Source organism: Fluviicola taffensis DSM 16823, assembly GCF_943372375.1.
Lineage (GTDB): Bacteria > Bacteroidota > Bacteroidia > Flavobacteriales_D > Crocinitomicaceae > Fluviicola > Fluviicola taffensis_A.
In genome coordinates, this window is the sequence record NZ_CALRYJ010000002.1 from 1 (window position 1) to 57,671 (window position 57,671).

Annotated in this window: 55 protein-coding genes (1 of these 55 running past the window's edge); 40 read left to right on the forward strand and 15 right to left on the reverse strand. The window is 40.0% G+C overall.

The features are described 5' to 3' along the window. From AAG807_RS03310 to AAG807_RS03330, 5 genes are all read right to left on the reverse strand, one after another. On the reverse strand, positions 1–4,721 hold a 4,721-nt coding region (locus tag AAG807_RS03310; RefSeq protein WP_341900773.1), incomplete at its 3' end, for a choice-of-anchor Q domain-containing protein. Positions 4,722–5,085: 364 nt separating this feature from the next. Further along, positions 5,086–5,481 (reverse strand): endonuclease domain-containing protein, encoded by a 396-nt coding sequence (locus tag AAG807_RS03315; protein ID WP_341900774.1) that lies wholly within the window; start codon positions 5,479–5,481, stop codon positions 5,086–5,088. Positions 5,482–5,847: 366 nt separating this feature from the next. Beyond that, a complete protein-coding gene (locus AAG807_RS03320; protein ID WP_341900776.1) occupies positions 5,848–6,075 on the reverse strand; it encodes a ferredoxin in 228 nt (75 codons plus the stop codon). Further along, positions 6,072–7,307: a peptidase U32 family protein gene (locus AAG807_RS03325; protein WP_341900778.1), complete on the reverse strand. Its 1,236-nt coding sequence runs from the start codon at positions 7,305–7,307 to the stop codon at positions 6,072–6,074. The genes AAG807_RS03320 and AAG807_RS03325 overlap by 4 nt, the downstream gene beginning before the upstream one ends. Continuing rightward, entirely contained in the window at positions 7,300–7,596 is a 297-nt protein-coding gene (locus AAG807_RS03330) for a chorismate mutase (RefSeq protein WP_341900779.1), read from the reverse strand. The genes AAG807_RS03325 and AAG807_RS03330 overlap by 8 nt, the downstream gene beginning before the upstream one ends. A gap of 732 nt (positions 7,597–8,328) precedes the next feature. On the opposite strand from AAG807_RS03330, the gene AAG807_RS03335 reads away from it, so the two are divergent. Next, positions 8,329–8,886: a hypothetical protein gene (locus tag AAG807_RS03335; protein WP_341900781.1), complete on the forward strand. Its 558-nt coding sequence runs from the start codon at positions 8,329–8,331 to the stop codon at positions 8,884–8,886. A 7-nt stretch (positions 8,887–8,893) separates the two neighbouring features. On the opposite strand, the gene AAG807_RS03340 is transcribed toward AAG807_RS03335, so the two are convergent. Together AAG807_RS03340 and AAG807_RS03345 are read right to left on the reverse strand one after the other, a co-directional pair. Next, on the reverse strand, positions 8,894–9,472 hold the full coding sequence (locus tag AAG807_RS03340) for a hypothetical protein (protein ID WP_341900783.1): 579 nt from the start codon (positions 9,470–9,472) through the stop codon (positions 8,894–8,896). Between the two features lie 180 nt (positions 9,473–9,652). Further along, entirely contained in the window at positions 9,653–10,291 is a 639-nt protein-coding gene (locus AAG807_RS03345; RefSeq protein WP_341900785.1) for a JAB domain-containing protein, read from the reverse strand. 165 nt (positions 10,292–10,456) lie between these two features. On the opposite strand from AAG807_RS03345, the gene AAG807_RS03350 reads away from it, so the two are divergent. The 23 genes from AAG807_RS03350 (at position 10,457) to AAG807_RS03460 (ending at position 36,688) form a co-directional block, all read left to right on the forward strand. Beyond that, positions 10,457–11,482 carry a hypothetical protein gene (locus tag AAG807_RS03350; protein ID WP_341900787.1) on the forward strand — a complete coding sequence of 342 codons (1,026 nt, stop codon included), beginning with the start codon at positions 10,457–10,459 and terminating at the stop codon, positions 11,480–11,482. 50 nt (positions 11,483–11,532) lie between these two features. Then, positions 11,533–12,063 carry a hypothetical protein gene (locus AAG807_RS03355; RefSeq protein ID WP_341900789.1) on the forward strand — a complete coding sequence of 177 codons (531 nt, stop codon included), beginning with the start codon at positions 11,533–11,535 and terminating at the stop codon, positions 12,061–12,063. A gap of 73 nt (positions 12,064–12,136) precedes the next feature. Next, positions 12,137–13,855: a hypothetical protein gene (locus AAG807_RS03360; RefSeq protein WP_341900791.1), complete on the forward strand. Its 1,719-nt coding sequence runs from the start codon at positions 12,137–12,139 to the stop codon at positions 13,853–13,855. Continuing rightward, positions 13,845–15,332: a hypothetical protein gene (locus tag AAG807_RS03365; RefSeq protein ID WP_341900793.1), complete on the forward strand. Its 1,488-nt coding sequence runs from the start codon at positions 13,845–13,847 to the stop codon at positions 15,330–15,332. The genes AAG807_RS03360 and AAG807_RS03365 overlap by 11 nt, the downstream gene beginning before the upstream one ends. Positions 15,333–15,484: 152 nt before the next feature. Beyond that, on the forward strand, positions 15,485–15,745 hold the full coding sequence (locus tag AAG807_RS03370) for a hypothetical protein (RefSeq protein WP_341900795.1): 261 nt from the start codon (positions 15,485–15,487) through the stop codon (positions 15,743–15,745). 125 nt (positions 15,746–15,870) lie between these two features. Then, the gene (locus AAG807_RS03375) at positions 15,871–16,560 is read left to right on the forward strand and encodes a hypothetical protein (RefSeq protein WP_341900797.1); all 690 of its coding nucleotides are present in this window, start codon (positions 15,871–15,873) and stop codon (positions 16,558–16,560) included. A gap of 314 nt (positions 16,561–16,874) precedes the next feature. Continuing rightward, positions 16,875–18,131 carry a hypothetical protein gene (locus AAG807_RS03380; RefSeq protein ID WP_341900798.1) on the forward strand — a complete coding sequence of 419 codons (1,257 nt, stop codon included), beginning with the start codon at positions 16,875–16,877 and terminating at the stop codon, positions 18,129–18,131. Between the two features lie 94 nt (positions 18,132–18,225). Continuing rightward, the gene (locus AAG807_RS03385; protein WP_341900800.1) at positions 18,226–19,101 is read left to right on the forward strand and encodes a trypsin-like peptidase domain-containing protein; all 876 of its coding nucleotides are present in this window, start codon (positions 18,226–18,228) and stop codon (positions 19,099–19,101) included. A gap of 25 nt (positions 19,102–19,126) precedes the next feature. After that, positions 19,127–19,981: a hypothetical protein gene (locus AAG807_RS03390; RefSeq protein ID WP_341900802.1), complete on the forward strand. Its 855-nt coding sequence runs from the start codon at positions 19,127–19,129 to the stop codon at positions 19,979–19,981. Between the two features lie 162 nt (positions 19,982–20,143). Next, positions 20,144–20,710, forward strand: a complete 567-nt coding sequence (locus tag AAG807_RS03395; protein ID WP_341900803.1) for a hypothetical protein — start codon at positions 20,144–20,146, stop codon at positions 20,708–20,710. 73 nt (positions 20,711–20,783) lie between these two features. Then, on the forward strand, positions 20,784–21,347 hold the full coding sequence (locus AAG807_RS03400) for a hypothetical protein (RefSeq protein WP_341900805.1): 564 nt from the start codon (positions 20,784–20,786) through the stop codon (positions 21,345–21,347). Between the two features lie 57 nt (positions 21,348–21,404). Continuing rightward, positions 21,405–22,058, forward strand: coding sequence for a hypothetical protein (locus AAG807_RS03405; RefSeq protein ID WP_341900807.1), 654 nt, complete (start codon positions 21,405–21,407; stop codon positions 22,056–22,058). Next, positions 22,048–22,830, forward strand: a complete 783-nt coding sequence (locus AAG807_RS03410; protein ID WP_341900810.1) for an ATP-binding protein — start codon at positions 22,048–22,050, stop codon at positions 22,828–22,830. Before AAG807_RS03405 ends, AAG807_RS03410 begins: the two co-directional genes overlap by 11 nt. Next, a complete protein-coding gene (locus AAG807_RS03415; RefSeq protein ID WP_341900812.1) occupies positions 22,817–23,443 on the forward strand; it encodes a response regulator transcription factor in 627 nt (208 codons plus the stop codon). The genes AAG807_RS03410 and AAG807_RS03415 overlap by 14 nt, the downstream gene beginning before the upstream one ends. Before the next feature lie 124 nt (positions 23,444–23,567). Further along, a complete protein-coding gene (locus AAG807_RS03420; RefSeq protein WP_341900813.1) occupies positions 23,568–23,969 on the forward strand; it encodes a DUF202 domain-containing protein in 402 nt (133 codons plus the stop codon). Between the two features lie 569 nt (positions 23,970–24,538). Continuing rightward, positions 24,539–25,207 carry a response regulator transcription factor gene (locus AAG807_RS03425; protein WP_341900815.1) on the forward strand — a complete coding sequence of 223 codons (669 nt, stop codon included), beginning with the start codon at positions 24,539–24,541 and terminating at the stop codon, positions 25,205–25,207. A 35-nt stretch (positions 25,208–25,242) separates the two neighbouring features. Beyond that, positions 25,243–26,598, forward strand: coding sequence for an ATP-binding protein (locus tag AAG807_RS03430; protein ID WP_341900817.1), 1,356 nt, complete (start codon positions 25,243–25,245; stop codon positions 26,596–26,598). 53 nt (positions 26,599–26,651) lie between these two features. After that, on the forward strand, positions 26,652–30,989 hold the full coding sequence (locus AAG807_RS03435; protein ID WP_341900818.1) for a CusA/CzcA family heavy metal efflux RND transporter: 4,338 nt from the start codon (positions 26,652–26,654) through the stop codon (positions 30,987–30,989). A gap of 29 nt (positions 30,990–31,018) precedes the next feature. Beyond that, the gene (locus tag AAG807_RS03440) at positions 31,019–32,152 is read left to right on the forward strand and encodes an efflux RND transporter periplasmic adaptor subunit (protein ID WP_341900820.1); all 1,134 of its coding nucleotides are present in this window, start codon (positions 31,019–31,021) and stop codon (positions 32,150–32,152) included. Between the two features lie 58 nt (positions 32,153–32,210). Beyond that, on the forward strand, positions 32,211–32,558 hold the full coding sequence (locus AAG807_RS03445; protein WP_341900821.1) for a hypothetical protein: 348 nt from the start codon (positions 32,211–32,213) through the stop codon (positions 32,556–32,558). Positions 32,559–32,653: 95 nt separating this feature from the next. Continuing rightward, positions 32,654–33,133, forward strand: a complete 480-nt coding sequence (locus AAG807_RS03450; protein ID WP_341900823.1) for a hypothetical protein — start codon at positions 32,654–32,656, stop codon at positions 33,131–33,133. 3 nt (positions 33,134–33,136) lie between these two features. Beyond that, a complete protein-coding gene (locus tag AAG807_RS03455) occupies positions 33,137–34,051 on the forward strand; it encodes a bestrophin family ion channel (RefSeq protein ID WP_341900825.1) in 915 nt (304 codons plus the stop codon). Positions 34,052–34,171: 120 nt separating this feature from the next. Next, complete coding sequence (locus AAG807_RS03460; protein WP_341900827.1) at positions 34,172–36,688, forward strand: cation-translocating P-type ATPase; 2,517 nt, start codon at positions 34,172–34,174, stop codon at positions 36,686–36,688. A gap of 100 nt (positions 36,689–36,788) precedes the next feature. Here AAG807_RS03460 and AAG807_RS03465 read toward each other — a convergent pair whose 3' ends face one another. Together AAG807_RS03465 and AAG807_RS03470 are read right to left on the reverse strand one after the other, a co-directional pair. Beyond that, positions 36,789–38,165 carry an MBL fold metallo-hydrolase gene (locus AAG807_RS03465; RefSeq protein WP_341900829.1) on the reverse strand — a complete coding sequence of 459 codons (1,377 nt, stop codon included), beginning with the start codon at positions 38,163–38,165 and terminating at the stop codon, positions 36,789–36,791. Between the two features lie 36 nt (positions 38,166–38,201). Then, positions 38,202–39,047: a restriction endonuclease gene (locus tag AAG807_RS03470; RefSeq protein WP_341900831.1), complete on the reverse strand. Its 846-nt coding sequence runs from the start codon at positions 39,045–39,047 to the stop codon at positions 38,202–38,204. Between the two features lie 164 nt (positions 39,048–39,211). On the opposite strand from AAG807_RS03470, the gene AAG807_RS03475 reads away from it, so the two are divergent. After that, a complete protein-coding gene (locus tag AAG807_RS03475) occupies positions 39,212–39,397 on the forward strand; it encodes a hypothetical protein (protein WP_341900833.1) in 186 nt (61 codons plus the stop codon). Here AAG807_RS03475 and AAG807_RS03480 read toward each other — a convergent pair. From AAG807_RS03480 to AAG807_RS03490, 3 genes are read right to left on the reverse strand one after another with little or no spacing between them, the layout of a single operon-like run. After that, the gene (locus AAG807_RS03480) at positions 39,394–39,798 is read right to left on the reverse strand and encodes a hypothetical protein (RefSeq protein WP_341900835.1); all 405 of its coding nucleotides are present in this window, start codon (positions 39,796–39,798) and stop codon (positions 39,394–39,396) included. The genes AAG807_RS03475 and AAG807_RS03480 overlap by 4 nt on opposite strands. A gap of 18 nt (positions 39,799–39,816) precedes the next feature. After that, a complete protein-coding gene (locus tag AAG807_RS03485; RefSeq protein ID WP_341900837.1) occupies positions 39,817–40,680 on the reverse strand; it encodes a universal stress protein in 864 nt (287 codons plus the stop codon). 5 nt (positions 40,681–40,685) lie between these two features. Then, a complete protein-coding gene (locus tag AAG807_RS03490; protein ID WP_341900839.1) occupies positions 40,686–41,111 on the reverse strand; it encodes a DoxX family protein in 426 nt (141 codons plus the stop codon). A 200-nt stretch (positions 41,112–41,311) separates the two neighbouring features. Here AAG807_RS03490 and AAG807_RS03495 point away from each other — a divergent pair, with 200 nt between their 5' ends. The 6 genes from AAG807_RS03495 to AAG807_RS03520 all read left to right on the forward strand — a co-directional run bounded on the left by AAG807_RS03495 (position 41,312) and on the right by AAG807_RS03520 (position 46,124). Beyond that, on the forward strand, positions 41,312–41,980 hold the full coding sequence (locus tag AAG807_RS03495; protein WP_341900842.1) for a BON domain-containing protein: 669 nt from the start codon (positions 41,312–41,314) through the stop codon (positions 41,978–41,980). Between the two features lie 196 nt (positions 41,981–42,176). After that, positions 42,177–43,361 carry a PAS domain-containing sensor histidine kinase gene (locus tag AAG807_RS03500; RefSeq protein WP_341900844.1) on the forward strand — a complete coding sequence of 395 codons (1,185 nt, stop codon included), beginning with the start codon at positions 42,177–42,179 and terminating at the stop codon, positions 43,359–43,361. A gap of 11 nt (positions 43,362–43,372) precedes the next feature. Further along, positions 43,373–44,431: a response regulator gene (locus tag AAG807_RS03505; protein ID WP_341900846.1), complete on the forward strand. Its 1,059-nt coding sequence runs from the start codon at positions 43,373–43,375 to the stop codon at positions 44,429–44,431. Between the two features lie 212 nt (positions 44,432–44,643). Then, the gene (locus AAG807_RS03510; RefSeq protein ID WP_341900848.1) at positions 44,644–45,021 is read left to right on the forward strand and encodes a hypothetical protein; all 378 of its coding nucleotides are present in this window, start codon (positions 44,644–44,646) and stop codon (positions 45,019–45,021) included. Between the two features lie 46 nt (positions 45,022–45,067). Next, positions 45,068–45,892: an NAD(P)H-hydrate dehydratase gene (locus AAG807_RS03515; RefSeq protein WP_341900850.1), complete on the forward strand. Its 825-nt coding sequence runs from the start codon at positions 45,068–45,070 to the stop codon at positions 45,890–45,892. Positions 45,893–45,947: 55 nt separating this feature from the next. Further along, a complete protein-coding gene (locus AAG807_RS03520; protein ID WP_341900852.1) occupies positions 45,948–46,124 on the forward strand; it encodes a hypothetical protein in 177 nt (58 codons plus the stop codon). A gap of 17 nt (positions 46,125–46,141) precedes the next feature. On the opposite strand, the gene AAG807_RS03525 is transcribed toward AAG807_RS03520, so the two are convergent. Both AAG807_RS03525 and AAG807_RS03530 read right to left on the reverse strand, forming a co-directional pair. Next, a complete protein-coding gene (locus tag AAG807_RS03525) occupies positions 46,142–46,861 on the reverse strand; it encodes a hypothetical protein (protein WP_341900854.1) in 720 nt (239 codons plus the stop codon). A 71-nt stretch (positions 46,862–46,932) separates the two neighbouring features. Then, positions 46,933–47,211 carry a hypothetical protein gene (locus AAG807_RS03530; protein WP_341900856.1) on the reverse strand — a complete coding sequence of 93 codons (279 nt, stop codon included), beginning with the start codon at positions 47,209–47,211 and terminating at the stop codon, positions 46,933–46,935. Between the two features lie 43 nt (positions 47,212–47,254). Here AAG807_RS03530 and AAG807_RS03535 point away from each other — a divergent pair, with 43 nt between their 5' ends. The 3 genes from AAG807_RS03535 to AAG807_RS03545 all read left to right on the forward strand — a co-directional run bounded on the left by AAG807_RS03535 (position 47,255) and on the right by AAG807_RS03545 (position 49,606). Continuing rightward, on the forward strand, positions 47,255–47,410 hold the full coding sequence (locus AAG807_RS03535; RefSeq protein WP_341900858.1) for a hypothetical protein: 156 nt from the start codon (positions 47,255–47,257) through the stop codon (positions 47,408–47,410). A gap of 139 nt (positions 47,411–47,549) precedes the next feature. Next, complete coding sequence (locus tag AAG807_RS03540; protein WP_341900860.1) at positions 47,550–48,575, forward strand: histidine kinase dimerization/phosphoacceptor domain -containing protein; 1,026 nt, start codon at positions 47,550–47,552, stop codon at positions 48,573–48,575. A 296-nt stretch (positions 48,576–48,871) separates the two neighbouring features. After that, a complete protein-coding gene (locus tag AAG807_RS03545) occupies positions 48,872–49,606 on the forward strand; it encodes a hypothetical protein (RefSeq protein WP_341900861.1) in 735 nt (244 codons plus the stop codon). Between the two features lie 7 nt (positions 49,607–49,613). On the opposite strand, the gene AAG807_RS03550 is transcribed toward AAG807_RS03545, so the two are convergent. Beyond that, positions 49,614–51,812, reverse strand: coding sequence for a radical SAM protein (locus AAG807_RS03550; RefSeq protein ID WP_341900862.1), 2,199 nt, complete (start codon positions 51,810–51,812; stop codon positions 49,614–49,616). Positions 51,813–52,256: 444 nt separating this feature from the next. On the opposite strand from AAG807_RS03550, the gene AAG807_RS03555 reads away from it, so the two are divergent. The 6 genes from AAG807_RS03555 to AAG807_RS03580 all read left to right on the forward strand — a co-directional run. Then, positions 52,257–53,699, forward strand: a complete 1,443-nt coding sequence (locus AAG807_RS03555) for a hypothetical protein (protein WP_341900864.1) — start codon at positions 52,257–52,259, stop codon at positions 53,697–53,699. A gap of 75 nt (positions 53,700–53,774) precedes the next feature. Then, positions 53,775–56,057 carry a beta-1,3-glucanase family protein gene (locus AAG807_RS03560; protein ID WP_341900866.1) on the forward strand — a complete coding sequence of 761 codons (2,283 nt, stop codon included), beginning with the start codon at positions 53,775–53,777 and terminating at the stop codon, positions 56,055–56,057. Between the two features lie 191 nt (positions 56,058–56,248). After that, positions 56,249–56,569, forward strand: coding sequence for a metalloregulator ArsR/SmtB family transcription factor (locus tag AAG807_RS03565; RefSeq protein WP_341900867.1), 321 nt, complete (start codon positions 56,249–56,251; stop codon positions 56,567–56,569). A 109-nt stretch (positions 56,570–56,678) separates the two neighbouring features. Then, on the forward strand, positions 56,679–57,140 hold the full coding sequence (locus AAG807_RS03570; RefSeq protein WP_341900869.1) for an SRPBCC domain-containing protein: 462 nt from the start codon (positions 56,679–56,681) through the stop codon (positions 57,138–57,140). Between the two features lie 59 nt (positions 57,141–57,199). Continuing rightward, positions 57,200–57,580 (forward strand): DoxX family protein, encoded by a 381-nt coding sequence (locus tag AAG807_RS03575; RefSeq protein ID WP_341900871.1) that lies wholly within the window; start codon positions 57,200–57,202, stop codon positions 57,578–57,580. Positions 57,581–57,584: 4 nt separating this feature from the next. Continuing rightward, on the forward strand, positions 57,585–57,671 hold the 5' portion of the coding sequence (locus AAG807_RS03580; protein WP_341900873.1) for a DUF1801 domain-containing protein. Its footprint extends 534 nt past the window's final position; 87 of the gene's 621 nt are visible here — the first part of the coding sequence; its start codon is at positions 57,585–57,587; its stop codon lies beyond the right edge, outside the window.

Below are 57,671 nucleotides of genomic sequence, written 5' to 3' on the forward strand. Positions count from 1 at the left end.
CATCCGGCAGCGTTTGTTCCTGTCCAAGTATATGCACCGGAAGTAGAATAAGTTGTTCCATGCCATGTGTAAGATCCACATTCCGTTTCAGAAAGGGTAGAAGTCGACGGTTGAGTGATTGTCAGGTTCAAAGTAACGATTGAATCACATCCGGCAGCGTTTGTTCCTGTCCAGTTATAAGCACCGGAAGTAGTATAAGTTGTTCCGTGCCAGTTATAAGAACTACATGCTGATGATGAAACAGTAGACGTTGTCGGTTGTTTGATAGTCAAATTCAAAGTAACAATTGAATCACATCCAACAGCGTTTGTTCCTGTCCAGTTATAAGCACCTGAAGTGGTGTACGTTGTTCCATGCCAATTGTAAGTACTACATGCTGATGCTGAAACAGTAGACGTTGTCGGTTGTTTGATAATCAAATTCAAAGTAACGATTGAATCACATCCGGCAGCATTTGTTCCTGTCCAGTTATAAGCACCTGAAGTAGTATAAGTTGTTCCGTGCCAGTTGTAAGAACTACATGCTGAAGCTGAAACGGTAGACGTTGTTGGTTGTTTGATAATCAAATTCAAAGTAACGATTGAATCGCATCCGGCAGCGTTCGTTCCTGTCCAGTTATAAGCACCGGAAGTAGTATAAGTTGTTCCATGCCAGTTGTACGAATTACAAGCTGAAGCAGAAACGGTTGATGTTGTCGGTTGTTTGATAATCAAATTCAAAGTAACAATTGAATCACAACCCGCAGCATTCGTTCCTGTCCAGTTATAAGCACCGGAAGTGGTGTACGTTGTTCCATGCCAGTTGTAAGAACTACATGCTGATGCTGAAACAGTAGACGTTGTCGGTTGTTTGATAATCAAATTCAAAGTAACAATTGAATCGCATCCGGCAGCGTTCGTTCCTGTCCAAGTATAAGCACCGGAAGCAGTATAAGTTGTTCCGTGCCAGTTGTAAGAACTACAAGCCGAAGCTGAAATAGTTGATGTTGTCGGTTGTTTGATAATCAAATTCAATGTAACGATTGAATCACATCCAAGAGCGTTCGTTCCTGTCCAAGTATAAGCACCGGAAGTAGTATAAGTTGTTCCGTGCCAGTTATAAGAACTACATGCTGAAGCTGAAACGGTAGACGTTGTCGGTTGTTTGATAATCAAATTCAAAGTAACAATTGAATCGCAACCAACGGCGTTCGTTCCTGTCCAAGTGTATGCACCGGAAGTAGTATAAGTTGTTCCATGCCAGTTGTAAGAACTACATGCTGAAGCTGAAACGGTAGACGTTGTCGGTTGTTTGATAATCAGGTTCAGTGTTTCTGTTAAAACACAGCCCGATGCATTTGTTCCTGTCCAGATGTATGTTCCGCTTGCTGAATAAACAGTTCCGTGCCAGTTGTAAGTACCACATGCTGCAATGGAAGTACTTGAGCTTGTTGCGTAATTGATCGTTAAGTTCAAAGTTACTGCCGAATCACATCCCGCGGCGTTCGTTCCGTGCCAAACATAAGCCCCTGAAGTAGTATAAGTTGTTCCGTGCCAGGTATAACTGTCGCAAGCTGTTGCAGAAAGGGTTGACGTTGTCGGTTGGTTGATTGTTAAGTTCAAAGTTACCGCCGAATCACATCCCGCAGCATTTGTTCCGTGCCAAATATAAGCTCCGCTGGTAGTATAAGTCGTTCCATGCCAGTTGTAAGAACTGCATGCTGATGCTGAAACCGTAGATGTTGTCGGTTGTTTGATGGTTAAGTTCAGAGTTACCACTGAATCGCAACCAGCCGCATTCGTTCCCGTCCAGATGTATGTTCCGCTGGAAGTATATGTTGTTCCATGCCAGTTATAGCTGGTACAGGCACTTGTTGTAACAGTAGAAGTTGTTGGCTGTTTAATTGTCAAATTCAATGTTGCTGTAGAGTCACATCCTGCTGTATTCGTCCCGTTCCAGGTATACGTTCCGGAAGTGGTATACGCAGTTCCGTTCCAGGTGTAACTGTTACAAACGGCAATCGTCGTATTGGAATTGCTTGGGGAGCTTAATGTCAGGCTCAGGGTAATGATACTGTCACAACCCGAAACATTCAATAAAGTGTCTTTGTAAACACCCGCAGTGGTCAAAGTCATTCCGTTGAAGGAGTATGAACCACCCGGACAAATTAAAGCTGTAATAGAAGTTTGGTTGATGCACGGATCTAGCTCGTAAGCGCCGATATCAATAGTCGTATTCAAAATTCGTGGATTTCCGTCCAAATCAAGTGTTACTCCGGCAGGAATGTACGTGTTGTTTCCGTGGTTGATAGCAATGGAGTTTGCTGCTACGTGGAAATCATTTGCTGCTGTATCCGCAAAGAAAGGAGGGAGGTTGTAGTTCGTTGCTCCGTTCGGGAAGTACTGGATAATACAATTGAAAGGCAGATAGGAAGCCTGTCCGAAGTAATTATCCGTTGACTCGTTGTAGTAAACAATCGAATTGTAAAGGCTTTTGTTGGAATTGTTGTAAACTCCCGCACCTTTATCGTCTGCACTGCTGGTACTGGTAGATGTATTCTCGGCAACAGTAAGGCTAGACATGGTTGATGTTCCGGTATTGTAGATCCCACCCCCGTATGCTTTGCCAGGACTTTTTACACCGTTTCCTGTAATCAGGCAGTTGGAAATAAATCCACTGGCAGCCGTGTAAGCTCCACCTCCGTAAACGTCTCCTTTAAGTGATCGTGCCTGATTATTCTGGATCTTTGTCTGAAAAATATGACCGGCGCTCGAAAAATAGATTCCTCCTCCTGAATTGGCAGGAGCATTCGGGTTAGCAATGTATGACAGGTTATTGGAAATGGTACATCCGTCTACATGAACCTGATAAGCAGTGTACGTATTTTCAATCGAAACACCACCTCCTTTGGTAGCACTGTTGTTGATATTCGAATAAGCCGCTGAGTAGGTAGTGTTCCCGGTAAATTCACAGTTCAGTAATTTTGAAGGTCCGGTTGAAGGTGCGGATGAGAATTCGGAACAGAAACCGCCTCCTTTAGTTAATCCCTGAACGGAATAGCCGGTATACAGTGCATTCGCATTTGCCTGGTTGTTGTTATTGTAAAAGGAAGAGTTTCGTACATTAAAATAAGTAGTTGTATAGATTCCGCCTCCATAAGCAATGGCATGCTGTGCATTGTAGGTATAATAATTCTCCACGTCGTAATTCATCGTGCAATTCAGTACGTTATTATTAAACGTACAATTGTCCACATCGAGTACGCTTCCTGCGGAAATTCCTCCTCCGTATCCTGCGGCCTGTGCAGCTGAGGTAGTGGTGTTATTGTTAGCGGTAACTGTGATGTGGTTGTTGCTGAAGTCAGAACCGGTAATTGTTAAGGGGACGTTTCCGTGTAATCCCGCTCCTCTTCCGGTGACAGTGTATTTAGCGGAAAGAATGGAGTTGTTTGAAAATTCGCAGTTGTTGATTTCAAAGGGCAGCGAACCGGAAGCACCTCCGAGATAGGCTCCTGCACCTGTATTCGTTTGTCCGTTATTCAGTGCATTGTAGTTGAATTGGGAATTGGAAATGATTGCTTTTTTGGTTTGGGAGGTGTAAATTCCTCCACCGTAGGTATTCATCCCTCCGGTAACCGTGTTTGTAAGGAACTCGCAGTTTGCAATGCGCAGCGTATCTCCGAAGAAATAAGCCCCACCTGCGTAAGCTTCACCATAGGTAGAGTTGGCTGCAGCTGCCAGGCAGGAGTTGTTATTGAATTTGGATCCGCTTACTGAAAGTGTATTCGCAGTAGTACCGTAGCAGTAGAATCCGCCACCTTGGGCATAAGTACTCAAAGATCCGTTCTTAGTAATCGTATTGTTGGTGATCTCTGTGTTGGTTAACGTTACGTTGGAAACACCGGTGCGCTTCAAACAAACACCACCCCCGTAAACATCCCCGTATCCGCCAGATGCAACGGTATTATTGGTAATAAAGCTGTTCGAAATCTGAACAGAAACCGAATTGCAATAAACCCCACCACCTCCGAGGAAAGCGGAGGAATTGTAGTAGACAGTTGCTTCCACCAGGTTATTGTTGCGAATAACGGAATTCGTTAAAGTCAATGCGCCGCTGTTATCAATATACAGTCCTGCACCGGAACCACCTGTAGCTCCTTCGGAAAGGCATTTGTTGTCGGAAATGATCAGATTGCTCAACTGGACGGTTCCACTGTTCTGGATAAAGATCCCTGCACCTTTCGCACGCACTACACCGGCACGTGAATTACCGCCAACGATCTTGATCCCGTCGATGAAAACGGAAGTTGAGTTCCCAACAAGATACATGACCCGGTAAGCATTGTCTGAATTATTTCCAAGTACACCGATATCTCCGGAAAGAATGGTTTCATTGGTTCGGTTTGCCCCCGAAGCGTTGGGAGTAAGACCCACACGCTGGCTGAGGTTTGTTTCCGTACCGGCAAAATTCCCGTAAAGCTTCACATTGTCGCCCAACACAAAGCTGTTGTTCGGGTCATTCGCATCGGAAGTATAATAGGTTCCGGCAGCCACCCAGATCTCGTCGCCACTCGCCGCAAAAGCAAGCGCCCATTCCAGACTGGTGTATGCATTGGTCCACGAAGTACCATTATTGGCACCTGTGGCATTTTGTTTTACGTAGATCCGTGCCGCAAATGCATTGGTGCAACTAACAGCGAGGCATAAAACCAAAAAAAAATTGATAAAGGATGAATGTTTCATCAGGCAGAAAGGATTTTAATTTAAAAAAAGTGCAAAAGTACAATTCTCACGGGGAAAAGAGCGCCAATCAGCTCCGAAATAATCCCATGGATGAGTTGTTTTAGTCAGTAAGATGTTTTGTTTCATCGCGCTTTTAATCGAACTTCTGTTGTTTATAATACTGCAAAAGTACACCATCCAAAGCACCTGAAACCTAAGAAAACGGGTTGGATTGGTATTAGAGGGGATTCAATTGAAATTCGCCAGGAGATAACAAGTATTCGTTTTTTAGGATCTGCAATAAAGAGGATCTTAGGTCCTCTCCCCTTGAGGGGAGATCAAGAGGGGTGGCATTGAGAATTGATAGGAGGGTGGCGGTGGCGGTTTATGAATCATAACCAGAATCCTTATTTCTCAAAGCATAAATCACATGCCTTACCCGTTCTGAGACTACGTCCAAATTTTGGATCACATCTCCTTCTGTAAATCGAATCAAGGTATATCCAAGAGAAACGAGTTTATCTTCCCGGTAACGGTCGTAATCTCCTTTATTCCAGTGCGAGTTACCATCGATTTCAATAATTAACCCGATTTCAGGAGCAAAGAAATCAACGATGAAATTGGTTATGGGTCTTTGGCGCAAAAATCGTTCTCCGGTTTGTTTTCTGGAAAGCAATCCTTTCCACATGTATTTTTCCGCTTTCGAAACCGTTTCCGTTCTTAACTCACGGGCATACTCTTTCAGTTTGGGGTTGTAGTGATTGTGGCTAAATTTTTTCATGATTTAATTTAACCAAAAAAAGAAAGACCTGCAATAGCTTTCGATCATTTTGCCACCTCCCTTAGTCCCTCCTCAAGGAGGGAGACGAGAATCCACTTCTCCACTCAAGAATAGAAGTACTTTTTGATAGCAAAAAAGAGGATCTTAAGTCCTCTCTCCGCCGCGGCGGAAGATCGAGAGGGGTGGCATTGAGGATCGATAGGAGGTGGAAGGTCGCATAGAGGCGTCTACACAGGCCACCTCCCTTAGTCCCTCCTCAAGGAGGGAGACGAGAATCCACTTCTACACTCAAGAATAGAAGTACTAGTTGATAGCAAGAAAGAGGATAGAGGAAGAGCGATTCACAATTCATTCAACTGGAAACACTCACAACGAATGATACCGGATGATGTTGACAGGACAGTTCCTTACAGCTTTTTCGATGGCCGGCTCTTCATCGTCTTCCACTGCCACAGAAAACCATCCTTTTTTCTCCGTACCGCCAACCAATGTGCATTTCCCGTCCTTTTTGGAAATCCTCCACCGGTATTTATCGGCTTCCACGCAGGCATTACAACCAATGCATTTGTGTCTGTGCTGCAGAATACGAATCATACAACCGGTACCAGTTTGTATAATTTATCCGATGGACGGATTTTTTCAGCGATGGGGAACGTGATAGTTGTTCCGCGCTTCACAAATTCCACAGGCTGGTCGTCTGCACGCATTTCAGTCATCACAGTTTCGATCACGCCAGTAGTTGGGCCGGTGATAATCAGCTCATCTCCCAATTCCACTCCCTGTGCTTCAATCAGAAACTCACAGATTCCGGCAGTCTCGTAATACTTCATGCCTTTCCCGATGTATACTTTGCGTTTGGTAGCTTTCGATCCGGCTTCGTCACTCCATTCTCCCATGGTGCGCCCCAGGTAGTAACCGTCCCAGAAACCGCGATTAAAGACGGTACTCAAACGTTCTTTCCAGTCCTGCACCTTTTCAGCAGAGAAACTCCCATCTTCATACGCATCAATGGCTTCGCGATAGCATCTGGTTGTCGTGTATACATAGTCGGCACTTCTGCCTCTTCCTTCGATTTTCAGTACGGAAACACCGGCGGCAATAACTTTGTCCAGGAAATCAATGGTGCACAAATCTTTGGCCGACATGATATATTCGTTGTCGATCTCCAGTTCAATTCCATCTTCCTTCGTGGTGACAATGTAGCTGTGGCGACAATTCTGAACACATGCCCCCCGATTTGCAGAAGAGAAATGCGTGTGCAGGCTCAGGTAACATTTTCCCGAAACTGCCATGCACAAAGCTCCGTGACCGAATACTTCCGTGCGGATCAGGTTTCCGGAAGGTCCGGTGATATTGCGGCGTTTGATTTCTTTGTTGATACTTTCCACTTGCAGCAAGCTCAATTCGCGAGACATCACTATCACATCGGCATAGTCCGCAAAGAACTCCACGGTATCGATGTTTGTAATATTGGTCTGTGTGGAAATATGAATCGTCACACCCGTTTTGCGCGCGTAATTCATCACAGCCAGGTCCGAAGCAATAATCGCTGTGATTCCGGCTTCGGCAGATGCATCCACGATCCGTTTCATTAATGACACGTCATGATCGTACACAATGGTATTGAGCGTCAGATAACTCTTTAATCCGTTTTCCTTACAGATGCGGGCAATTTCAGGTAAATCTTCCAGCGTGAAATTATGTGTGGATTTGGTGCGCATGTTTAATTGCTCCACTCCGAAATAAACCGAATCGGCACCTGCTTTTACGGCCGCCATCAACGATTCGTATGACCCTGCCGGGGCCATCAATTCCATTTTACTCATCAGTTGTTGTATGTTGTTGTATGTCTATTGAAAATCGATGAATGCATTCAAAAACCTGTGACACCAAATCGGGATGCACGCAGCTGGCAACCGCCAATTTCCGGCGCTCCAAACAATGCTTGTTCCAAATTTCCGGCTGTTCGAAAGAAATGCCAGAGCGCTGTTTGATAGCTCCTATTTCACAGGCAATGCGCTGACGTTCCGAAAGCAATCGAATAAACTCCGCATCCAGTTTTTGCAGTTCTGTTCTGAGATTTTCAAGTTCCAAGAGACAAATATTCTCATTCAAGGTGCAAATTTTGCAAAAAGAAATTCTGAAAAAGTATGATTTTGGTCATGAATGCGGTCCGTTTTAAGGGAAATACATAACAAGAAAGAGAATCTTAGGTTCTCTCTCCGCCGCGGCGGAAGATCGAGAGGGGTGGCATTGAGGATCGATAGGAGGTGGTAGCTATATCAATCAAAGAACTTCTATCTCTGCTTCCAATCCTTCACCACCTGATTCATCTCCTGCATGATCTTCCTACTTTTTGTCGAGGCCCAAAAAGTAGGCAAAAATGCCTTTGCCCGCTCACCCTTCAAGCAGCTTTCCCGTTCGGGCCGATTAACGGAAAGGAGGGATCAGGATCCGAAATACTATTCCAAAGTGTTTACAACGACTTTGGAATAGTACTTTCCTGAATCGGCAGCCGAACCGGAAAGCCTTATGCTTCGATCGAACATTAACTGGTTAAATGGCAAATTGTGCATCTAACTGAGAACTGAGAATCCGTGATCGGGCGGATGGTTTTCCGCTGTGTCGATCCGCTAAGCCAAGGATCGATTTTCTTTCCGAAATTGATTTGGTAAAGAGAGAGATTAAAATTCCCCCTTTGGAGGGGGATGCAAGGGGGAGGATGGCCTTCAGATTTTATTTCGAAGATCTTACTCCCCAACCTCCTTCACCACCTGATTCATCTCCCGAATGAAAAATTCAATTTTCGTTGAAAAGTGCTTATTTTCGTTCAAGAATTGGCTACTAATGGGATTGTTAGAAAATATGGAGTTCAAAGTGAGAGATACGAAGGTGCTTTTTAGTGCATTGACATCTCTTTTCAATTTGTGCAAGGAAGAACTTCCTGATTCATTGGAGAATTGGTTGATTGAGGATTTCGGTGGTTTCCTATCAAAGGGAAAATGGAGAATTCACAACACTTACAATGGAGGTATTCTATTTCTGCGAGAACCCGAAACAATTGTGGAAATAAGATTGGAATTTTCATCTGAATTAAAAACTGCCCTGGCAATAGTGGAATTTGACACTGAAATCAGAAACAAACGAAATACGAAGTACAAACCTAATGCCGGAAAAACAGAACAGGCAGAGTGGAATTTAGAAGATGTTTTTACCCACTTCACATACTATCCACAAAAAGTACAGATTTATTTGATTTCTGCGCTAGCGAAAATCGGAAAGGAAATTTGTGAAAAACAGAATAAGGAATCGTGGTATATGAAATATACGAGTGATTTTCAGATAAAGGCAATACTCAATGGTGAAGTTGTCGACTGTTACGATGTTTTAAACTTTGCGGATTAGTTTATACTCACGGATACTCATACCCAAAAGCCATGGCTTCCAGTTGATCGTTCCGGAATTGATACGTGGCAAAATACACCAGATCTTGCACGATCAGGTACTTCAACGTAACGGTGTTGGCAGTACTGTCCTTTACGATGTAACACGATCCCAGCTTTCCGGTAAGTTCTTTCCTGCTGATTCCCAAACGGATCCCTTTTTCAGTGACAAAGTCCGAAGTCTTCATTTTCGGGTAGGGTTGGTTGCCATTGGGAGCATAATAAACCCGGAACACACTTACCTGGTTTAGGTAGTCACCGGCAAAGACCGTTAAGGCTAACATTTGTTTCCGGTTTCCGGAGTAGAACAGGTGCGTGGAATCGCCCGTTAGTTTGGTGTCTTTCCCTAATACCTGCTCTGTGCTTGCAGCATTTCGCAGTTCGATTCCCGAAAGCGTATGGTCCGGGGAAGAAAACACACATCCGGTCTTTTGGAGTGCCTGCATTTTTTCAGCTTCCTCCCGCAGCTCCTTATCGGGTTCAGGAACCCAATCCGAGCAGCTTGCAACGAAAGAGGCGGTGAGTAAGAGAAAGAAAAGGTGTTTCATGTTGGCGGGGTTTTATGTCAATTAAAGCGGATATCAAGCCACCCTCCTCGGTCTTTCCCTTCGGTCTTCGAAAGCAGTGCTTTCTCTTCTCAAGGGAGGAGGATTAGATCTCCCTCCTTGAGGAGGGATTAAGGGAGGTGGCCTATCGCCCGGAGGCGCAGAGGATCTCAGCTATCTACTTTAGATCAAATCCTTCACCACCTTATTCATCTCCCGAACTGTCAATCCTGTTGCTTTTCGGATTTCTTCCGTTGATAAGGTATTCAGAGCAAGTAATCTCTTAGCTGTTTCTTTATTAGCTTCTTTGGACGCTTTCTCTCGTTCATTCTCCAAACGCCATTTCTCCAAATCAGCTCGTTCGCGTTCTACAATCCGGTAAACGCCATTGTTTTTCAATTCTTCGATCATCCCTGCTTCGTTGAAACCGAAATATTCCTTCTCAGAAATAATCAAATGATCAATCACATCGATTTCAATGATTTCACCAGCCTTCAACAAGCGGTCGGTTGTTTTCAAATCTTCTTCGCTGGGCTTAATAGCGCCGGAAGGGTGATTGTGAATGAAAATAACTTTCGGCGCATTTTTATAGATAGCCATTCGGAACACCTGCGGAGCTTTGATATGCACCCGATTGTCATTGCCCAATGCCAACAATTCAATGAACAAAATCTTGTTTGCTTTGTCTAAACCTACTATCCAAAAGTGTTCCTGATCTCTACCAATCCTGTTTTCACGCAATAGAATCTGCTGCATGATGCTGTACACATCATCCGAATTGGCAATTTTTATCTTCTGATCTTTGGTTAACCGAACGTTCATGGAATAAATTTAAGCAAATAGTTTTGTTTGGATAAAGGTAGGAGAAATTTGGATTTGAAAATAGGTGGAAAATTGTGGTTTACCACATAGAGATATGTGGTAAATACGGTTGGTAAAGTGCTTGACAAATAAGTATGTTTGCCTTCTACTTATAAATTAACCTTAATGTCAAGACAACTTTTCCTAGAAATAAAAACGTTTTCAATTAGATATAGGGGTAAACGTGATCTACTGCTGTTAAATGAAGTAGGAAGGCGTTTATTTGGATTGACTGAAAAAAAGATTACCAATAAATTACTTTTAAACGGTTTTAAGACTTTTGTTGAAAATTCATTTAATACAGCCAAATCATCACCAGAAGAAGATTTTGTTTCAAATTTGTACAAAACAAAAAAATATAGATTTGATCTATTAGAAGTCGACGTGAAAAATTCATGTGTATATGGAATTTTTGTTGGGGGTAATACAGGTGAAGAGGGAAACTTTAATAAACGAGCTGGTAAAAAATATGTCAAAACACCTTTGGGCCCAGAAGATTTTACAGATAGCCCATTTTTCTTTATGATACATTTCCCAGTTAACTCAGATACAGGAGTAGTAATGATACAAAAGTATAACGATAAATCACTAAACTCTGAATTTCAAGCACTGATTAGACAATTTTTTCATTTGGAAGGATTTAATTTGACTTATAAAATTTTCATGTCAGATAAACAAAAAGCAATTCTTAAGAAAGGATCCTTTGTTGATAAAATTACAATTGTTCAAAATAAAGCGAATAAAAAGTTAAATGAAAAACTATTATTCTTAGCAGATGATAAGCAATACAAAATTAAAATTGAAATTTCAGAGATTGATGTTCCAATTGTTGATTTTGCGAAAAGTATCGTGCGGAAGAAAGAACATGACATAGAAGAATACCTGAGTGAATTTCCTGATTTGGTTGAGTTTGGTATTGATGCAGATAAATCAACAATTAAGGCTCACGTAACAGGAGAAAACGCTCAAGGAAACCCAAGGTTTAAAGATATGGGAAGTTATTTGGAAAAAATGATTCCAAAAATTGAATTAAATGCTGTGAATAAAATAAAAATTGAAAATGGTAAATACAATTACCAGGCACTCTATGAAGACTTTATTCAGGTTTTAGATAATGATATTATTAAAACTTTAGAAGGAGAGGAAGAATGATCTCTAACAAATTACATATAATTGAAATATGGCAAAATGGCGAGAAATCTTTGGGAAAGAAAAAGATTGGGATTAATACTTCTTTCTCAATTGTGTCGATTTTAATGTCTCTTTTTGGGTTTCGTGTATCAAACAATTATTTAGATGTAATTATTAGTTCTTTAGCAATTTTTACCGGATTCTATTTTACCCTAATAGTCTATGTTACAGATAAAACAGTTCACAAAATAAATGAAGTTGAAAGGAACCCTGAAAATGAGGAAGTGGTTTCAAAACTTCTGATTCGCTTTCTTGATAAATATAAAAGGTTTTCTAAAAGTTTAATTTCACAAATTAGTTTTTCAATTGTAATCGCTGTTTTCCTAATATTTGTAAGTTTTTTAACTCAAACTTTGACTTGTGAATGTCAAAAAGTAATGATCAAAGAAGTAGAGATATTTCCTCAAATGATTTATCAAATATTTATTACATCGATATTTCTTTTTCTATCATGTAAATTAGTACACATGATATTGCTCATTATTAGTAACATGCAAGCATTTTTCTTCCAAGAATTTGATCAATCTAATAAAGTTTTGTAGTTGAATTATTTCGAAAATATATGGAGGGATTTAGCAAAAGATTTGTTTGTGAAATTCAAGGACATAAAAAGTAATGGAAAATAACCAACTTAAGGATGAGATTTTGGATGAAATTCAAGACGTTTTGAGTCTTGATAGAATTGTAAAGCCATCATATGATGTAGATCTATTTATTAGATTAATAAAATTTCCTGTCGATGAGCCTGATATAAAGGGGATAGAAACAAGAATGTTAAACGCTCTAGAGAAAATATTAATTAAACCACTAGATCGATTAAATAAAAATTCATTTTTCCCTGAGGTTGCAAAATTCGAGCCTTATTTAAGGAAACTTATATATCTTATCAATCCTAATAAATTTCGCGAATTTCAAAACACCAGAGACGGATTAGCAGCGCTAATTTCTTTTTTAAATTTGAATCCAAACAATATCAATTACACTTTAAATTCAGTACCGGTTCATAAATCAGCAAATTTTTCAGAACACTTATTACTTACATATAATTTGAGGAATATTGAAAGTCATAATTGTCAGAATTATAGTCATTACAGATTGTACAGAGAGTTGAGAAGTGTATTAATTATGTGTGTCTTTGCTGTTTCAAAAAACAGAGAAGCTTTAAAAAGAATATTGCTGAAAGAATCTTATAATGACTATTTAAATACAGAAATCAATAAAGTAAAGAACATTAAAAAGATTTTTATTCATATAGAAGGAAAAGAAACTTTAGCGAACATAAATCTATATGCAAGAGAGATACTTGACACAACCATTTTGGAAAACCAAGAACTGGAAATTGAACATGAAGCTAGAGAGGGTACTGTTGAATACTTGAAGGAGACAATAGCTGAGAGAAAAATGATAGTACTTGGAGAAGTCGGAATGGGAAAAACTACATCATTATTATACCTCCACCTTCAAGATTGTGAACATTGCTTAATTAATCCTGACCAAAAATCAGTTCCAGTGTATATAGAGTTAAAAAACTTAATTAATAATGAATCGATTATAGATAAAATAGTTAAGAAAATTGGAGTTTCTGAAGAGTTTTTAGTAGATGAGTTAAAAAAAGGAAAATTTAATATTTATCTAGATGGGTTAAATGAGATTGAAAAGAATTCTAAATCTAATGCATTTGCTCAAATCAGAAGTATGATTGCTGATTATCCTAAAAACTTGTTTATAATATCAAGTCGACCACAAGATTATAACGGACAATTTAACTCATCGACCTTTGGCAAATCGATTCCAGTTTTTATTCTACAGTATATGAAAGATTCGCAAATGAAAGAATATTTGCAGAAAAATTGTCCTTCAAAAAAAGAATATATCTGGACAAAAATTAATCAGAATATCCGCTTAAAGCAAATAGTAAATACTCCACTAATGCTTACAATGTTAGTGAGTGTGGTTCTTAAAGAGGGTGGAATTCCAGACGATAAAGGGAAAATACTTAGGTCATTTATGGTGTCTCTCTATGATAGGGAGACTAAACAAGAATCTTTATTTAATTCAGAAGAATTTCATTTATTGCTTTGTTATTTGGGGTTTCATACAAGAGATCTCACAGGAACAAATTCCGGATTGGATAAACATCAATACATTATTCCAATCCTTCAAGAACAAAAGAATAATTTTGGTTTAGATACCAATCTAATTGAATTCATTAAAAAAGCACTGGATCTCAATATAATGGTTTCAGATATGGATCAGCTAAGTTTTACTCATGAAATATATCAAGAGTATTATGCCGCGGAATTTTTACATAATATAAAGTCCGGTGGGAAATAAAAAAACGGATATTAATATTGGTGATTTCAGTTCAGATGAAAAGTGGCGTGAGGTTTTAATTCTCTACTCGGGTCTCATAGATTCAGAGGAATCTAAAAGTGAGTTCATTGAAAAAATCAAAACGAAAGATCCCGTTTTAGCAGCAAAGTGTTTAACCTCAGACTGGAAAAACAAGTATTCTATTGAAGAGGATTTAATTGAAGAAGCTAAAAGAAATTTGCCACTTATTTACTTGAATAATGGTCGGGAACTTGGAGAAAGGGCATATCTTACACTATTGGAATTAGGAAGGATAAATGAACTTTTGGATATTATCAAGAATCCTCCAGTCGATTTAATATCATTAATAAAAAGTAATATTCCAAGAATTCTCGATATTTCTAAAAATAATTTGAAAGAAATTATAAATGAATTACTTGAGAGAAATCCTGGTTATTTTCTTCGTCAAGTGTTTGATTATTTATCGGAAATATCTGAACAAAAGAATTTATTAATTGAAATTTTCTATAAATATTCTAATAGACATGATGTTAAGTATAAACACTTGTTTTCAATCGTTAAACTTTTTGGAACAGATTATAAATTTGAAATAGATAAAAATCTTCAAATTCAATTTGTAAAACATATACGTCAGTACAATGATTTATTATTTGTTCAAAGATCAGTTTCTTTTAGCTTAAAGTTTCGTGAAATATTCGAGATTATTTCCAAAGAAGCAATAAATCCAAGTGTTGGATTTTTAATGCTAGATCTTTTTAAAAGTAATTCCATACTTAGAAAAGCTATTTTAGATACTTATCTTAAGGATATAGGAAATTCTAATAAGATTAATGACAAAGCCTTGGCAATGCTTTTATACATTTACTTTTATCCAGATTCTAATAGTAATAGACTGAGTTTTTTACGTAATCGAAAATATGTAGTTAGCCAAATTCAAACTAAAGATGGGTTCTATGGTATCTTTATGAAAATAGTTGATGAATTACAAACAATTAATGATTTATCAAAAGCTAAGGCAATTATAGGGAAAAAGTTCAAGGTTGTCATTCAAAGTGAGTGGATGTATCACTATTACATAAAGTTGAATAATCTTAAAATTACTTTAGTATTACCTAAATCAGAAGTGGAAAAACCACTTTTGGAAGGTGCAAAATGTGATATAGTTATAACTTATTTTGATGAGAAAAATGAGATATTATTTTGTTCATCGAAACAATATAAAAAAACAAAAGGCTCATATGCAATTGATCTAGATGATTTGAAAGTTGCACGAATTGGTGATAAATTGAAAGCAAAAATAGTTAAGGTTAATGGAAAGATTAATTGTAAAGTTTTGGGAATCGGAAAAAAGGCTCAGGTTAAGATTTTGAATCCGGATTTCTTCTATAAAGAATATACTAATCTATATCATATTACTGTTGTCGGTATTAACAATTTTAATAAATTGAATGTCCGGGTAGAAAGACCAGTCAAATAAAACCTCCCCAAGTTAGTGCGAGCATCTTGCTCGTACTGTCCAATTTATTACATCTCCAATCATCAGGAACCCATCTCAAACTAATTCAAACGCATCTGAAAATAAAACAATCCAATCTCCAACCGAATATTTCACATCTCAAACCCAATGTATTGAATCTGAAACGAAATGAATGCAATCTCAAATCCAATGAATTGAATCTGATGCAAAATGTATTCAATCTTAAATCCAATCTATTCCAACTTGTCCCGACTTTTCGGGATCTGAAACGAAATGTATTGGATCTAAAACCCAATGAATTGAATCGCAATCCAAATGTATTGCAACTCGAACCCAATGTATCGCAACTTGTCCCGACTTTTCGGGATTTGAAACGAAATGGAACGAAACTCTTCGTTCATTTAAAACCTTAGTTTGAAAATCAATAGCGACACTTTGCTAAACAAAACCGGCGAATTAACTTCTGTTAACGACTGACTTACAATAATTTGGCACGCTTTTTCATTATCTCCAGTATAACCTTTTAAATCGGGAAATCATGAAAAGATCCACCGCAAACAAACTGAACATGTACGAGAGTGTACATGCAGTACTCACAGATCACCAAAGCAGCTGGCAAACCGTTCCGGCATTCGCAAGCGCAGTAACCACCTTTGAAACCAAACTGAATTTACTTCGTGCACGACTGGTGGAACAGTTGGGTGCTACAACCGGAGTATCGATGGAGAAAAACCTCCGCACGGAAGACCTGCGCAAGCGGATGTTGGTTATGCAGAATGCCTTGTTCCTGCTAGGTCGCGCATCCAACGAGTTGCAACTACAGGAACGAAATCATTTGAGTAAAAGCGATCTGATCCATATGAAGCTGAACGAATTCGCTGCACGTTGCACAGAACTGAAGGGAGATTTGACAACTTACGGCACGCAGCTGGCAGCATACGGAATCACCCAGCAAGCCATCGATGAGCTCATTCCGCTCTTGTCGGGGATCGATGAATTGAATAACAGTACCCGCAAAGCAATCATCAAGCGGAAAAGTATCACCAAAGCCATTGCCGATCTGGAGCAGGAGTTGAACGAACTGCTCCGCGTAGAACTAGATCGTCTGATCCTGGTGTTCAGGGAATCGGAACCGCCATTCTATCAATCCTTCGAAAGCGCGAGGATTACGATTAATTATGGGGGAGGAGGCACCAGGCCTCAGGGTACGGATCCCTTAAGTCCGTGACCGGTAAGATAAATGAAAGAAGTCCTGATAGTATTGTCAGGACTTTTCTTTTTTCTCTGCGTTCTTTGCAACTTTGCGGTTCAATTAGCCGGATTTTTCACCGCCAAGGACGCAGAGACGCAAAGGTAAGTCCCCTGTTTTTTTAGCTCATCCGCAGCTATCCGCCTTGTACTCTTTTTGGCGTGTCTAATTTAAAATACCCCTTTCACACACGGCGAATCCCCCCTAAGAGCGATTGATGGTTTAGTATGGATGGGGCACCTTTGTTTTCATAAATCATTCATTAGAATACTCACGCTAAAAACAAGATTGCTATGAAAACATCTAATATATTAAAAGACATCATCTTTTTATCGTTTTTTACATTATCCACTATCTATGTAAACGCTCAGCAGATCATAGGTAAGATCTATGATCAAGTCAATAATCAAACCTGTACATTGTATGATAATGGTCTTTTAGTTGTTGACCAAAATCCGAGCAATAGAGGTTTTGTTCAAAGAGATCCATCTGGATTTATGTATTTACGCGTTCCTGCAATCAATCCTTTGATCAATGCATATTTTATCGATTGGAACGGTAGATTTATAGAGATTGACAAGTATAGAGGTACAAGAATTCTAGGCACTTATCAGGGGTACATTCCACCGAATCCTGCACCGATTTTTAGAGTGCCTGATTATAATCCCAATGTTGGAATTGAAATTAAGAGTGGGGTATTTGCGCCATTACCAAATGAAATTGTAAATATGGATGCCCCTTTCGGTGATTTAATGATTGCAAATGAAACACAGGCTCAAAAGTGCTACAATAATGCATGGTCACCTACCACAGGGCTAGATAAAGAAAAATTCACTCTTTGCATGGTTGAAACTATGGCGGGAAATAAAGAGCTGGAAATTTTCAATTGCATTAGAAATTCCAAAACACCTGAAGAACAAGTTCTCTGTATGTTTAGCATTCTTGGAGGCTCAAAAGAAAAAGAAATTGCAGCAAAAATTTCGGAATGCTACAATCAATATGGTACAGATTGGAGCCGATATCCTTTGTGCATGTCTTCTGCAATTAATGATCCCACGATTTCGAAAATATTAGCCTGTATGGAACAGCAAAGTAAAACAGGTCAGGTGACATTTATGGGTACGGCATTGTGTTACGGAGTACAAAATTTCGATCTCAATCCGGAAGTACAAATTATGATCGAATGTGCAGTGGCTTCCGGCGGTGAACCATATACGTTTGCCGGTTGTGCAGGAGGGCAACTACTAACGAGAGAACTAGACAAGTGTTTTACCTATGGAATTGGAGGAAGCAATGGTTGCTTTGGAAAGAACAACGATATCATTAAAGGATTAAAAGCTGTTGGAGATGCCTTAAATGTTGAATTCGGACCAAATAACGATTTAACTAAAACCTGGAATAATACGGTTAATGATCTGGTCAACGGTCCGGGAGAAAATCATGAAGTTGTAAAGGCAATCAGAAATGTAAGCAATGAAGTGGAAAAGGCAAGTAAGAATGTCAGCAGGGAAATTAAAAAAGTTGTGCCAAAAATTAAGATTACATGGTAAAACAACCGGTGGCTGCTAGCACGGTAATGTCAATAGTAAGAATCAGAATTTAATAAAATAGAAATCAGTTAAGAATTCACTAAATAATGAAATCATGAAAACAATTGAATATCAGCGAAGAAATGAAGCTATGGCAAATGACTCGTTAAGGGAATTTGAGAACAGCTTTACATTACCTCCGGAAACCTGGGGCGGAATTTCAAATGAAACCCAAGAATCCATTTCGGAGCAGTGGTTAGAAAATGCTTCGATGGATCAAACGGAAAATCACATTGAGGAAAGCCTGGAATTGGCGAGAAGTCTTTGCGGCAGAGATGAACGCCAGCGTGTAGATCCGACGATTTATCCTCATCGATTTATCTGTCGCCTGATCATTACTGCTAAAAATGGGATGCAGTATTTTGGTTCCGGATTTTTCATTTCACCGCGATGTATTATTACCAGCGGTCATTGTGTGCATTTTGACCCGATTGACGGAGGGAGAAATTACGATTGGGCACGGAGTATCCAGGTTATTCCCGGAGCAGATGGCGAAATTGCACCTTTCGGTTCACAAATAAGTACCACATTCCGAACGGTAAGTGGTTGGGCTGTTGATCGTGATTCCAACTTTGATCATGGAGCAATTATTCTTCCGGATGAAACCTTGTATCAGCGAGTGAATGGATTTCTTGGAGTCAAAGAACTTACTGAAAGAGAAATCCTGATAAATGTGGGTTATCCTGCAGATAAAGGAGGAGATTTACGAGGTACTGCCTGGGGAACAATGGGACCTGTTTCTTATATCAATGATTACAAAATAGCATACATGTTGGATACCTATGGTGGAAACAGTGGAAGCCCTGTTTTTGTTCGAAACGGAGATACGGTTAGCGTAGTAGGAGTCCATGGATACGGGAGCTGCCCGAATCATTGTGTAAAAGTTCGGGACGCAGTATTACAGCGCTGGAACGAATGGACTCAGCTCTAAATTATTCATTTAAAATTTTATTATCATGAAAACAATTTCTACACTTATTGCAATTACCATGGTTTTTAATCTATTTTCCCAAACCAAAGTTTATGACAGCATTGGAAAAAAAAGATCTTATACAAAAGAGGATGTTGATCTGGAATTCTCAAAAAGTACAATTAAGATACCCAAAAAAAGTAAGGAGGAAGCTTTTGCAGCAATTGCGGCCGCTGTTCCAACTTTGATTGATTTGGGCTTCAAAATTGCTACAAACGTTTTGGAGTCACGGGTTAAAAAATTCTCAGGAGAATACCAGGTACAGAAAAGCTATTTGGAACCTGAATCTCGGGAAATACCGAATCTGATTTTCACACGCAAGGTAACAATAGGTAAACATAAAGATACCGTGGCATTGAAATTAACGTTCAAACCAAAATTAGTTGCTGATAGTACAGGCTTCGTATATTATATTGATTCTACTGAGCTTGGATATTCAAAGGCACGTTGGAAAAAAAGACACAATGGTTTGGATTACACCATTCAGATCATTCCTACTTTCCTTGTTGATAAAGAGATGAAATCTCAAGAATTGGCTCCGATAAGTCTAACTGGAATTGGGTTTGGAAAACATCCATTATCGGAATCAAAAAATGATTCACTTAAATATCGGACGACTTTTATTCCCATCCCAAAAGATGCTTTGTTCCTGAATGCGGGGATTAAAATTATTGAAGTCAACCCTGCAAAAATCAAAGCAGAGAAAATTCTGGAGATTTACAACAAGTACAAGGATGATGCGATAACAATCATCAATAAAATATTGCCAAAGGAGGAGAAAGAAGAAAAAGCTCCAGCTACAGGAAAGTCAAGCGACCCGAATCAACCGCAAGGAAACTAAGGAGGGAAAACACCAACTAATTCCAAAGAACAAAAAGGCATAAAGTAGGCATCAACAGGTTTACAGCATCAATAACGTGAGTATGCTATTACTCACGTTATTTCAATCAACTTTGGCTAATATTCTCTTCAAAAGATCTTATTCACATTTAACTTAATTAGTATGAAAACAAAAATCACCATCGGTGTATTGACCGCAGCGGTTATAGCACTCAGTATCATTCTGTTCCGAACACTTTCAGAAAGAAAGGAGAAAGTAACTGAAACGAAAGAACTGGTCCAAATTGGAAGCAATGAAAAATCGGCAGATTCATTGGCTGAAAGTTCTTCCGCACAGCTAGACGAGAAATTAAGAAAAATACTCTGTGCTTCACTGTTGATCGCAAACGATGGAGAAGAGATCTCATCGCAAGTTGCTGCACGGGAAATCCAGGCGTTTGAAGATCTGTACGCAACAGATAACGTAAAGGCTTTTCACATGGGGTTGATTAAATTGGATGCTATGCTTACTAAAGCAAAACAGTATAACACTACGCAGGAAGGCACTCAAAATCCGATAATTGGTTTCCGGTTTTACAGGGCGATCTCAACACGGACCTTAGGCGGTGGACTTCAGATCAATAACAAATTTGACATGGTCATTTATCCGACGTTGAGCATAGATCAGGACCTGACATCGGGTCCAATCTACGGGCACACACGTCCATGCCCGAAATTGTGTACACAATAAGTTTTTAACATTTATCCCGATATCATTTAGAATATCTATTTTCAAAAACAATAGAAAACTTAAACTACAATTCATGAAAACAAAAAATTTAATAATCGGAGTCTTAACCGTTGCGGTAGTTGTGCTCAGCGTAATGCTTTATCAGGCACACAATGATAGGGGAGAATCCTCACACAAATCGGCTCAGTTGGATCAAAAAGAATCAAATTTCTTTTGTGTAGAAAATCTAGACCCGAATGATGGAAGACCCATAACGCTTAGAGATGCGAGAGCGGCGGTAAATGAATTTGGAAGGCTTTATCCGGGCGACTCTGTAAAAGCATTTCATGTCGGTTTGAAAACCATGCATGCGATGATGGATAGTATTCAGCTTTATAATCAACAACCGGGGGTAACTGATCCTATTACAGGAATTCGATTCTACCGTGGAATAACCACACGTAATTTTACCAGTTCAACAGGAATGACCATGCCGGTCAAAAACAAGCATGATCTGGTCATTGTTCCAACTTTATTATCCGGTTATGACCTTCATGTTGTTCTTGACCCTGATCCATTGTTTAGAAGAAACGTTCCGATCTATTCGTATACGCGTCCCTGCCCTAAATTGTGTGGTTCTAAGTATATTACGAAATAGCAATAAAAGAAACCCTTTAGTGGGTTTCTTTCTGCTTGAAAATGATATATTTACCATGTGACGCTCCGGGAACTAACGATACTGCTTGCCGATTGGTCAGATTACCTGGTCATTCCTGTTGCTGCACTGTCGTTAGTTACGATTCAAAGAAATAGCTATTTCAAGATCCTGAGTGGGTACCTGTTCATCCTGGCGCCTTTAACCATCGCTACGACAATTACTGCAGATTATCAAATCCCCAATTATTACCTCTATCATCTCATCGGATTGGTGGAACTGGTCTTCACTTTTTTGTTGTACCGAAGTTTGGGATTAAAGAAGAGCTGGGATGTGGTTTTCGGAATTGTCTTGACAGCGTATTTGGCAGATTCGATTTACCTGTTTACAAATGGGAGGGAAGAGATCAACAGTCTGGGATTGTCCCTTTGTATGTTGTTTATGATTGCATTGGGGTTCAATTTTATCTGGAAGCTCTACCAGGAAGAGAAAGTGGAATACCTGGGTTTCTACCCGTATTTTTATATCAGCGGCGGATTGACGGTTTTTGCATCAGGAGCCTTTTTCGGTTACCTGCTCATTGCCCGGATGTCGGATGAAATTATCCCTGCGGAGAATTTTTATTATTCGTGGTTGATTATTTCGGGCTTTACTTATATTAAATTCATTTTGATCGTGTTAGGAATTTTTGTGGAAAGAAAGTATGCAAAGTGATTTGACCATTGTATTGATTGGGACAACAGCCATGGTTTTGGTAGTCGTTAGCCTGTTTGTGTTCACCTTTCTCTATCAGCGTAAAATGAGAAGGCGGCGGAATGAACTGCGCGAAATTGAAAAACTCCTGAAGGCAGAGGAACTACATGCGGCTTATGCTTTGTTGGAAGGACAGGACAAGGAACGCGAACGCATTGCTCAGGATCTGCATGATCGATTAGGAGGGCAGCTCTCCACCGTTCAGATTTACCTGGATTTACTGGAGAAAAGCCAGATCACACCCGAGCAGGAAGAATTGCTGGTGATCTTGCAGCGGGAAATGAATACGTCCATTCAGGAAATGAGAGCCATTGCCCATAACCTGGGAAACTCCACACTCAATTACTACGGATTGAGCAAAGCATTGGAGCATTTGTGTCAGGTGATCCACGATTCGAAAAAGATTGAAATGGAATGCTATATCACCCTGGAAAGTAACCTTTCACAGGAACTGGCGAAAGATGTGTATCAGATGATCCAGGAATTGATCACGAATACCCTGCGTTATGCACATGCTTCCAGGATCCGTTTGGAAGTAACCGGAATTCAGGAAGAGTTGACCATCATTTATGAAGACAATGGGGTTGGTTTTGATCCGGATCAACTTTCTTTGGGAATGGGGTTGAAAAGTATCCAAACCCGCTGTCAAAAACACAATGGAACCTTTCATATGGAATCCTTAAATAAAGGTGCTACATTTATTATCGAAATACCACTCCATGGAGAAGCCTAAAACCAATATCCTGATTGCTGATGACCACTCTATTGTGGCGGGCGGAATTGCAGCTATTCTAAATACTGCCGATCATTTGAATGTGATAGGAATTGTGGATAACGGACAAAAAGTACTGGAAAGAGCGGCGGAAACTTCCATTGATCTGGTCTTGCTGGATATCAATATGCCGGTGATGAATGGTATTGAATGTACCAAACAACTCAAAGCCCAATATCCTGCAATCAAAGTCATTATCATCACCATGTACAACCGCAAGCAATTCATTCGTGAGTTGTTTGAAGTAGGGGCAGATGGCTGTATCTTAAAAAGTAATTCGGGAAAGGAATTGTTAACCGCTATCGAGCGTGTCATTTCAGGAAAGACCTATTTCGATCAATTGAATGACTTTATTGATGCACCTAAAGAGTTTAAGGAATTCAGGCTAAGTGAACGGGAAATTGAAATCATTGAATTGATTGCAGAAGGATTTACCAGTAAAGAGATTGCAACCCGACTTTTTATTTCCGAACATACAGTGAAAACGCATCGAAAAAATATTTTCCAAAAGACGAATGTGAACGATTCGGATGAATTGATCAAATGGGCTATGAATAACAAATTAATTAGATGAGTCCGCCTAAGTTTTTCCAATACCACTCTCACTCTCATTCTCATTCTGTCCTTCTGTCATTTATGTAATATTTTTTATCAATCGTTTTTTATATTGTGGTTCATTTAGTCTAATTCACATCAGCATGAGCGATTCAGAAGTAAACAAGCAAGAGGTAGATAAACAAAAAGTCTCGGATCATCAGTCCAATGAACGAACACTGCTTGCCTGGGTGCGAACAAGTGTCGGTGTCATGGCTTTTGGATTTGTGGTGGTCGAATTCTCCCTTTTGACCAAACAGCTCAATCTATCACTTGAAGTAGAGATTCAGGGAAATAATTACGGATATTCCGGTCCGATCGGAATCGTGATTGTAGCAGTGGGCGCAATGAGTTCCCTGTTTGCCTTACTGCGTTATCATCGTGCCAAAAAGGAAATTGATTCGGGATCCTATCGGCACAATGCCATCCTGCTGAATATCACCGTTATCCTGATTTTCCTGATCAGTATTTTATTGTTGGTCTATTTGATCAAGATCAGTTCTTAGGTTTTAAATTTCCCGCTGTGCCTGATTTAATGGATGTTGATTGTTTCAGAAAAGTCAGGTTCAATCCTTCGCGTTCTTCGCTTCCCTGTCTGCCGACAGGCAGGTTTGCGGTTCAATTAGCCGGATTTTTCACCGCTAAGGACGCAGAGGCGCAAAGGGTGTGAAGAAAAGGTAAGAGCTTCAGCATAAGCGTTGTGGGAAACATACATGTGGGAATGATGTAAATTTTTTAGAGGAAATTGTAACCCGGTTGATTCATCCCTTTTTACCTTAGAGGTAGATTAAAAATAGTCATTTAGCGACTAGGTTGGTAGTTTTCAGTTTAAGTTTAAAGGGGAACATTCGTTTCCCTTTTTTTATGCTCCTCCCGAAAGTAATGGCAATCATTTTCTCCAGATGCTATTATAAACGTCAAACACAAGAAACATTCATCTGCGTAATCCGCGTAATCCGCGGGAGAAAAAAAGTGTCCGCCGCTGTGGACGCTTCCATGCTATTTGGGATGATTCTTAAGTGAACTTTAAGAATCGGTTGACCTATGGCACTACTTTTTTTTCAATCTTTGCATTATGAGGATATTAATCGTTGAAGATGAGGTCGGTATTGCCAATTTTTTGAAACAAGGATTGGAGGAAGAGTACTTCGCGGTTGATATCTGTCATTCGGGTGATGAAGGGTTGCGATTGGCGCTCTCAGGAGAATACGATTTATTGCTATTGGACTGGATGCTTCCGGGGAAAAGTGGGATTGAGATTTGTGCTGAGTTTCGAAAGCAATTCAAATTGGTTCCCATTATTTTCCTGACAGCGAAAGATACGCTCAAAGAAACCATTTTCGGCTTGCAAAACGGAGCCAATGATTACATCAAAAAGCCCTTTCATTTTGAAGAGTTATTGGAGCGCATTCGTGTACAATTGCGTCCGAAATCCGGTGAGGCAAACGTCTTGACACTTGGTCCGATTGAAATGAATCTGTCTGCACATACCGTTTCAAAGAACAATCAGGAAATTTCACTGACGCAGAAGGAATTCGCCCTCCTGGAAATGCTCGTTCGAAACAAGGGAATCGTGTGTACCCGAACCCGAATTATTGAAAGTGTTTGGGACATTCATTTTGATTACAACACAGGAGTCATCGATGTGTATATCAATGCGCTGCGCAAAAAACTCCAATTAACGGAAGACGAACAGTATATTCAAACAATCCGGGGAGTCGGATACATTGCCAAAGAACAATGAATTTCAGTTTTAGAAAAAGAATAGCCACTCATTTTATGTTGGCAACGGCGCTGATTATCTTGCTGGTATTCGGAACAGTTTACCTTATTGTTCAGCAAAGTGTTTACAATAACCTGGATTGGGACTTGTCGTTTGAGGCCAATAAGCATTTATCGGAAGTAGATATTATCGGAGACTCGGTGCATTTTATCAATATGAATGAAATGAAAGAGCTGGAACATCGAGAGATCCAAGTGAACCCCGTATTTATCCAGATTGTTGGCACGGATGGGCATGTTTACGACAAATCACCGAATCTGAAAGAGCAGCATTTAATTTTTAGAAAAAACCATACAAATGAAGACCATTTCAATGCTGAATTGGTCAACCGGAATATCCGGCAAGTGCAGATTCCAATTAGAAGAGGAGGAGTTATAAGAGGTTATATTGTGGCTGCCATGTCTTTGGAGGCTTCATTGATGGTGCTCAAAAACCTGGGAACAATTTTGTTTGTTCTGTTTCCGATTGTTTTGCTGGGATTGTTTTTTATCACCTCTTTTTTGGCTGGAAGAAGTATTATTCCGGTAGTAGCAATTAGTGAGACAACCAACCGGATTACCAGAAATAATTTAAATGAACGCGTAAACCTTCCCAATAGCCGGGATGAATTGTATGATTTATCGAGTTCAATCAATAGTTTGTTGGATCGTATTCAGGATGCAATGCATCGGGAGCAACAGTTCACTTCTGATGCGTCGCATGAATTGAGAACCCCCTTGTCTGTATTGCGCGGAACGCTTGAGGTTCTGATTCGAAAACCGCGTGCACAGGAAGAATACGAAGCTAAAATTCAATATAGCTTATTGGAAATCGACCGAATGGCAAATATCATTGATCAATTGTTGGAAATTGCGCGTTTTGATTCGAATCCGGAACTCAACTCCAGATCTTCCATTGCTATTGACTCGCTGCTGACTGAAATTCTGGCACACAGAAATCCGGATATCTTTTCAAAGGGATTACACATAGGGATTGATAATCAATGCAATGAATCCATTTTTATTCACCATTTTCACGGGCGTTTGATTCTGGATAATATTCTTGGAAATGCGATTAAATATTCTTCTACCGGTGGACAGATCGGGATCCGCATTTTTTTAGATGAAAAAGGTGTTTGCTGTGAAATAAGCGATGGAGGAATCGGAATTCGTCAGGAGGATTTGATACAACTATTTAATCCGTTTTTCCGCTCCGATGCATTAAATCATAAAGAGATCAAAGGAACCGGTTTAGGTTTATCGATTGCGCAGAAAGCCGCCGAATCAATTGGTGCAAGTATTTCCATTTCCAGTGAATTAGGGAAAGGAACTTTGGTAACCATTCATTTTAAGGAAATCTTAAGAAACATCTAAGGAAAAGCTTAGAAGGACCTTTTACTTTTGAGGATAGATTTAAAAAGGTCATCATGTTAGAGAAAATCATTCGCTATAGTATTCAGCACAAATTAGTTATTTTACTCTTTACGGCGTTTATAATCGGTTCAGGCATTTATTCCTTGATGAATATTCCAATCGGAGCCGTTCCTGATATCACGAATAATCAAGTTCAGGTAATCACTACATCGAAAAATCTAGCAACTCAGGATGTGGAAAAGTTCCTGACTTACCCGGTGGAATTGGAAATGGCGAATCTTCCGAATGTGAAAGAAATCCGTTCCATTTCAAAATTCGGATTGTCTGTAGTAACGATTGTTTTTGATGATGAAATCGGAACTTATTTGCCCCGACAATTGATCGCAGAGAAAATCAAAAGCGCGGAAGAGAAAATTCCCTCCGGATTTGGAAAACCCTTCATGGGTCCCGTAACAACCGGTTTGGGAGAAATCTATCAGTACATTATTGATGTTGATCCGGCTTTCAAAAAGAACTATTCCATTACCGATTTGAGAACCATTCAGGATTGGATTGTCAGACGACAACTTTCCGGAATACCGGGAGTAGTGGAAGTCAATACTTGGGGAGGAAATCTCAAACAATACGAAGTAGCCGTCAACCCCGAACGTTTGCGTTCCATGAGTATTTCTCTTTCAGAAGTATTCACTGCGCTGGAAAATAACAACAGTGTTGCAGGAGGCGGTTACATTGAAAAGGGAAATGAAAGTTATTTTATTCGTGGAGAAGGGCTCACTACTTCCTTGGAAGATCTTCGAAACGTAGTGGTCACTAATCGCGATGGGATTCCGGTTTATATCCGGGATGTGGCAACAGTTGGTTTTGGATCGGCTAATCGATTTGGAGCAATTACAGCAAACGGGGAAGGAGAAAAAGTGCTTGGTCAGGTGATGATGTTGAAAGGAGCCGATTCTAAAAAAGTCATTGATGCAGTAAAAAAGCGTGTAGAAGACATTCAGGCTTTTTTGCCTGAAGGAATCCGAATCAATGGTTTTCTGGAACGAAGCGAACTCATTGCAAAAACCACTTTTACGGTAGGAGAAAACTTGGTTTTAGGTTGTTTGATTGTCATTTTTGTGGTCATTCTATTGCTGGGAAATCTCCGTTCGGGATTAGTGGTTGCATCGGTTATCCCGTTGTGTCTGTTCTTCGCCTTAACACTCATGTATATTTTTGGAGTAGATGCCAATTTGATGAGTCTCGGAGCCATAGATTTCGGTATTATTATCGATGGAGCCGTCATCATTGTTGAATTCATCGCCTTTAAAATCACCTCCGAACGGCAGGCTATCGGAATCCTTCCGAAGGAAGAACGTCAGGGATTAATTGATAAGGTTACCTTTTTGGGAACCACTAAAATGATGCGTTCGGCTGTTTTTGGTCAAATCATCATCATCATCGTATTTATTCCGATTCTGTCCTTAGTGAATGTAGAAGGGAAAATGTTCCGACCGATGGCACTGGTATTTTGTTTCGCCCTCATTGGGGCAATGATTTTCTGTTTTACTTATGTTCCGGTAATGGCATCCTTGTTTTTAAAACCTTCAGATCCGGAAAAGAAAACAATTTCCAATCGCCTGGTAAATTATTTAGGCAAGATTTACAAACCGCTTATTATTTGGGCATTAAGAAGCAAAAAAACAGTTCTTGGTGGAGCCTCTGTTTTATTGATTATCGTGTTTTTCTTGTTCGGAAGAATGGGAGGTGAATTCGTACCGACTCTGGATGAGGGTGATTTGGTTATTCAACCCATTTTGAAAACAGGAACTTCACTCTCTAAGACGATTGAAACAACCACACAAATGGAACAAATTCTCAAACAATTTCCCGAAGTGGAACAAGTGGTATCACGCATCGGGGCAGCAGAGATTCCAACGGATCCGATGTCTATGGAGGAAAGCGACGTGATTGTTAAACTCAAACCGAAAAGTGAATGGGTGACAGCTCACGGTAAAGATGAGTTAACGGATGCGTTCAAAACTGCACTGATGGATATTCCGGGAATCGACTACGAATTCACCCAGCCGATTGAAATGCGATTTAACGAGTTGGTAACGGGAGTCCGGGCAGATTTGGCCATTAAAATTTTTGGCGAAGACATGGATATATTATATACAAAAGCATTGGAAGTAGAAAAAGCGATTCGTAAGGTGAAAGGTGCTTCAGATATTTCGGTTGAAAAAGTAGCTGGATTGCCTCAAATGAGTGTTAAATACGATCGTTCGAAAATCGCAAAATACGGATTGAATATTGCTGATTTGAATAGAACCCTGACCACTGGATTCGGTGGGTTTACAGCTGGGATGGTGTTCGAAGGTGAGAAACAGTTTGACTTGGTAGTGCGTTTTGATCAGGAGCATCGAAAAGATTTGGCAAACCTGCAAACAACTTCTGTTTTATTGCCGGACGGAACCAGTTTACCTTTTAGCGAATTTGCAGAGATTACTTATACGAAAGGACCGGCAAAAATATCCAGAGATAACACCAAACGAAGAATCGTTATTGGGGTTAATGTTCGAAACAGGGACTTGGAATCTGTGGTGAAGGATGTGCAACAGATTATTGATTCCAAAATCAAACTGCCTGTGGGATATTCGGTTGATTACGGCGGACAATTTGAAAACTTGCGGTCAGCGCGTAATCGCTTGGTAGTAGCCGTTCCGATTGCATTGGTTTTGATTTTCTTCCTCTTGTATTTTGCTTTTAACTCCATCAAAGAAGCTTTGATGATTTACAGTGCGATACCACTTTCTGCAGTTGGGGGCGTTTTGTTCCTGTACATGCGAGGTTTGCCTTTTAGTATTTCTGCAGGAGTAGGGTTTATAGCTCTTTTTGGAATTGCAGTGCTCAATGGGATTGTGCTGATTGAACAATTCAAGGAGTTGAAAGAACATGGAGTAAAGAATATCAACAAACGGATTATTCTTGGAACACAGCAGCGTTTAAGACCTGTATTATTGACTGCGGCAGCGGCAGCTCTTGGATTTTTACCCATGGCAATTTCTTCCAATGCCGGAGCAGAGGTACAGCGTCCGTTAGCTACAGTAGTGATTGGTGGATTAATCACTGCGACCTTGCTCACATTGGTGGTACTTCCTGTCTTGTATGCTTTGTTTGATAAGAAAACGAAGCAAATGAAAGAAGGTAAGAATGGAGTGAAAATAAAAGGTACCATTGGTTTGGTTTTGCTTTTCCTTCCATTTATGGGAAATGCACAGCCCTTTGCTGTTTCACTCAATCAAGCCATCGATTTAACCTTGCAACACAACAATCGGTTAAAAGCTTCCGGCAATCAGGTAACTATGGCGAAACAACTCGGGAAAACGGCCGTTGATTTGGGTAAAACCGATGTGTATTACAGTTTTGATCAAAATAACATTGCACCGAATAATTTGGCGTTGAATGTTTTTGGGGTCAGTCAAACGGTGAGATTTCCAAGCTTTTATGGGACACAAAGAAAGACTTTACAAACGAAAGAGCAAATGGCACGTTCGGTTGCTGAGCAAACCGAATTGCGTTTACGGAAAGAAGTGACCAATGCGTATCAGGCAATTCTCTTTTGGCGTTCCATGGTAAAAAACGGTGAATACCTGGATAGTATCTTCAAAGGCTTTTCAAACGCAGCAACGCGTAAATTGGAAGCTGGAGAATCCAATTCTCTGGAAGCATTAACAGCCCAAACCAAGCAAAAAGAAATTAGTATTCAATTAGCTCAAAGTCGCTTGAATGAAGAACGAGCGGTGCTTCAACTCAATAAATGGATTCAATCGGATAGTTTGTATACTGCAGCAGCAGACGAATTGAAACCCCTGATAATTGTTGAATTGGATACGGTGTCGAATCCATCTTTAAAGTATTTAAAACTCTCTTCCTTATTGGCTGAACAGACCTTAAAGTTGAACAAGCAGGCCATGTTACCGGATTTGAAATTGGGCGTTTTCCAAGGAACAAACAATGGTACGGGAACAACTCGCTACATGGGGATTCAAGCTGGGTTGGCCGTTCCATTATTCTTCGGAGCTGATAGAGCGCGTATCGCTGCTGCTAAAACTGAAATTGCAATCAGACAAAATGAATACGATGATTACCGGGTAGGATTACTGGCAGATTATCAGTTACTTCTGGCAGAGGCAGCAACTTATTTGGAAGGGATTCAATACTACACGGATTTTGGAGCTAAATTATCTCAAGAAACACTGCTTAATGCAGAAAAAGCCTTTAAAAACGGGGAAATTGATTTTTTACACTATACGCTCCTGTTAGATAATGCAACAAAGATTCAAACAACTTATTTACACAATTTATACTTCTATAACATGACTGTTACGGAAGCCAATTATTTACTGAACTGATGATAGAAAAGACCTTAAAATATAAAAGCATGAGAACTCTGAATAGCGCTTTCTTCTTATTGATGGGAATTCTTACTTCCTGTGGAGCAAAGGAAGTAAAACAGGAAAATACAGCTCCTGAAACTTCCGTTACAAACGTAGAGCTTACAAATAGACAATTTGAACTGGGAAAAATGGAATTGGGAACCTTGTCATCCCAGATGTTTCATAAAAGTGTCAAGGCAAACGGGACACTGGATGTTCCTCCTGAAAACAAAGCAACAGTCAGTATTTATTTCGGGGGGTATGTGAAGGACATTCAGTTGTTGCCGGGACAAAAGGTTTCCAAAGGACAAAAGTTATTCGTACTGGAAAATCCGGACTATGTGCAAGTGCAGCAGGATTTTTTGGAAGCAAAAAGTCGTTTGCGTTACCTGAAACAAGACTTTGAGCGACAAAATTCACTATCTGTAGACAATGTGAGTTCTCAAAAAACGGTTTCAAAGGCAGAATCCGATTACAAAATTGCTTACGCCCAGGTTGAATCACTGAAAAAGAAGTTGAGTTTGATGAGTATTGATCCTTCCAAAGTTTCAGAAACCAATTTGCGTTCAACAATTACGGTATCAGCTCCGATTTCAGGGTATGTAACCGCCGTTCCGATTTCAAGAGGCATGTTTCTGAATCCATCCGATGTAGCAGTTACCATTATGGATGGAAGTGTTATTCATGTGGAGTTAACCGTATTTGAACAAGATTTAAAGGCCATTAAAATTGGTCAAACGGTGAAATTTCGACCTCAAAAGGATGATCAGCAATATACAGCTGTGGTGCATTTGATTAATAAAGCCATTGATCCTGTTAAACGAACCATAAATGTGCACTGCGACTTGAAAACAGAATCTCAAGCTAAACTTTTCACACCTGGAATGTACGTTGAGTCTGAGATTGAAACTACCGAAAGTAAAAGCCTTTCGCTTCCTGCTAGTGCAGTTGTGAATATGGGCGAGGCTTATTACGTTTTGACACTAAAAAACAAGTCTGCCAAAGGATATTTATTTGAACGGAAATTGGTCAAAGTTGGAGCAAGTAATAACGATTACGTAGAGATTTTGAATGCTGCTGATTTTAAGGCAACTACTTCTTTTTTAATCCATGGCGCCTTTAATCTGATTAAAGACTAAATTCAACCGACTAGCAACCAGATAAATCGAAAAATTACTAATTAATAAATCAATAGTTATGAGAACAATGAAAAAAAGTAGCTACTACTATTTTACAGGAACATTGGTTGCAGTTTTGTTAAGCGTCGGTTTTAGCGCAAGTAGCTGTAAAAAAAAGAAAAAAGTCACTCCCGTTTGTGATGGAACCAATGCAACGTATAACAATACGGTCAAGGCCATTGTGAACAGCAGTTGTGTAGGTTGTCATTCGAGCTATTCCACTTATTCCGGTTTAAGTAGCATCACAAGCAACGGTCAATTCACTCAACACGTGCTAACAGATCAGGATATGCCGGAAGGGAGTTCCTTGACAAGCGACCAATTGAACAAGATTCAATGTTGGGTTAATAATGGTTATCCGCAATAAACGATTCCTATTCAAACTCTTTTGGAATTTTACAAATGAGTATTTGATTGCGATCAGATACTCATTTACAAAGAATTAATTAAATAATAGAAATTATGAATGATGCACATTTACATTTAGTATTCAATCATTTACCTATCATCATTCCGATTGTTGGGTTATTGGTAATGATTGTTGGGTTGATTATTCGTTCCGAAGTCGTGAAACGAACAGCTTATTTTATTTTTATTTTGGGTGCTGTATGCACTATCCCGGCATTTTTTACCGGTGAAGGAGCTGAAGAGGCCGTAGAGCATTTACAGGGAATGGATGAGAAGTACATTCACATCCACGAAGAAATGGCCGAGACTTTTGCTTTATTGTCTTATCTTTTAGGAGCTATTTCAATCTTTGGACTTTGGGCAAGCCTCAAACAAAAATCCTTTTCAAAGATGATAACTTATGTTGCAATCGTTTTTTCACTGGTCGTATTGTTTTTTGGAAAACAAACCGGAACTACCGGTGGGGAAGTAAGACATACTGAAATCAGAAATGATTCCGCATCCGGTGCACCCGTTCAAGATTCAGACGATTAAAAGATGGTACGAACAGAAAAACAGGGATTTTTACAACTAGCGAAAATTGCTTTTCCGTTTGTAATAGCAACAGCTGTGTACAGTATATTGGTACTCGGTCTGGAAGAATATTTTGGGGATCATATTTACAAAGTATCCGGACAAATAGGTTCCGTATTTGGATTAGCAGTTGCATTTTTTCTGGGTTTCAGAATGAATTCTGCTTATGACAGGTGGTGGGAGGCAAGGAAAATATTCGGTGAATTGACCAATAATACCAGAAGCTTTGCTGCTAAAATTTATGTTTACTACGGAAATAGTCAAAATTTCAGGAGTGAGAAGCAATGGGATTTAAGCAATCAGGCAAGCGATTTAATTGCTTTAACGGCATTATATGTTCGCCAGTTGAAAAATGAAATGCACAACAATTTCAAGCCTGCTTTCAGTGAAGACGCGGATAAATTGCTCAGTAGATTCCAAGTGAACAGGGAACACAAATTATCGAATGAATTATTACTTGCAATCACTCAAAATATTGAATCGGCATTTTCAGCGAATGCGACTATTGAAAAGGGAGATTTGATGCAACACCTGAATCGTTTTCACGATATTCAAGGCAAAGCAGAACGAATCAAAAATACTCCCTTCCTGATGATTTACACTGCATTCACCAAGCTGATTGTCGGTTTTTACGTCATTCTGATACCGCTTTTTATCGGCGACATTGATTTGGGAGGAGAGAAGAGTGGTTTTGAGTTCTTAGCGATTCCGATTATGGTGATTATAAGTACCGTTTTTTTGACAATCAACAAATTAGCCAATTTATTTGCAGAACCTTTTTCAGAGAATATCACTTCTGTTCCAATTGATGCTATTTGTCAAACGATAGAGCAGAATTGCAATGAGGTAAGGTTAAAAATCGAATCAGTTAAGAGTTGATATTCGGAGCAAAATCCTGTTGACATCGGAGATCGATTTGGTATTGGAAATGAGTGAGAAAACAAAAGCACCATCCTGCCATCTTTATTCTTATCTTGATACTACTATTCAAATTCATTTATGCAGAAAGAATCAAACCATATTCAAGGCTTAACCACTGAACAGGTCGTTCAGGCAAGGGAGCAATTCGGATCAAATCAACTGACGGCTCAGAAAGGAAATGATTTGCTTGCTACTGTTCTTCGGATCGTAAAAGAGCCGATGATTATTTTGCTCTTAGTTGCTGCTTCGATTTATTTCATTAGCGGGAAAATAGGAGATGGGATTTTTCTTTCCGCAGCCATTTTGTTTCAGGCCTTTATTTCGATTTACCAATATTCCAGAAGTAAAAATGCACTGGATAAACTCAAAGATTTTTCACAGCCCACTTGCACGGTTATCCGCAACGGAGAAACACAGAAAATAAAAAGTGAAGAAGTTGTTGTTGGAGACAGCCTGATGGTAGAAGAAGGAGGTCTGATCATTGCAGATGGAAAAATTGTTCAATCGAATGATTTCTCGGTAAACGAATCGATTCTTACGGGTGAATCCCTTCCTATATTCAAGGACAAAAGTTCGGAAGATGCTAGCATTTATAGTGGTACAACCGTTTCTTCCGGATTGGCGATTGTAACAGTAACGGCAATTGGGAATGAAACCCGATTGGGAAAAATCGGAAAAAGCCTCGAAAGTATTGAGGAAGAAAAAACACCGCTGGAACTTCAGATTGCCAACTTCGTGAAGAAAATGGCGATTGTGGGAGGAATTGTTTTTGTAATCGTTTGGGTCATCAATTACCTTCATTCTCATAATTTATTAACGAGCCTTTTACAATCATTGACCTTAGCGATGAGCATCCTGCCGGAAGAAATCCCGGTTGCATTTACCACATTCATGGCACTGGGCGCCTGGCGTTTGATGAAAATGGGAATCGTGGTGAAACAAATGAAAACAGTAGAAACCCTGGGGAGTGCGACTGTTATTTGTACTGACAAAACGGGAACCATTACGGAGAATAAAATGAGCTTATCGAAGCTGTTCGTTTGGTCGACAAAAAAACTTTCGGACCTAAAGGAAGTTTCGACAGTGGAAGAGAAAGAGTTAATTGAATGGGGAATGTGGGCGAGCGAACCCATTCCTTTTGATCCGATGGAGATTTCGTTACATCAGGCATATCAACAGTTTGCGGTAAAAGATGAACGACCTGGCTTCAAATTGGTTCACGAGTATCCATTGGGCGGAAAACCACCGATGATGACACATGTTTTTGAAGATGAGAAAGGAAAACGGATTGTGGCAGCCAAAGGGGCAGTAGAAACCATGATGCGGGTTTCATCGCTTACGGATTCCGAAAAAAAAGAAATCAATGAGGTGGTGAATGCAATTGCAAAAGATGGATACCGGGTTTTGGGAGTGGGAGTCTCCGATTTTTCCGGAACGGATTTTCCGGGAAACCAGGAAGATTTGAAATTTATCTTTAAAGGTCTTGTGGCATTCTATGATCCTCCTAAAAAGAATATTGATCAGGTTCTGAAATCCTTTTATGATGCAGGAATCAAGGTAAAAATTATTACCGGAGATAATGCCGAAACAACCACAGCAATTGCTAAGCAAATTGGGTTCTCGGGAGTTGAAAAAAGCGTCAATGGAGATCAATTGATGAAGCTTAGCGACGAAGAGTTGAAAGATTGCGTCATGGAAACGGCTATTTTCACCCGCATGTTTCCGGATGCGAAATTAAAGATCATCAATGCCCTGAAAGAGAGGCAACAAATTGTGGCCATGACCGGTGATGGGGTGAATGACGGACCGGCGCTCAAAGCCGCACATATTGGAATCGCAATGGGCAAAAAAGGAACCGAGATTGCGAAAGATGCCGCATCCCTCATTTTATTGGAAGATGATCTGTCCAAAATGATTGATGCCATTGCAATGGGCAGGAAGATTTATACGAATCTGAAGAAAGCCATTCAATACATCATTTCCATTCATATTCCCATTCTGTTAACCGTATTTGTTCCCTTGGCTTTGGGATGGGTTTATCCCAATATTTTTTCGCCGGTTCATGTCATTTTTCTTGAAATTATCATGGGACCAACTTGTTCCATTATCTATGAAAACGAACCGATGGAAAAGAATTTAATGTTTCAAAACCCCAAACCGATCTCCACCACATTTTTTAATTGGACAGAACTCACAATCAGCATCATTCAAGGGACGGTTATTGCTGTGGGAATCCTTTTGATCTATCAGTACGCTGTTTATTCTGGTTTTAATGAAGAATTGACAAGAACGATGGTCTTCACCGATTTGGTTGTGGCAAATATCTTCCTGACCTTGATCAATCGCTCGTTCTATTATTCAATTTGGACCACTTTAAAGTACAAGAACAAGTTAGTCGCTTACATCATTGGAATAACTCTGTTGTTGATGGGATTAATCCTTTTTGTAAGACCCTTGACCAACTTCTTTGAGTTTGAACCGATGAATTGCAGCCAATTGCTGATCTGTTTGGGTACCGGATTTATTTCGGTTAGTTGGTTTGAGATCGTGAAATGGATTAAGAGAAGAAAAAAGAATACTCAAATCATTCAATGAAGTTAGGTATTTCTAGTACCAACCAGCGACTGCAACAGGAAGTCTGATACAATCGCCGGACTATATTTAATTGGTTTAAAATCCGCTCTTTGTGGTTTTATCAAAGATTTACAGGAATAGTAAACCTTTCATTCCGTTCCGGGATGATACTTGGATAACCATAAACCTGCATCAATTTAATTTTTAAAGCAATGGATCCTTCCGGTTCACCATGTACAATGAATATTTTTTCCGGTTTTTCGGTAAGCTGGTTGATCCAATCGATCAACTCACTTTGGTCGGCATGTGCGGAAAGCCCTTCTACAAGAGTACAATCTGCATGCACCGGCCAGTATTTTCCACGCATTTTGATTTCCTCAGCTCCATCCAGAAGAGCTCTTCCGCGTGTACCTTCTCCCTGAAAACCGACCATCAGGATGGTTGCAGATTTTTGCCCCAGGTAATATTCAAAATAGGTCAGGACTCTTCCGCCCGTCGCCATCCCGGAAGCAGCAATAATGATTTTCGGAGCATTGCTTTCCGCGAGTTTTATGGTCTCATTTTGTTTGCTTATAACTTTGATTTCCTTCATGATCTCTTTGGATTCCGCGTGAGATAATTTATGCCAGGAATCGTGTCTGCCAAAGATCTTCAAAACTTCTTGTCCCATCGGACTGTCTATATAAATAGGCAAATCCGGAATGAGGTTTTCGTTTTTCAGTTTCCATAAATAGAACATGAGCAGTTGGGCACGCTCGACCGCAAAAGCAGGTATGATGATCGTACCGTTTTTTGCCGCAGCCTTGTTAATGATTTCTGCCAGACGAACTTCCGGATTGAGCGGATGTATTCTTCCTCCATAGGTCGATTCGATCAGGAGCACATCCGCTTTTTCGGGTTTTTGGGGGGAGAAAAGCAAGGGATCTTCTTTTTTTCCGATATCTCCGGAGAATACGATCAACTTGTCGGCTGCTTTTAATTCGATGAAAGTGGCACCAAGGATATGCCCATTGTACCGCATCCGGAAAGTGAACACATCAGAAATCCGGATCCATTTATCGATGACTTCCTTATGGAATAGTGGGAAAACAGCTTCAGCCTCTTCACTGGTATAGAGAGGTTTAGCCGGATGGTGTTTGCTGTATCCGAACTGATTGGCACGTTTAGCATCCTCTTCGTGGATTTTTGCACTATCATGCAGAATGAGTTTCGCTATCTCAATGGTAGGTTCCGTTGCATGAATCTTCCCCTTGAAACCCTGTTTCACAAGTAATGGCAAATATCCCACATGGTCCAAATGTCCATGCGTTAAAATGACAGCATCCAAGGTGGAAACATCGAAAGGTAAAGACTCCCAGTTTAATTTCCGCAACTCTTTCAAACCTTGGAATAATCCGCAGTCAATCAATAATTTCTGACCGGATAGCTCTAACAGGTATTTGGAGCCGGTCACTGTGCCGGCTGCACCTAAAAACTGAATACTTAAATTGTTTTCCATTTGAGATTTCTATTACTAATTGATTGAACTATCTGATCATCCTTTATGACCGCAAAGCTGATGCACTTCATTGAGGACGTTTGTTATTCTTCCATGCTTTATTCCAAGGGAGGACAAAAGCTTTTCATTATTCTGCAACTCATTGCACAACACAATTTCACGATCCAGTAATTGTCGTTTTTCGGCACTTGTAAGTGAGGTCAGACAAGTAATCGGGTATAGTTTTGAATGGTCTATCTTGTCTTTCAACCCTTTTCCGAAGGGATGATCCCATCCGATAAGAGGAATTTCAGAACAACCGGCATATCGAATTGCATCCGCTGTAAATCGCGTGTTTGTAACAATCCAGCCTTTTCGTTGCTTGGATGTGCCGTTGGGCTTCTTAAGTGCATGCGCCTCAATATCGTTAAATCGGGCATGGATATAAAGCGGGATTTTGATATTGCAGGATATTCCTCGCTGATTGTGATACTTGCATTCAATCAGAATTTGGTCCTGGTCTTTTTCAGCGATGATATCAATTTCATGGGTCACACATTTTCCCTGAAGAATCTGTCCGATTTGTGTTTTGTAACCTTCAAATTTCAGTAGTTCAGCGATATACTTTTCAAATGGAAAACCGGAAGGACCCAGTTCCATGATCGCATATTTCAAATGATAACGCGCTGCCTGATGACGCGCCCCGGATTTTAACAGGGCAAAAGCGATCTTATAAATGCTTTTGGTTGTCATCCCGTTATAAAGCTGTTTTTTTACTTCCTGAAGGATGAAATCAATCTGATCGGAATCAGCACCGGATTTGCGGAGTGAAGCTTTTATTTTTTCCTCTGAGAATAAGGACTGTTCCCCCGATGCTTTTGTGACTGTAAACGAATTTTGCATAAGCTGTTTATAAGAATGATTTCGTTCCAAAGAGAATCAGTAAAAGCGGCGCATTTCCGGGTATTTCCGGAAAGCGAAATTTCGGTTTTTGAGATTGGTCTTTTTCATTTTTCAGCAAGTTAATGGTTAAGGAGTAAAATTAACGCATCGCCCGACTGTTGAAAATGATGGTTGTTTCATCAATAGATGACATTGGTCAGTATGGAGCTGTTTTTCAGTTTGTTAATAAAGGTAGTTATCGCTCTTGTAAGATCCAAACAAAAGCGCTAACCGTTCCGGAAACTTCAGCAATAAAGACAAGAATGATGAATGGAGCTGCTAAGAACAGCATATCCCGTGATGCGATCTAGTTCCTGTCCTGATAATATTCCGGTTCTTCCGGTGGGATTCCTTTACTCAGAGATTCGCCTTCTGCATTTTGCTCAGCCAGGGTCCAGACATCCGTCAATACCGTTTCCAGCCAGATGTTCCCTGATTTACGGAAAACCTGCACTCCCAGTCCATATTCATCCCATAGGAGTTGTTCCAATTCGTTCACTTTCATATCTGGTGTGACCGTAATTTCACCTGAATTATGAAGGATGCGGCACTCCTTGAGAGTAACATTCTTTTTGATAAGAAACTTCATGGGAGAAGCCTGCTCGGATGCATGCCTTTTTGAAAAGAACTCCAGTTTCAGAAACGGAAATAATTTGTTGAATGAATCGCGCACCTGGGCAATTGTCTGATTGTCGTTGATACTAATTTTCATAATTCGAGGGTTCAAATTTTAGTCGTGTAAAACCAATAGTGGAACACGGCTGTGGAAAGACATTTTTGTTGTTAACGGTTCCCGGAAGAGCCGACTGAAGAAGGAATGTTTGCGTGCAATCATTGCCACCATATCGATATCATGATCGGTTATGAATTGGTTGATGCTCTGAACAATCTGGTTGCTCTCCAGCGAGAAGAATGTGTGTTCGATACCTTTTAAATAGTAATCCAATCTGAATCCTTCCGGAATTTCTTCCAAAGAAGGGAGTAACTGGACGTGCGGATAAACATTCAGTACACAGATATGGGAATTATAGAGTTCTGCGAGATCTTTCAATGGTTCAAGCACTTTTTTGTGATCGGTTTTCTGAAAGTCGGCTGCCAGAACAATTTGTTTCGGATCCTTGAATTTTACTTCCTTATCGATCACAATGACGGGTGTTTTGGCACTGCGAATGAGAAGGGAAGTGGTACTGCCCAATATCCTTTCCTGAATATAACCCGCTCCCTGTGTCCCGATTACAATCAGATCGATCCGTTCCTTTTTGGAATAGGCATTGATCTCGTCGACCGGTACACCCAAAGTAGCATGATGAACAACAGTTAATCCCGGATTCTTCAATAAGATCGCTTTTTTAAGTTTTTCAAGTTCGTGCAAGATCTCTTTTTTCCGGTCATATTCAGCCGGGTTCACTTGGGTCGGATCGTACATGAAAACCTGTAAGTCGTATGCATGAAGAAGGTGTAGAGCAGAATTTGTCTTTTTAGCCAATTGTATGGCGTACTCCAATGCATTGTTTGAAATTTCCGAAAAATCTACCGGTACCAGCATCTTCTTGAACGGAGCTGTCGCTTCAGGTTCTTTTGCAAGAGTTTTCATAACGTTTAGGATTTGAAGATGAGATAGTCCAGAGACCAGTGATGTGAATGGAGTGGCGTCATTAAAAGAAAGAGAATCAATAGGAGTCTTGGATAAACATTACGCGTGTCCCATAAAGGAGCATTCATTCCAAATCCGATTGCAGCCAGGATCAGGTTTATTCCAAGCAGGTAAAGCGATGCAAATTCAAATAACCCCAAAACAAGGAGGAAACCACAGATTAATTCAGTATAAGACGTGTACCAGGCAGACAATGAGGTGATCATTCGCGGAATACCTTTCAGTTTGAAACTTTCATGGTAGGTATCCGTCACTTTTTTGATCCCAATATGAAATACGGCATCATACCCTTGAAAAAGGAAAAGAAAACCAAGGAAAATCCGCGCAAGAGCGATTGCGGCCATCTGATGATACTGTGTAAGTATTTCCATATGAATCTTGTATTACTGATGCAAATGCAAACCTAAGTAGAAAGTCGACAGGATAAAATGAGCTAAATCATCGTTTGCGATGAAGAATGTCAGTAATGAATTTCATTAGTGATGAATCTCATTTTTGAAGGTGGTTTAGATCATTGTTCTATAAGTGGTTTGTTACCAGCTTTGTAAAAGAACTTTGAAACAATGGAGTTATGAAAACAGATGAGGAAATTCAGAAACATGTAATGGAAGAACTGAAGTGGCAACCTTCCATCCGCTCAACTGAAATAGGAGTTGCGGTGAAAAATGGGGTAGTGACACTTACTGGCTTGGTTGATACCTATCTGGAGAAAAAAATAGCGGAAAAAGCAGCCTTTAAGGTAGAAGGAGTGAAGGCGGTTGCGGAAGATATTGAAATCAATATTGGCTTCAATCATAAGAAAACCGATTCGGAAATAGCGCAGGCGGCATTGGATGCATTGAAATGGAATGTAATGGTTCCTGAGGATAAAATTAAAGTAAGGGTAGAAAATGGGTGGTTAACAACCGAAGGAATGGTGGAATGGGCTTACGAACAACATGCAGTGCGTGATGCCATGGCGACCATTACCGGAATAAAAGGAGTCAGTAATCTGGTTAAGATCAGTCCGAAAGTGAATCCTGAGGATGTGAAAAAGAAAATTTTAGCAGCTTTTGAAAGGAGTGCCACCATCGATGCGAACAATATTCATATTGAAAACATAGGCAGTAAGGTTACACTTACCGGAATTGTACGTTCCTACGCGGAAAGACGCGATGCGGAAAGTGCGGCGTGGAATGCACCTGGTGTCACCATGGTGGAAAACAATCTCAACGTCGAGCTTACAGGCTTACAGGTTTAGGTGGGTAGTTAATAGGTCATATCAATAATTACCGAACGGAAGTGCCTTTTATTGCGGTAAGAGGCATTTCTGTTTACTAAAAGATGATTAAAATCATCTTTGCTGATGACGAAATTCATCTTTTCCAAAGACTCTGAATAATACTTTCGCTTCGATTAAATAGTGTATATTTACTATGAGCTTGGAATCAAAAAAAATGGAAAGCAAAGAAGGAAGTGATGCACTGTTTCTACACGCAACAGAGGGGATTTTGGTTACAAATGCACAAGGAGAGATTATCAAGATTAATCCTAGCGCGGAAAAATTATTTGGGTATGAGCAAGGAGAATTGGCAGGGAAGAAAATAGAAAACCTGATTCCTCAAAGATTTACCCAAAAGCACGAAGCCAACAGGGAAAATTATGCACATCATCCACATGCCAGGTCCATGGGTGCCGGGATGGAACTTTTCGGACTGAAAAAAGACGGTTCGGAATTTCCCGTTGAAATAAGTTTAAGCCCATACAGTACGGAAAGAGGAGGCTTTGTAATTGCCTTCATTATTGATATAACCATTCGGAAAGAAGCGGAACTCAGAATGAAAACCTATTTTGCCGATTTGGAGAAGCAAGTGAAGAATCGGACACTTGTTTTGGAAGAGGCAATCGCAGAATTGGAAAAAACGAAAAAGAATCTGGATATTTCCTTAGCTAAAGAAAAGGAGTTGAATGAGATGAAATCCCGGTTTGTTTCAATGGCTTCGCATGAATTCCGGACGCCTCTGACAACCATGATGTCCTCTGTTTCATTGATCGCGAAATACCATGAACGGAAGGATGATGCGAATCACGAGAAACATGTAGGGAAAGTAAAATCATCAATCCACAATATGACGGATATCTTGAACGACTTTCTTTCCGTTTCGAAATTGGAAGAAGGCAAAATCACCAATAATCCGGAAGAAATCAATATCCGAACATTCATTTCTGAAATTGTCTCTGAAATGCGCACGATGCTACTGGAAAAACAGGTGATCAATGAGGTGTATTCCGGAGATGAAATGGTTCAGCTTGACCCGAAAATATTGAAGAATATACTCCTGAACTTATTCTCCAATGCAATCAAATTCTCTCCGGTAGACGGAATCATTGAATTGTCAGTGAAAACGAGTGCAGATGAGATTTTGATTGTTGTGAAGGATCATGGGATTGGAATCTCCAAAGAAGACCAGGAACAGCTTTTTGAGCGTTTTTTCAGAGGAGGAAATGCAACACACATACAAGGAACCGGTCTGGGTTTGAATATTGTCGCCAGATATGTTGAGTTGATGAACGGAACGATTGAAATCAAAAGTGTTCAACATAAAGGAACCGAAGTTTTCATATTCATAAAAAGATCTTAATACCGAAGACCATGAAAAAGATACTGATCATTGAAGATAATATGGATGTTCGCGAAAATACAGCGGAGATATTGGAATTGGCAGACTATAACGTAATCACTGCTGAAAATGGAAAAGAGGGGGTGAAACTTGCAATCAAGGAAAACCCGGATTTGATCATTTGTGACATCATGATGCCGGTACTAGACGGACATGGCGTCTTGCATCTGCTTTCAAAAAATGAAGAGACCTCCGGAATCCCGTTTATTTTTCTTACTGCTAAAGCAGAGCGAAGTGATGTGAGAAAGGGAATGGCAATGGGAGCGGATGATTATCTGACAAAACCCTTCGATGATCAGGAATTGCTCAATGCAATCGAAACACGACTGAAAAAACAGGATTTGTTCAAGAACAAGTTCCGGAAAAGCATTGACGGTGTCCAGGATTTTATCAATGAAGCACGGAATTTCGGCTCGTTGAAAGAGCTTTCGACAGCCCGTGATGTGAGACATTACCGAAAAAAGGACGTGGTTTTTTTAGAAGGCGCCTATCCAAAAGGGGTTTATTTTATCAATAAGGGGAAAGTGAAGATTTTCCATAAAAATGATCAGGGAAAAGAATTGATAAGTGGTTTACACAAAGCAGGCGATTTTTTCGGATTCCTTTCCTTGTTAAAGGATGAGAAGTATACCCATTCGGCGGCGATTTTGGAGGACGCCGAAATCTATATGATTCCCAAGGAAGATTTCTTCTCACTGATCTATAAAAATTCGGAAGTTGCCCGGAAATTCATTGGAATCCTCTCGGATAGTCTCATTGAAAATGAACAGCAGCTGATTCGTTTGGCTTATGATTCCGTAAGGAAAAGAGTGGCAGAAGCCCTTGTGAAACTATCGGATACCTACAAGAAGGAAACAGATGAACGTTTCAGTATGAATGTTTCCCGCGAAGATCTGGCAAATTTGGTTGGAACAGCCAAAGAAACAGTTATACGAACCCTCAGTGATTTCAAGGAGGACAAATACATTGAGATTGCAGGAAGCATGATCACCGTTCTTGAATACGACAAACTTGTAAGCCTGAAAAACTGATCTCACTTTTAGATTTATTTTTATTCGGTTAATTATTAGCTTTTTAGATGAGCTAAGTCATTCTTTTTTCAAGCGTATTCGTGTTTCTTTGTCAGGTAATCTGAAATGCATGAATTAGGTAATTTATATTCCGGATTAAAGGTGGTTTATCCTATTGGATTAGGTACCTTTAAAAGGAAGTGAAAATTCATTCATTCTCTAAAAAAATCAACATGAACGCGACTAAAAAAATAGGAATATGGATGGATCATTCAACTGCTGACCTTATCGGGTTAAATATCGAAGGAAAGCAACAATACATCCAATCGAAATTTTCTTTCGATGATAAGGAAGAAGCTTTGAAAAAAGGCGAGAAGCACATGCATAATAAGGAGAAGCAAATGCATCAGAGCTATTATAAGGAGATCGCAGATGAGATTTTGAATTATGGTCATGTGCTGCTATTCGGTCCGACAGATGCAAAACTCGAACTGCATAATTACTTGTCCAAGGATGCCCATTTCAAGAATGTCCGGATCGATGTCGAGACGACAGATAAACTGACAGATAAACAGAAAGAGGCATTCGTTAAAAAACATTTCACGGAGTGATTGGTTTCATTATTCCGGAATAGATCCGGATACAAGAATTGGTGTGATGAATAAATTGACTGCAATTGAAGTGAAATCGCTCCTGAGAAAAAGGGGAGAAGCTTCCAATAAAAGCGATTATGGACATGCGTTGATTATCGCAGGAAAAAAAGGAACGATGGGCGCCGCTGTAATCGCAGCAAAAGCCGCATTGCGTTCGGGTGTCGGTTTACTTACGGTTCATGTGCCGACTGATGAAAGAACGATCTTGCAAACTGCCGTTCCGGAAGCAATGCTCCTGATGAGGGAAGAAAATCAACCGAATTTCGATCGTTTTTCAGCTATTGGAATAGGACCCGGCTTAGGTCTGGACAAAAGAACGGAAGCGTTGTTCGTTGATATCTTGACGGAATTTAAAGGACCGTTGGTGTTGGATGCAGATGCCATTACGCTCATTTCCAATAATGAAAAATTACTTGATGTCGTTCCTCATAAAACGATTATCACACCGCATACAGGTGAATTTGACCGGCTTTTCGGTGTACATCAAACGAATGACGATAGAATGGCAACCGCCATCAGTAAAGCACGGGAATACAAGATTATCATTGTTTTAAAAGGGCAACATACAGCCATTATTTCAGAAGATGATGTGTTCTACAACTCCACTGGAAACGCCGGGCTTGCAAAAGGAGGTTCGGGTGATGCGTTGACAGGAGTCATCACTTCATTCCTGGCACAAGGTTATGCTCCCGTCAATGCCGCAAAATTGGGTGTTTACCTTCATGGACTGGCTGCTGATATCACCTTGCAGGAGCAAAGTATGGAAAGTATGCTCATTACGGATGTCATTGGCAATTTCGGGAATGCCTTTGAATTGATAAGAGCCTGAAAGCATTAGTCAAAACAAGGTGTTTCCGACCGGATAGACTTTAAATACAAAGCTTATGAAGACCAATAAGGAATGGCATGAAAAAAACAAGATGCCAAAAAACGCAACATTTGAACAACGGGTCAAATGGCATCTGGAACATCTGAAAAATTGCAGTTGCAGACCGATTCCAAAGGGATTATTGAATGAAATGGAAGAGAAGAATGTGACAACCTTGCATGACCTTCAGTAAATTTATCCCGGCTGGTTCTACCTCTTTAAAAGCGACTCCCGATTGTTGTAAACCAGTTTTGCCAATTCATAACCTGCATGGGTTTCAACTGTCAGGTTTTCAATTTCCGGCACTTCAAAGAACATCGGGTTTTTTCCAAATTTTTTATTGCCGTTCCGGACAAAAGCCGTGCGGTTGAAAACGTTGAACACGGTATCTTCGTAAATCACGTAATGCGGATTATCCCTTAGGGTGATGGTCGGATAATCGGAACTGTCGTATAAACGTTTATCTATTCTGCTCAGGCTCATCACCGAATCGAATTGTTTGTATTCGTCATTGAGAACGTATTCATAATAACGCTCAATCACCTCTTCGATCGTTTTGATGGTAAGCAGCGGATTGACACATTGGGTCTGCAAAAAATGTTCGCCCTGGACCTTTTTGAGTGAGTTTGCCGTAATCAGGTCGGAAGTGGGAAGTTCCTCCAGGACGCTCACCGAGTTATCATCCGACATCATATCCGGATTTGGCATATCTACAAAAGACATCCTGCTGGTGCCGCCGCATATTTGTTTTACTCTATCGGAATCGGTAGTGATAGCAATGTGACTGATCGCCTTGACCGCAAGCAGTTTTTCGATCATCAGGCGATACAAGTGTCTCCCGTCGAATTCCTTGAAGTTGGCATCCCGCATGGAAAGGTCGGTTCTGTTTTCCTGGATGGTAATAAGGGCAGTGATAGCTGGTCTGTTCATGTGAATACGTGTTTTGTGGTTTAAGATTAGGTATTTTTATTGAAAGTCGTGTCTAGTGATCTTCATTTCCTCTAAAGAAAGATCGAATCTCTTGAAGAACCAACGTCGTCACCGAGTTTGCTACCGCTTTCTTGAGCTATTATTTTTTCCCGTTCGGATTTTGTCATGATCTTATCTTTTGGAAAGATAATAGGATAGGTAAGATAGAGCCAAAGTATTGGAATCAATGCATTTAATACCACATTGATTGTTTTTTGCTGGGTGGAAAGCACGTTGCTTTTAGCAATTTTCAAACTGGTGAAAATGGTTAGTATCAAATAAATGATTGCGGCAATGATGTAAAATGTCATCGGTTAAAATTAGTCAATTATTTTTAGTGTTTGGTACCCATTTATGAAGTTCCTGGCAAACGGGAATAAGTTCATTTCCAATCTCAGTCAATTCGTATTTCCCAGAGGATTTGTGGCTCGTGTTTTCCTGTTCAATCACATTAGAGGAGAAATAATCGTTTATCTGCGTGCAACAGGGAATAAGGCGCCTGGTCTTTAGATGCAATTCCTTAGTTAAAGGATTGGTTGGAGATAAATGATTGTAAAATTTCCAGATGTTTATTTCTTGCTATTCAGTTGGTTTTTATTAAATTGGAGTGTAATTGGTATTTTTTTTACCTCCTTAAAACACTACTTCATTGAAACGATCCATATTAAACTTAAGTATTCTTGATAGTTTACTCGAAGGATTTCAAGTAATCGGTTATGACTGGAAATACCTCTATGTAAACAGGACTGTTGCCAATCAAGGTCAAAGCAGAATTGAACTTCTGATTGGTAAAACCATGATGGAATGTTATCCCGGAATCGAAAATACTTACCTGTTCAGTCAGCTCAAGAAATGTATGGATGAACGCATTACCTTCCAGTTTGAAAATGAATTCACTCATAATGATGGAACTAAAAATTGGTTTGAACTACGGATAGAACCCATTCCGGAAGGGATTTTTGTCTTATCTACAAATATTACCAATCGGAAGAAAGCAGAAGAAGAACTGCTTCAGTTGAAGGATGATCTGGAGAACAAAGTACAAATGCGGACAGCAGAACTTGAGAAGTTGAATAATGAGAAAGATGTGATTCTCAAGGAAATGCACCACCGGGTGAAAAATAATCTACAGATCATTTCGAGTCTCATTCGTTTGCAAATGGAAGAGGGGAATAATGATTTCAATGGAGTACTTGACAAAACACAATCGCGGATAGAAACCATTGCAAGTATCCATGAATCGCTCTATAAACACAAGGATCTGGCACTGATCAATGTGGCCGATTACTGGAAAAAACTGTTCAAGGATTGTTTGAATTCCCTGGTAAGAGAATCAGCCAATTTTAAACTAAATCTGGATTTGGATTACCTCGAACTTCCGGTTGATAAAATGATTCCACTTGGATTATTGATTAACGAATGGATAACCAATTCAATTTTACATGGTTTCAAAGGTCGGGATCATGGATCAATCCATCTTTCTCTTCATCTGAAAGAGGGCAAATACCTCCTGACGTATAAGGATGATGGAATTGGATTTGTCAAAGCGAAGGAGAACGATAAGCAACACCATTTCGGACATTTCCTGATTGATGGGTTTGCAGGACAGCTCAATGGTGCGGTTCAAAATAAGAAAAGCAATGCAGGGGTGCATTTTGAACTGGAATTCGAGTGATTACTCGTTTTTAATATTTCCCACGGACGGGCGCGAAGGAACACGGATGTATAAATAGGGTTTATAATAATATAAAGAAATAAAACAGGAAATCAAACTTCTTAATCTATTGGATTTCAGATTTCTTCATCCGAACTTTAAGTATGACAGAAAATGAAATCAGCTACCAAATTTGTTCGGCAATCTATGAAGTTTACTTTGCTTTATTGGAAGGATTAGGATAAACTATTTAGTTGAAAAAAGACCTTCCTGATTAAAAAGAACTACTTTAGAGAAACTATTCACAATCTGAACTTATGTACACTCAAGTTAATCCCAATAAGGAACATGCTGCTCAATCCAGTGATAAACAGCGTTCACACCAAGATACCAGAGGTTCCGTTTCTTCCTTTACGGATCAGCGTTCTGAAGCTATTCAGATGAAACAGTTGCAAAACAGTGCTGATAACAGCTTGAAATCAAATAAAATAGCTCAACTACAAGGTTGGGGACAGTCTAAACCTATTCAATTTGTTACCTATGGACCCGAAACGGTTAGAACAGTAACGATGACAAGAGCAGGAGGTGTTACCAATAGTTTTGAGGAGTGTACCAAAAATTCCGTAGAATATGCGCAAGGTGAAAAAAAGTTGTCGACCGGAACCGATACGGATAGTCCTGCAAAGTGGGATGGTTGGTTGAAGAACCAGGCAAATACGAATAATGCAACCCAACTTCATGTGGTGAATCAACGTTGGGGAGGAAAAGGAGGGAAGGCTGAAAAAAATATTGTCCCCGGTTCACCATCACTTAATGGACATCATAAAGGACCGGAAGGGAAATTTGATGAGTGCTTTGGAGGTGATGATAAAGCATTGATGAATTGTAAATACGAATGTACTGCGACACCAGCTTATGGCACGGATGTCGATGTAAAAAGTGCAGATGCTCTTTACGCTGATCCTACTGTAAGTGTAACAATTACTAAAAATGGTACTCCTACAACCCATCCTGTAGCAGCCGGGGGAGGTGTTAAATTTAAAAGTGCTTGATTCTGATTTACAGAACCAGTAGTCCCGCATCCTTCAATTGTGCCACTTGTTTTCCATACCAGAAAGGCTCAAAATGCTCATCGGGAACGTGCTGCTCATAATCCGATTTGATTTCCTGAAACAAGCTGCTTTTGCTGCTGGATGTGGAAATATCCTGAAGCATCTTTTCCAGCCAGATTCCTTGTGATTTGCTCACCTGGATGGAGAATAGGTCTTTTTTGGTGTGAAAGCTCAGTTCGGCCATTTCCCATTGATTTCCTTTCTTGTTCTTCGTAAAAAAATTCAGGGAAGGAGCTGTTCCTAGCCAAACAACTTTGGCGCTGGGCTTGATAAAACCGGTTTCCATTTCACCGATTGCATTTTCAATGAAATCAGCGGATATTTTGGTTCTGGGAACCTTGAAATCAAACCAGCTTTGTAAGGGCAGGTCGAAACCAATTCCATGCATGAAGTTGTAGAGCGATTTTTTGAGTCCGAAACTGAATTGTTCGTGGTCGATTCCTGTTTTATCCTGATGATACAAGTCGTTATTGGCAAAGGTTCCGACTCCTGTTTCCCGGATAACACTGAATTGCTCAGGATTCAGACCTATCGGACTGTGAGCTGTCATGGCAAATTGATGCCAGAAACCTGATTGTAGCACACCTGTTTCAAACAATTGACGCACCATTTCCAAAGAATCAATCGTTTCCTGGATGGTTTGTGTAGGAAATCCGTACATCAGGTAAGCGTGAACCATGATCCCGGTTTCTGTGAAATTGCGCGTAACTTGAGCTACTTGTGAAACGGTAACCCCTTTGTCAATCAGTTTCAACAAACGGTCTGAAGCAACTTCCAATCCACCTGAAACGGCAATACATCCGGAAGTTTTTAAGAGAATACATAAATCGCGCGTAAAACTCTTTTCGAATCGGATATTGGTCCACCAACTCACCACCAGTTTCCTGCGGATTATTTCCAGAGCCAATTCCCGCATCAATGCAGGTGGAGCGGCTTCATCCACAAAGTGGAAGCCATTTTGTCCCGTTTGAAGAATCAGTTCCTCCATTCGGTCAACTAAAATCTTCGCTGTGGCAGGTTCATAGATCTTGATATAATCCAATGAGATATCGCAAAAGGTACATTTTCCCCAATAACAGCCATGTGCCATGGTCAATTTATTCCATCTCCCATCACTCCACATGCGGTGCATCGGGTTCACAACTTCAATAACGGAAATATAGCGGTCTAGCAACAAATCGCTGTAATCAGGTGTTCCCACATCCTTTTGCTTGTAATCGGGTGTTTTGGAATGATTGATATACTCCACTTTGTTATCCACCAGGGCGAAAGTGCGTTTCAGTTCCTGAATGGTTCGTTTTCCTTGCAGATGTTCAACCAAATGTTCAATGGGAACTTCACCATCATCCAGGGTGATGAAATCAAAGAATTCAAAGACTCTTGTATCAGATACCGATCGTAATTCGGTGTTGGGAAAACCACCTCCCATAGCCGTTTTTACCTGTGGGTAGTGTTGTTTGATGTATTGTGCGGATCGAAAAGCGGCATAAAGGTTTCCGGGAAAGGGAACGGAAAAAGCGACCATGTTCGGATCGGATTCCTGAAGTCTTTTTTCGAGCAATTCCAATAAAATCCGATCGGTAAACGTGATTTCCTGTTGAAGTGCGTCGTACAATTCGTCAAACTGAAGTGCAGATCTTCCCAGGCGTTCCGCATACCTGCTGAATCCAAAATGGGAATCAACGGTTTCAACAATCAGGTCCGAGATGTCCTCCAGATAAAGGGTAGCCAAATGTTTTGCCTTATCCTGGGTTCCCATGATTCCGAATGCCCAATCCAATTCTTCCAACTGGTTGAAGCGGGATGCTTCCGGTAAAAAATCATCCTGACAAATCACATGTGCCAAACTCGGATTTTTTCCTTGAAGGAATAGAATAACCGAATCGATTGTTTGGATATAGTCGGCTTTCAAAGCAATGATGCGTTCTGCATTCTCTGAAAGATCCGGTTTCTTCTTTTCAATTTCAGCAAAAAGGGTAGTGAGTCCTGCTTTTGAAAAGATTTCCAAAATCACTTCAATTCCCAAATCAGCCTGAACCGAAGCGATGTTCTTCGTATTCAGGAACCCTTTTAGGTAAGCCGTTGCCGGATACGGAGTATTGAGCTGCGTAAAGGGCGGAGTGACTAATAAGAGCTGATTTTTCAAGACACGACTTTAAAAGGATACAGTTGCAAAAGTATCGCTATTTTTTGGAACTCCCACGACGCTTACTCAGAAGCTTGTGCCGCCGCTAAAGCTTGGTGACATGTGGTCAGTGAAGGCACGAAGGAACTCGGATGTATCTAATTTTGCTTCAGGAATTTACTTTGTCTCAGTTAAAGGAGAAGAAGACGGTAACATGAAAACTACAAAAGTGATAAAGAAATAGGATGGTTTCATAGAATAAGAGGAGGTTAAAATAGTGGTTTTAGTTCAGATTAATCTCTTTTTTGAAGCGGGTAGGTTTTACCCGCTTTTTTTGTTGCTCTGGGTTCCGGTTCTATTCTTTTTCGAAGGATTATTGTAAAACAGGTATAAATACGGGTTTTTAAGATTCTTCAATTACTTAGGTTTGAAACATCAAATGATGTTAATATAATCTTTATCAAAATGGAAAAATCACAAAACACGGAATCTGTTAAACATGCAGTATCTTCTCCCATGCTTGAATTAGCTTCTTACCACAAAGAAATGGAGGAAAAGTATCAAGATCTTAAACCGGATGAAGTCAAAATATCACCGGATACACTATCCTTAATCTCATTTAATGGATATTATACGTTGAATAGCGCTACGGGTGCTTTTTTTGCTATCGATACGAATATGTATATTCAGAATGGGGCTACAAAACCAATTTATGACGTAGCATTATTAATTTCTCTCGATGGAAAAACATCAGCGCGTTTTCCGTTTACCGGAACCTTTGATGGTTCGCATTTGGTTCAGGTAAGCGCTGCAATAGAAGGATTGAGTATTGATCTAAGGTTTAATCGTACGGATGGAAGTGATGGAACTACGGCAACTTGTTCTGGTGCCATTGCGCTTCCCGGAAAGCTCTCAAAAGAGGTAACAGGTTTTACTTACAATAATCCCATTCCGTCCTCATTGTTTGCTGGAGAATACTATGAAAAAGAACCGCTTTATATCAGTCGAAATGGAAAGTATGAAAAGGAAACAGTTGCTTTACCTGTTATGCGAATAGATTCCAATTCTCAGATTTTCTATGACTTCGGGGCGAATGACGGGAATTTACAACCGGTTTTGTCTTATTCCTATAACATGAATATGTATTATTTTGCATTTACGGTTGGGACAAGTATTACGAGCCTCATTATGGGAACTGCTGCCGAAGGAGGTTTTGCCTGTAATAATATGACGGAGGATTCTATTTCGAAAGCAATTTCATCCAGATCCTTACAAACTATTCCGTTTCCAACTCAGGAATCGATGGAAATTCCGAATCTAAGCAGCAACGAACTAGCTAATTTTAGCGGGTATTACCAAATCCCGTCAATTGCTCCCGGAGCATTTATTTCGATTCAAGCAGAATACATTCCGGTTTTGGGATCTATCGATATTTATCTGGTGAAGATTGGTGTATCACTAGATGGAGTATCGGCAACAGGATATTACTTCGATGCAGAAAAAATGTCGTTTGTAAATAATACCTTGACAATGACAGATCAATCGATTCAGATTGTTTTCAATCGGGAATATAATTCCGAACAAAAATCATTGGTAACCATATCCGGTTCAATCGGAGATAAGAAAGTGGACGGATATACCTTATTTAATCCAGTTCCTTTGGCTGTATTTGGGGGCGTTCCAATGACAAATTCCAAGGGAGATTCTCTAACAGTTGTAAGTGATTCGGAGGTGATATACAACGGAGTCAAGATGGAGAGTATTCTGTACGTTCCGATTATGTATATTTTAGCTAATCCTTGGGACGCCCCTACAACCGTCATGTCATTTGGAACTTCCGGATTAAAAGGAAATACTTGTATTGTTATTCAAGGAAAAACAACCAGTATAGTTAGTGCTATTCAATAAAAAGGATGGGGCAAATTGCGGGGGTAAACTCCGCAATTTCGCTCCTGATTGACTACAATTAATTCGTTTGATAAAATGAAAAAAATACTATTCACTTTGACAATAATTCTGATTTTTTGTGGGTTAAGTCTTGCACAAAAACAGAAAGAAAAATCGCCTTTAAATGGAGGAGTGAATTACACCTCAGTTACCTATCAAAACAATTCCGGACAAGATTTGGTTTTGGCTTTGGCTCAGGGAGCATTAGCCAATCAAAACGCCAATCAAACCAAGTGGTTGGAGCTGGATACCAACAGTCAGTCGTTTCGTTGGAGTGTTCCTGCACCAATCAAAGCTTCGGATTTGGCTCCTTACATTTTTTCATTGAAGAAAGGAAAGTCCATTACAATTCAAGTACCGGCTTACAAAGAAGCAGTGGGGTTTCGGTGTTTGATTGCAGATCCGGTCTACAGTCAGAATGCATTTCAATACATCAATGACAATCCGGATACCCTTGCATACATGGCTTTCCCGGATATGGAAACGGATACTTACTTGTTTGATAAATTTGAAGCCGGACTAACAATCGGATTTCCTGGAATTTGGAATATTACCGCTGTAGATTTCGTTGCTATTCCAATGCAATTATTAGCAAATGGTCAAACGGTTGGTTTTAAGAATGGAGTCACGGCTGCCGGGCTTTACTCCATGTTGAACCAACTTGGAAAGCCTTATAATCAGGGTGATTCCATTTTTCCGAATTCTGTCAGCAAATCATATCGGTTCTTTTCACCGGCTAATATTACATCTGCCACCACAGCTCTCGATTCCCAGATTTCGACACAAGCTCCAATCATAGATGGTTCGGCAATTATTCAGTATGGCAATTATGTTTTTAGCAATTTGTCGGGTACCTATTCCAACGATTCTACAGGGAAAGTAATCGGAACTATTTCTGCTTACTATACCTGCTCCACTTGCAGTGTTAACAAACCAAGGTTTATTCAGGTGAATGACGTGACAACTGTGAATTCCTTTGCTGGAACCATCGTAGGTGCACCTAATTCCGTTTCATCTGATTCGTTGGCACAGATTCAGTTGGGAGCGATTGTTTCTGCAGCTGTTTGTCGAGGAATTTTGGCTCAGCCAAAGTTGTGGGGAGACATTGTACACAATACATCCAACTGTCCTTATCCATGGAACTATTATCCCCAAGGAGTGACATGTGATTTGTATTCAAAAACAATCCACCAATATTCCATTGATTCCAAAAACTACGGATTTCCGTACGATGATTATTTTGGAGATGAAGCAGGATTCACCGTACTTCCCGGAGATAAAGTTCAGGTCAGGATTCTACCGTTGAAGGGAGCAATGACGGCAAAACCAAATGGGGCAATCGTTCCCCGAAAAGGATGTTTGATGGTTACGGTTCCTACAGGGAATATTTATCCGACATCATCTGCTTGGTCAATTGGCACCATGTATGTCGATGGAAAAAGGGTTACACCTGGATCAAGTGTGTTTTGTTCTTTACCCGATGATACGATTATCTGTACTTTTTCTTCGAAACCGGGACTTCAATTCAGGATATTCCAAAATCCAATAACTGGTCAGCCGGTTTATGCTTTTTCAGATAAATCAGGGAGTGCTTTCAAAGTCAATGGAATCGCAGGGATGACTTATGATAGCTTACAGCACAATCTGACCTTTGCGAATAGTGCCTACTGGCAATACGGTGGTGCTTGGTCGGTCAGTTTACCAACTAATTATCCTTCAGGAAGTAATTGGGATATCGGTCAACTAACAATCAATGGAATTCCTCTGGTTTCCGGATTGAATACTGGCATTCTTCAGAAGAATAAACAAAAAGGAGATACCGTAACTTGCAAGTTTTCAAACCAACCTAATCTGGTCATGTGCCTGATTAAGAATGAATCGTTGTTGTTTCTTGACACACTAGGAAAACCTTCAGTCATCAATGGAATAAGCAATATAAACTATGATTCAAGCACCTGCATGATTTCTTTTGGAAAGGTCGCACAATTTGAATATGCGCATTCATGGACAATCAATCTGCCTCCGGATTATCCGGGAGAAGGCAATTGGGGGATTGATACGATCTATGTGAATGGTCAGCCATTAGTTGCAGGAATCAATAGCAGCTTGATAGAATTAAATCCTGTATACGGTGATACCTTGATTTGTACCTTCTCCGGCAAACCGGGATTACAAATGTGTTTGATGCTTAATAATGCACCGATTTTCCGAAATAAGGACGGTTCACCTTGCTTGGTTACCGGAATAGTAGGTTTACCTAGTGCGGTACTTACATCCCGTTATATTGCCTTTGGACCAACCTCCGGCTGGACAGAATAACTTGATCTTTAAAATCAAATCCCATTTATTGCAACGAATATTTTTGAATGCAATTATTCAGAATTTAAAGTCTGGGTAATTGCATTTTTTTTGTTTCGGGATTTCAGATTTCATTCAATCCAAAGAAAAATAGTCGAAATTATTGCGTAGTCAAATAACTACATATATATTTGTAGTCAAATAGCTACATAATGAATTTGAGAAGAGATGTATTCCAAGCAATAGCAGATCCTACCAGAAGAGCAATCTTGTTGTTGGTAGCATCGCAATCCATGACGGCAGGAGCAATTGCTTCCAATTTTGATACCGCAAGACCGACAGTTTCAAAACATTTGCAGATTCTCACGGAGTGTGAATTGTTACAGCAAACACAAAACGGTCGGGAAGTTTACTATCAGATTAACGCGAAAAACATGAAAGAAGTAGCCGACTTTATCGAACCTTTCCGCCAACTATGGGATGACCGATTTAACAAACTGGAGGAAATCATGAAAACCTATAAAGGTAAATAGTATAAAATTTCCCACGGACGTGCACGGAAGAACACGGAAGCATTATTATGTAATTTATTTTCCTTTTCAGTGCTCCTCTGTGTTCCTCCGTGGGGAAAAATTAAAAATTATGGAGAAAAAAACACAGATTCACGCCGAAGACGGCAAACAGGAATTGACAATCACCAGGGAATTCGATTTACCGTTGGAATTACTTTTCAAAGCTTACGAAGAAGCGGAGATTGTGGAGCAATGGATGGGAACGAAAGTGCTGAAGCTAGAAAATAAAAAGCATGGAGGTTACCAATTCGAAACAACCGACCCAATGGGAAATAAACACGGTTTCCATGGAACAATACATGCGTTTATTCCGAACCGGAAAATAGTCCGGACCTTTGAAATGGAAAATGCTGCTATTGGTCCGCAACTGGAATTTCTGGAATTTGAGAAAGTATCTGAATCCAGAAGTAAATTGACCATGCAGGTCATTTACCGCTCCGTTGAAGCACGTGCCATGCAATTGAAAATGCCATTCGAAATGGGGTTGAATATGGCACATAATCGAATCGAAGAAATTCAAAAGGCAAAATGAAAAATTCAAAAAGTTATTTGTGGCAATTAGCCCTTTGAACCCTTTAAAAATAGAATATTATGAATAGGACAAAAAAAATAATCTACTGGATTGCCACAATCTGGCTTTCATTGGGGATGCTTTCAACCGGAATCGTACAGTTACTAAAAATGGAACAGGATGTTGACCGGATGCATGAGTTGAATTACCCGATTTATTTACTCACATTATTAGGAATTTGGAAAATCCTTGGAGTGGTGGCAGTGCTGATTCCCAAATTTCCTATCCTGAAAGAATGGGCGTATGCCGGTTTTTTCTTCGCAATGTCAGGAGCTGTTTTTTCGCATCTTGCCTCCGGAAGTCCCATACGGGAGATTTTTCCTTCACTCTTGCTTTTAGTCCTAACTGTTGTATCTTGGTATTTGAGACCCGCTGACAGAAAGGTTGCTGTAATAAATTGAGTATATGAATCCGAAAGTTGATTGGTTCTTCGAGAAAGAAGAAAAATGGCAGAAAGAGGTGAAGGAACTTAGAAGGATTGTTCTGGAGTGT

What these genes read in the sequence shown, in the direction of transcription:
- AAG807_RS03390 (WP_341900802.1), top strand. Translation starts at nt 19,127, where the DNA reads ATGAAAACAATTTCTACACTTATTGCAATTACCATGGTTTTTAATCTA.
- AAG807_RS03395 (WP_341900803.1), top strand. Translation starts at nt 20,144, where the DNA reads ATGAAAACAAAAATCACCATCGGTGTATTGACCGCAGCGGTTATAGCA.
- AAG807_RS03490 (WP_341900839.1), bottom strand. Translation starts at nt 41,111, where the DNA reads ATGGAAATACTTACACAGTATCATCAGATGGCCGCAATCGCTCTTGCG.
- AAG807_RS03500 (WP_341900844.1), top strand. Translation starts at nt 42,177, where the DNA reads ATGGAAAGCAAAGAAGGAAGTGATGCACTGTTTCTACACGCAACAGAG.
- AAG807_RS03475 (WP_341900833.1), top strand. Translation starts at nt 39,212, where the DNA reads ATGATGGTTGTTTCATCAATAGATGACATTGGTCAGTATGGAGCTGTT.
- AAG807_RS03555 (WP_341900864.1), top strand. Translation starts at nt 52,257, where the DNA reads ATGGAAAAATCACAAAACACGGAATCTGTTAAACATGCAGTATCTTCT.
- AAG807_RS03545 (WP_341900861.1), top strand. Translation starts at nt 48,872, where the DNA reads ATGTACACTCAAGTTAATCCCAATAAGGAACATGCTGCTCAATCCAGT.
- AAG807_RS03345 (WP_341900785.1), bottom strand. Translation starts at nt 10,291, where the DNA reads ATGAACGTTCGGTTAACCAAAGATCAGAAGATAAAAATTGCCAATTCG.
- AAG807_RS03460 (WP_341900827.1), top strand. Translation starts at nt 34,172, where the DNA reads ATGCAGAAAGAATCAAACCATATTCAAGGCTTAACCACTGAACAGGTC.
- AAG807_RS03465 (WP_341900829.1), bottom strand. Translation starts at nt 38,165, where the DNA reads ATGGAAAACAATTTAAGTATTCAGTTTTTAGGTGCAGCCGGCACAGTG.
- AAG807_RS03470 (WP_341900831.1), bottom strand. Translation starts at nt 39,047, where the DNA reads ATGCAAAATTCGTTTACAGTCACAAAAGCATCGGGGGAACAGTCCTTA.
- AAG807_RS03380 (WP_341900798.1), top strand. Translation starts at nt 16,875, where the DNA reads ATGAAAACATCTAATATATTAAAAGACATCATCTTTTTATCGTTTTTT.
- AAG807_RS03480 (WP_341900835.1), bottom strand. Translation starts at nt 39,798, where the DNA reads ATGAAAATTAGTATCAACGACAATCAGACAATTGCCCAGGTGCGCGAT.
- AAG807_RS03315 (WP_341900774.1), bottom strand. Translation starts at nt 5,481, where the DNA reads ATGAAAAAATTTAGCCACAATCACTACAACCCCAAACTGAAAGAGTAT.
- AAG807_RS03340 (WP_341900783.1), bottom strand. Translation starts at nt 9,472, where the DNA reads ATGAAACACCTTTTCTTTCTCTTACTCACCGCCTCTTTCGTTGCAAGC.
- AAG807_RS03350 (WP_341900787.1), top strand. Translation starts at nt 10,457, where the DNA reads ATGTCAAGACAACTTTTCCTAGAAATAAAAACGTTTTCAATTAGATAT.
- AAG807_RS03425 (WP_341900815.1), top strand. Translation starts at nt 24,539, where the DNA reads ATGAGGATATTAATCGTTGAAGATGAGGTCGGTATTGCCAATTTTTTG.
- AAG807_RS03410 (WP_341900810.1), top strand. Translation starts at nt 22,048, where the DNA reads ATGCAAAGTGATTTGACCATTGTATTGATTGGGACAACAGCCATGGTT.
- AAG807_RS03520 (WP_341900852.1), top strand. Translation starts at nt 45,948, where the DNA reads ATGAAGACCAATAAGGAATGGCATGAAAAAAACAAGATGCCAAAAAAC.
- AAG807_RS03435 (WP_341900818.1), top strand. Translation starts at nt 26,652, where the DNA reads ATGTTAGAGAAAATCATTCGCTATAGTATTCAGCACAAATTAGTTATT.
- AAG807_RS03375 (WP_341900797.1), top strand. Translation starts at nt 15,871, where the DNA reads ATGAAAAGATCCACCGCAAACAAACTGAACATGTACGAGAGTGTACAT.
- AAG807_RS03415 (WP_341900812.1), top strand. Translation starts at nt 22,817, where the DNA reads ATGGAGAAGCCTAAAACCAATATCCTGATTGCTGATGACCACTCTATT.
- AAG807_RS03430 (WP_341900817.1), top strand. Translation starts at nt 25,243, where the DNA reads ATGTTGGCAACGGCGCTGATTATCTTGCTGGTATTCGGAACAGTTTAC.
- AAG807_RS03385 (WP_341900800.1), top strand. Translation starts at nt 18,226, where the DNA reads ATGAAAACAATTGAATATCAGCGAAGAAATGAAGCTATGGCAAATGAC.
- AAG807_RS03440 (WP_341900820.1), top strand. Translation starts at nt 31,019, where the DNA reads ATGAGAACTCTGAATAGCGCTTTCTTCTTATTGATGGGAATTCTTACT.
- AAG807_RS03400 (WP_341900805.1), top strand. Translation starts at nt 20,784, where the DNA reads ATGAAAACAAAAAATTTAATAATCGGAGTCTTAACCGTTGCGGTAGTT.
- AAG807_RS03575 (WP_341900871.1), top strand. Translation starts at nt 57,200, where the DNA reads ATGAATAGGACAAAAAAAATAATCTACTGGATTGCCACAATCTGGCTT.
- AAG807_RS03510 (WP_341900848.1), top strand. Translation starts at nt 44,644, where the DNA reads ATGAACGCGACTAAAAAAATAGGAATATGGATGGATCATTCAACTGCT.
- AAG807_RS03535 (WP_341900858.1), top strand. Translation starts at nt 47,255, where the DNA reads ATGAAGTTCCTGGCAAACGGGAATAAGTTCATTTCCAATCTCAGTCAA.
- AAG807_RS03360 (WP_341900791.1), top strand. Translation starts at nt 12,137, where the DNA reads ATGGAAAATAACCAACTTAAGGATGAGATTTTGGATGAAATTCAAGAC.
- AAG807_RS03335 (WP_341900781.1), top strand. Translation starts at nt 8,329, where the DNA reads ATGGGATTGTTAGAAAATATGGAGTTCAAAGTGAGAGATACGAAGGTG.
- AAG807_RS03445 (WP_341900821.1), top strand. Translation starts at nt 32,211, where the DNA reads ATGAGAACAATGAAAAAAAGTAGCTACTACTATTTTACAGGAACATTG.
- AAG807_RS03530 (WP_341900856.1), bottom strand. Translation starts at nt 47,211, where the DNA reads ATGACATTTTACATCATTGCCGCAATCATTTATTTGATACTAACCATT.
- AAG807_RS03560 (WP_341900866.1), top strand. Translation starts at nt 53,775, where the DNA reads ATGAAAAAAATACTATTCACTTTGACAATAATTCTGATTTTTTGTGGG.
- AAG807_RS03485 (WP_341900837.1), bottom strand. Translation starts at nt 40,680, where the DNA reads ATGAAAACTCTTGCAAAAGAACCTGAAGCGACAGCTCCGTTCAAGAAG.
- AAG807_RS03570 (WP_341900869.1), top strand. Translation starts at nt 56,679, where the DNA reads ATGGAGAAAAAAACACAGATTCACGCCGAAGACGGCAAACAGGAATTG.
- AAG807_RS03320 (WP_341900776.1), bottom strand. Translation starts at nt 6,075, where the DNA reads ATGATTCGTATTCTGCAGCACAGACACAAATGCATTGGTTGTAATGCC.
- AAG807_RS03505 (WP_341900846.1), top strand. Translation starts at nt 43,373, where the DNA reads ATGAAAAAGATACTGATCATTGAAGATAATATGGATGTTCGCGAAAAT.
- AAG807_RS03450 (WP_341900823.1), top strand. Translation starts at nt 32,654, where the DNA reads ATGAATGATGCACATTTACATTTAGTATTCAATCATTTACCTATCATC.
- AAG807_RS03495 (WP_341900842.1), top strand. Translation starts at nt 41,312, where the DNA reads ATGAAAACAGATGAGGAAATTCAGAAACATGTAATGGAAGAACTGAAG.
- AAG807_RS03565 (WP_341900867.1), top strand. Translation starts at nt 56,249, where the DNA reads ATGAATTTGAGAAGAGATGTATTCCAAGCAATAGCAGATCCTACCAGA.
- AAG807_RS03325 (WP_341900778.1), bottom strand. Translation starts at nt 7,307, where the DNA reads ATGAGTAAAATGGAATTGATGGCCCCGGCAGGGTCATACGAATCGTTG.
- AAG807_RS03525 (WP_341900854.1), bottom strand. Translation starts at nt 46,861, where the DNA reads ATGAACAGACCAGCTATCACTGCCCTTATTACCATCCAGGAAAACAGA.
- AAG807_RS03515 (WP_341900850.1), top strand. Translation starts at nt 45,068, where the DNA reads ATGAATAAATTGACTGCAATTGAAGTGAAATCGCTCCTGAGAAAAAGG.
- AAG807_RS03420 (WP_341900813.1), top strand. Translation starts at nt 23,568, where the DNA reads ATGAGCGATTCAGAAGTAAACAAGCAAGAGGTAGATAAACAAAAAGTC.
- AAG807_RS03455 (WP_341900825.1), top strand. Translation starts at nt 33,137, where the DNA reads ATGGTACGAACAGAAAAACAGGGATTTTTACAACTAGCGAAAATTGCT.